Genomic DNA, 57,369 nt, shown 5'->3' with positions numbered 1-57,369 from the left:
CTTCACGTCACCCCTTATTCCATAAGGGGTTTTCATGATCTTGCCCTGCAACTTAATGTTAACCATTTAATTTACAGCCCCCCATCCTTTATCCTTATTTGATATAAATCAAATATTACTTAATTAATCCATAAACATTATAAATTTTCATTTTGCATAAAATTCCACACATTTATTCGCTACATACTCTAGGCAACCTAAAATAAAAGAATCGTAGATAAACCATCAGCATAGATAACCACTTTAATCACACTAATACCCTGATAATTTTCAGTGTAATTATTGAGCAATAAATTAGTACAATAAAAATGTGAACAGTCGCTAGGTTAGAGTTAAAAATGAGATTTAAAATACCCAACAGATAAATAAAAGCTCAAGTCTAATATCTGATTTAATTTAAAAATCAAAAATATAAACGTTTGTTTTAATTAATTATTAAATTAACTGATCAATTCGAATCTTATTACATTTATTGATTTACCTTTTTTAGGATCAGCTATTTATTTTTGACTCGCGAATTCACACTGATCTGCCTGGGGGCATTGACGTGAAAGGAGATGGCTATGACGACCGAAACGATTAAAAAGGCAGAAAAAGGCGGCTTCTTTGCCAACTTTAAGTTCCCTTCTGCCTACACCATTTTATTTATTCTTATTGCGCTCGTGGCTCTGTTCACATGGATTATTCCAGCAGGCCAATACGACCGAGCAATGAATGAAGAATTAGGCCGAGAAGTACCGGTTACCGGCACCTATCAAACGGTAGAAGGTAACCCTCAGGGTGTGATTGATGTACTACTAGCACCGATTGACGGCTTCTACGACCACAATAGCTATGAAGCTGCGGCAATCGACGTTTCGCTGTTCATTCTAATCATTGGGGGCTTCTTAGGGCTAGTCACTAAAACCGGTGCGATTGATGCCGGTATCGAACGCGTCACCGCCCGCTTAGAAGGGCGAGAAGAGTTGATGATACCAATACTGATGGCACTGTTTGCCGCGGGCGGTACTGTCTACGGCATGGCAGAAGAATCACTGCCCTTCTATACCTTGTTAGTCCCTGTGATGATGGCTGCTCGCTTTGATCCTCTTGTGGCTGCTGCAACGGTACTGCTTGGTGCGGGCATTGGGGTACTAGGCTCAACCATTAACCCATTCGCGACCGTTATCGCTGCCAACGCCTCTGGTATTCCATTTACAGACGGCATCGTGCTGCGTGTTGGCATGCTGATTGTTGGTTGGGGTATCTGTGTTGCCTACGTCATGCGCTACGCCAGAATGGTGCAAGCCGACCCAAGCAAATCAATAGTGTACGACAAATACGAAGAGAACAAAGCGCACTTTCTTGGCAACGCAAGTGGCGAAAAACTTGAATTCACTGCGACTCGTAAACTCATTCTGGCCATTTTTGGCGGCTCATTCGCGGTAATGATTTACGGTGTATCCGTTGCTGGGTGGTGGATGGCCGAGATCTCAGCCATGTTCTTAGCGGCGACCATCATCGTTGGTATTGTGGCCCGCATGAGTGAAGAGGAGTTTACTTCGAGTTTCATTGATGGTGCCCGAGACCTACTGGGCGTGGCGCTTATTATCGGTATTGCGCGTGGTATTGTGGTGGTGATGGACCGCGGTATGATCACCGACACCATTCTCTTCTCTGCAGAACAAATGGTCACCGGACTGTCTTCGGTTATCTTTATTAATGTGATGTTCTTCTTAGAGATCCTACTGTCATTCTTAGTACCATCAACATCAGGCTTAGCAGTACTCACCATGCCAATCATGGCACCGCTGGCCGACTTTGCTGGCGTAGGTCGTGACCTTGTTATTACCGCTTACCAATCCGCCTCTGGCTTGGTGAACTTAATCACACCGACCTCTGCAGTGGTAATGGGTGGCTTAGCGATTGCTCGTGTCCCTTACGTGCGCTGGGTTAAGTGGGTAATGCCACTAATCGGTATCTTGATGGTGTTCTGCATTGTCGTACTGAGTATTGGTGCGCTGATCTAACTCAAAGCACTTCACTCCTTTCTCATCCAAAGCCGCTTCTCATAGCGGCTTTTTTATGGCTTCCTCTCCCCATGTCCCCCTACTACTGAAGTAGCATCTCGAAGCCATACACGCGATATTCAAGGTATCTTCTGTTCGTAACAAAGCTCTGCTCAACCAAACCCAAAGCACTCGCAATAGAAGAGTCACCCTACTTTTCAATATCAAATTAGATTGATGAAATAACACGCTATTTTCAGCCATGATTTTTAGATAAATAATTAGTCACTTATTAGCGTTAATTATATTTAAAGTCATTTACAGCCTAATAAACAAACGAAAACTAATGGTCTTTTTTATCAAAAAATACACTTAAACAGCCGATTTTAAAGTGTGACCACAGCAGCTTTATTCGCATTTACTTTGTTAATAAATAATTAATTCCATATCCAAAATTAAATATCTAAATAAAAACACTGCATACTTCCAAGCTAAGCACACTCTTATCAATAAAAATATTCTGCATATATTCCCTCGTAAATTAGATTCTAGTAAGTTTCGTCAAAAAAACGTGCATAAAGTTCCCCAACAGCTAATTATTTAGAATATATTAGCTGTGACTAAAAGTGCATAAAGTTTGTTAAAACCCTTAATTTTAAAGGGCTGCGAGAGAAAAAACGATTTGTGATATATCTCTAAGAATACCTGACTAGCAGGCGTAATATTAATTCCAGACAAGAGATGTGAATAAATAATTCATTCTTCTCAACTGAAAATAAATAATTACTCTTAGCGATAAAAGTAATTCAAATATATAAGAGAGAGACGATCATGAGTAAGTTCTATGTAGGTTCTGAAATAGGTCAATTACGCCGCGTTCTAGTTCACCGTCCAAGACGCGCACTGACTCACCTAACACCCTCTAACTGTCACGATTTGCTATTTGATGACGTACTGGCTGTTGAGCGCGCAGGTAAAGAGCATGACGCATTTACTCAAACGCTACGTGATCAAGGTGTTGAAGTTCTTCTTCTTACTGACTTGCTAGCAGACACACTAGCCGTGCCAGAAGCGAAAGATTGGCTGCTAAACTGCCAAGTATCTGATTACCGTTTGGGTAAAACATTCGCCAATGATGTGCGCTGCTACTTAAGCGACTTACCAAACCTAGAGCTAGCAAAAATCCTAACGGGCGGTCTGTCTTACGCTGAGATGCCAATGAAATCGTCTTCAATGATGCAAGGTATGCACGCACCAACCGACTTTATTATCGAGCCTCTACCAAACCACCTATTTACTCGCGACACGTCTTGCTGGGTATACGGCGGTGTATCTATCAACCCGATGGCGAAACCTGCTCGTCAACGTGAAACCAACCACGTACGCGCTATTTATCGCTGGCACCCAACATTCGCGGGCCAAGACTTTATTAAATACTTCGGCGATGAAGAAAATATCAGCTACGACAACTCAACGATTGAAGGTGGTGACGTTCTTGTTATCGGTCGTGGCACAGTGCTTATCGGTATGTCTGAACGTACAACAGCACAAGGTGTTGAGCACTTAGCATCGAGCCTATTCAAACACGGTCAAGCAAAACAAGTTATCGCCATGCAGTTACCAAAACATCGCTCTTGCATGCACTTAGACACGGTAATGACTCACATGAACGAGGATACATTCTCTGTTTACCCTGAAGTGGTTAGTCAAGACGTGCAGTGCTGGAGCCTAACTGGCGATGAATCAGGCACTGTGAATGTGAAAGAAGAAGGCTACTTCGTAACAGCTATCGAAAAAGCACTTGGTGTAGACAAGCTAAATCTCATCACGACAGGTGGTGACAACTTCCATGCAGAACGTGAACAGTGGAACGATGCGAACAATGTGCTGACAGTTAAACCAGGCGTCGTTATTGGTTATGAAGGCAACACCTACACTAACGAAAAATACGACAAAGCAGGCATCACGGTTCTTTCTATCCCTGGAGACGAACTTGGCCGCGGTCGCGGTGGCGCACGCTGCATGAGCTGCCCAATTGAGCGTGATGGTATCTAATCACTAAGACGAAACGGCCAAGCTAAGCCATTTTACAAGCTTACGTAAAATCAACAGCTTGGCCAAAATGAGAGAACACAATTATGACTAAGCAAACTGTTGTTGTTGCACTCGGTGGTAACGCCCTACTTCGTCGCGGTGAGCCGTTAGAAGCCGATGTTCAACGCCGTAATATTGAAACAGCGGTTAAAACCATCTCTGAAATCGCGAAAGTGTACAACGTGGTCCTAGTGCACGGTAATGGCCCACAAGTTGGCTTACTTGCCCTGCAAGGTTTGGAATACAAAAAAGTAAACCCGTATCCGCTGGATGTCTTGGGCAGTGAGACTCAAGGTATGATCGGCTACATGCTGATGCAAGAGTTCAAAAACTACCTGCCTAACCGAAACATCTCGTGCATGTTGACGCAAATGACGGTTGATCCAAACGATCCTGCGTTTGCCGATCCAACCAAGCCGATTGGCCCGATCTACGAAGAAGCGGAAGCGCGTGAATTAGCGGAGAAGTTCCACTGGATCGTAAAACCAGACGGCCAACATTTCCGCCGCGTTGTACCAAGCCCACGCCCTACCGGCATTGTTGAGCACGAAGCGATCACACAACTTATCGATGCGGGTCACCTCGTAATTTGTACTGGCGGCGGTGGCATCCCAGTGAAAAAAGAGAACGGCAAATTAGTGGGTGTTGAAGCGGTTATCGACAAAGACATGTCAGCGGCTTTCTTAGCGAAACAACTGGATGCGGACGCGCTGCTTATTTTGACTGATGCCGACGCTGTTTATCTTGATTGGGGCAAGCCAACTCAACACGCACTGCGCAGTACCACACCAAGCGAACTGGCGAAATTCGAGTTTGATGCGGGCTCAATGGGGCCAAAAATTGAAGCATCGTGCGAATTCATTCAGCAAGGCGGCAAAGTGGTGGGTATCGGCGCTCTCGAAGATGGTTTGCAAATCCTGCAAGGCCAAGCGGGCACCAATATCACCAAAGGTTAACCCACTAACGAGCTTTATTATCTTGAAAAACTTAAAGCTTAAGAAGCTGAAACCTTGAGAGCTTTTAAAGCTTGTGAAAACAGAATTAAACGAAACAAACAGAACCGAACAAATTGACTAAAAAATTGAATCGCGCTTTCTTGAATTTTCTTTCCCTGTAGCAAGAAAGCGCCTAAATCTAAGAAGGAATACATCATGGCTTTTAACCTACGCAATCGTAACTTCCTAAAACTACTAGATTTCACTCCACGCGAGATTCAACACTTGTTAGATCTTTCAATGGAGCTTAAAAAAGCGAAGTACAACGGTTACGAACAGCCAACACTGACTGGCAAAAACATTGCGCTTATCTTTGAAAAAACATCAACTCGTACTCGTTGTGCATTTGAAGTTGCCGCATTCGACCAAGGTGCTCGAGTGTCTTACTTAGGCCCATCTGGCTCTCAAATTGGCCACAAAGAATCAATGAAAGATACCGCTCGCGTTCTTGGCCGTATGTACGACGGCATCGAATACCGCGGCTTCGGCCAAGAAATCGTGGAAGAGCTAGGCGCTTATGCTGGCGTACCAGTGTGGAATGGTCTGACTGACGAATTCCACCCAACACAAATTCTTGCAGACTTCCTAACCATGACAGAATTCGGCCGTGGTAAACAGTTACACGAAATCAGCTTTGCTTACCTAGGTGATGCTCGCAACAACATGGGTAACTCTTTGATGGTTGGCGCTGCGAAAATGGGCATGGACATTCGCCTTGTCGCACCAAAACAGTTCTGGCCACAAGAAGAGCTTTTAGCTCAATGTCGTGAAATTGCAGAGCACACTGGCGGCAACATCACACTGACTGAAGATGTTCAAGAAGGCGTGCAAGGCTGTGAATTCCTATACACTGATGTTTGGGTATCAATGGGCGAAGCAAAAGAAGCGTGGGCTGAGCGTATTAACTTAATGATGCCTTACCAAGTCAACATGGACATGATCAAAGCAACAGGCAACCCACATGTGAAGTTCATGCACTGCCTACCCGCTTTCCACGGCGAAGATACAACCGTCGGCAAACAGCTTGCTGCTGAATATCCGCAGCTTAAAGATGGTGTAGAAGTGACAGATGAAGTGGTCGAATCTGAATACTCTATCGTGTTCGATGAAGCAGAAAACCGCATGCACACCATCAAAGCAGTCATGGTTGCGACATTAGGCAGTTAATAAGCTAATCAACTAAGAATCTAAATAGCTAAGCACGCACTTGTTGGCAAGATATTGACAAGTTAAGTGCTGCAATGACAGGGAAGTGCGGGTGGCGTTCTTGGGAATTTGACCTTGAATAAAGCCCGCATTTTTTTTCATGTAGTTGAATAGATTATTACCTAAAAAAGCCTGAGATTCTCAGTTCCAACAAAGGCTTAAATGGAAGCTTTAAACGGACGTTATTTCGCATAAAAATCCATTAAATGAATACTTTACAGAAAGTATTGCATGGCATTTTTATCTGAGTATAATCCTCCGCAATTTGTCTTAAGAGAGCAAAAAATGAACTGCAATTCTGTCGCACATGATTGTCAAACTACACGCCAAAGAGTGGCGTTGGTGTCATTTTTATTTTGCTCTATTGATCGTTTCGAAGCCTCCTATTGTTAGGGGGCTTTTTTTTGTCCGCAATTTGACTGTATGCAAAGAAGGAAGACCCGTTATGGCGCATTCGTTATTTAACAAGCACATCATCTCCATACCAGAGCTCACTCGTAATGAACTGGAGCTTATCGTCAACACCGCAGCAAAGCTCAAGGCTGAGCCAAATCCAGAGCTGCTGAAAAATAAAGTTGTTGCAAGCTGCTTCTTTGAGCCTTCAACTCGAACTCGCCTTTCATTCGAAACCGCAGTTCAACGCCTTGGCGGCACCGTCATCGGTTTTGATAATGGTGGAAACACATCGCTGGCTAAAAAAGGCGAAACACTTGCCGATTCAGTGCAGGTTATTTCCTCTTACGTCGATGCCTTTGTGATGCGTCACCCACAAGAAGGCGCAGCACGCTTAGCCTCTGAATTCTCTAACGATGTTCCTATCGTCAATGGTGGCGACGGTGCGAACCAACACCCAACGCAGACCTTGTTGGATCTATTCTCGATTTACGAAACTCAAGGCACGCTCGATAACCTCAATGTGGCATTCGTTGGCGACCTAAAATATGGCCGCACCGTGCACTCATTGACGCAAGCGCTATCAAAATTCAACAACGTGCGTTTCTTCTTTATCGCGCCAGAAGTGTTAGCGATGCCGGATTACATCTGTGAAGAATTAGAAGAGATGGGCATCCAATACAGCACCCACAGCAGCATTGAAGAAGTGGTGCCTGAACTGGATGTGCTGTACATGACTCGCGTACAGAAAGAGCGCTTTGATGCGTCAGAATACGCACACATGAAGTCGGCTTACATTCTGACGGCCGATACGCTGAAAGACGCACGCCAAAACATGAAGGTGCTTCACCCACTGCCACGTGTCGACGAAATCACAACCGACGTCGATAAAACGCGACACGCTTACTACTTCGAACAAGCTGAAAACGGTGTATACGCTCGCGAAGCCCTATTGGCCCTAGTTCTTAACGACACTTTATAAGCAGGAGAAACAGTCATGGTTAAACAAACTCAGCTACAAGTAGAAGCGATCCGTAACGGCAGCGTCATTGACCACATCCCTGCTCACCTTGGTATCAAAATCCTTAAACTGTTTAAGCTGCATAAAACAGAACAACGAATCACCATGGGGTTAAACCTGCCATCATCAGCACTCGGCAACAAAGACCTGATCAAGATTGAGAACATCTTTCTGACCAAGGAACAAGCCAACCAATTGGCTCTGTATGCTCCGCAAGCCACAGTCAACCAAATTGAAGAGTACAAAGTAGTCAACAAGCTAACCCTTGTGCTGCCAGAGCAAATCAACAGTGTGTTCGCTTGTCCAAATAGCAACTGTATTTCACACGGTGAACCAGTCGAAAGTAGCTTTAAAGTGCAGCTAAAACACGAAAACGTACAGCTAAAATGTCACTATTGTGAAAAAGTATTCTCTCGCGAGATCATGAGCGAAATTCGCTAACCCTTAGCGCTATTACCTTCGCTACAAAAAACCACTTAATCCTAATGGATATTTATTCTCAACCTGGAATAAATATCCATTCAACCAAAGAATAAAAAACCAAAATAAAAGCAGTTAACCAGAATATTGTTTGGTGATCACCTTCAAAAAGATAACCATCCTTTAGTGTTAGACTTAGTGGATAGATGATCATACATCTCGCATACCCTCCCATATTTACTTCGGGATTCATCGGTAAGCCCTAATTAACAATTGTACTCTACGGCTTTGGGAGTGCGTTCGACGCTATGGACAAGCGATATCCAAACGTTGACCTTAAGGAGTTGTTCATGAACGAAATCACTGAGCACGGTTGCTTGTATTCAGCTGAAGATAAAACACTGACTGCAGCGTGCAAACGCTTGCTACAACAACAAAGCTTCTCGACCCAGAATCAACTGAGAGAGAAACTCGTCGACATTGGCTATATAGGTATTAGTCAATCGACCGTATCTCGTATTTTGTCACAACTCGGCGTTGTAAAAGTTCAAAACGCCTGTGGTAAGAAGGTCTACTGCATAACCGTTGAGAGTGCACCTGTACGTGTCGACGCATCCATCTCCTCGCAAATCGAATTAATTACTCACAACCAAGCCATGGTGATAGTAAAGACTCACCCGGGTTGTGCACAGCTGGTCGCAAGATTAGTCGATATCGACCCACATACTGAAATTATCGGTACCGTTGGCGGCAATGACACGGTGCTCATTATTCCAAAAGACACGATGAATATTGATGCTTGCGAACAAGTGGTAAAAGCACGTTTGGGCGTCGCCTAAGCGTCTCACTTACACAAAACTAAACACTTAAATCACATAGCTCCCCTTGGATCGGCAAATCAATGCTTCACTTGTCCAAGGGGATATTTATTTATCGATGAAACTAATCACAAACTATTACGGTCTGATTGAGTTAAGATACCTTCAACTCCATTTTGATGACTAATAGTATGCGACGACTTGCCACATTACTTTTTGTTTGCGTTTCCTTATTCACCCAGCCTGCGTGGGCGCTTTTTGGAAATGACAACGCCGAGCCAAGCTTCGGAGGCAATAACAATGGTTTTGTCCCTGTAGACCAAGCTTTCCCTTTCAATTACTACCAACAAGACGGCCAAGTGCTTCTCGACTGGCAAGTAAAGGAGGGCTACTACCTTTATCAACATAGCCTCTCTTTTAGCGGTCAAAACCTCGCAATCGGCAATGTTAAAATAGAAGATGGCCAACCACACCAAGATGAATTCTTCGGTGAAGTAAGCATTTATACTCAACCGTTATTCGTGCAAGTTCCGCTACAGAGTTACCAAGATGGCTCACAGCTGATCGTTAAGTATCAAGGCTGTGCAGATGCTGGTTTCTGCTATCCACCCGAAACTCGAATCATCGACATTGAGCCATTTACTGCGACGGATTCTGGAGATATGAAAAGCAGTGATGCGCAAAACAGTGGTGCCTCGCAAGGTTTTTCTGATGCTGCTGGTGAAGCTGACAATTCAGTACAACCCTCTTCTCCTACGACTGACGCAGCAAGCAATACCACTCAACAAACCAATACTCCCGTTTCAAAAGACGCAGGCTTAGCCGATAAACTCGGTGACAGTTGGTGGACACCATTACTATTCTTAGCGCTCGGTGTTGGTTTAGCCTTTACGCCGTGTGTTCTGCCTATGTATCCAATTCTAACGGGTATCGTTTTAGGTGGTGGCAAGCTCAGCCAAGGTCGTGCGCTGATGCTATCGTTCATCTACGTGCAAGGCATGGCGTTAACCTACACCTTATTGGGTTTAGTGGTTGCCTCTGCGGGTATGCAGTTCCAAGCTGCGATGCAACATCCTTACGTATTAATTGCGTTGAGCGTTCTGTTCGTGGCGTTGGCGATGTCGATGTTTGGCGTTTATAACCTGCAACTTCCAAGCAGCATCCAAACTTGGCTTAACAATCAAAGTAACAAGCAACAAGGTGGCAATACCTTGGGCGTGTTCGCGATGGGTGCTATCTCTGGCTTGGTGTGTTCACCTTGTACCACGGCTCCATTGTCAGGTGCGCTGCTGTATGTGGCTCAAAGTGGCGACCTATTTACCGGTGCTATTGCTCTGTATGCCTTAGCGATGGGTATGGGTATCCCGCTGATCTTGGTTGCGGTATTTGGTAATAAACTTCTGCCGAAAGCAGGCAGTTGGATGGACAAGGTGAAGATCGTATTTGGCTTTATCTTGCTGGCAGCTCCAATCTTCTTACTAGAGCGCATTATCCCTGAATTATGGGCAACCGTGCTTTGGTCTGGCCTTGGGTTTATCGCTTTCGGTTGGTTGTACCATAGCAAGAATGCACTGCCATTCGGCGGTTGGAAGCAAAGCGCTGTGGGCATCATCGCGATGCTTGGCCTATTCGCTTCGGCACAGCCTGCATTGAACTATTGGTTTGCGGAGAAGAGCATAACGGTAGAACAACAGCATATCCAATTTGCACGCATCAATACCGTTGAAGAGCTAGAGATCCAACTCATCGAAGCGAAAAAACTGGGCAAGCCAGTAATGCTCGATTTCTACGCCGATTGGTGTGTGGCGTGTAAAGAGTTTGAGAAGTACACCTTCCATCAGGCCGATGTCGAAAACAAACTATCTGACTTCGTGTTGCTTCAGGCCGACGTAACGAGAAACATGCCTCAAGACATTGAACTGCTTAAACAATTACAGGTACTCGGCTTACCAACCATTGAGTTCTGGGACGGTGAGGGTAACCATGTTCCAAATGCTCGTGTGACCGGCTTTATGCCTGCTGATATATTCCTAAAGCACATTCAAGACCACCAGCTATAAAACGACGACATTTGTCCATATCTAAGCCCAAACAAAAGCCGCACCGCCCCTCGGTACCGAGATGACAGTGCGGCTTTTTTGGTATTCAGAGTAACACTTTCTTATTCTGGGGATAAAAGTCGATATGGTTCAGACTTTTAATGCATAAATATTGTCCACACACTCAATCGGGATGATAATAAATCTTAACTAAATTGTTAAAAGTATGAACGTCATGGACTCGACCTATACCATCATCATTGCTGATGACCACCCTCTCTTCCGCAACGCCCTGTTTCAGTCAGTTCATATGGCGATCAGTGGCGCGAACCTTCTTGAAGCCGATTCTCTGGATGCCTTGCTGACTTTACTAAAGAAAGAAGATGAGCCCGACCTCTTGTTACTCGATCTTAAAATGCCAGGTGCAAATGGGATGTCAGGTTTAATTCAGCTGCGCGCTGAATACCCAGATTTACCGATTGTCGTGATCTCAGCCAGCGAAGATGCCAGCGTGGTCAGCCAAGTTAAAAGTCATGGTGCTTTTGGCTTTATTCCTAAATCGAGTGATATGCGTGAACTCTTGAGTGCACTCAACCAAGTTCTCAACGGTGATCCATTCTTCCCTGAAGGCCTCATCACTAATAATGCGGCTTGTAGCGACCTTGCAGAAAAACTCTCCACACTGACCCCTCAACAATATAAGGTCTTGGGAATGCTGTCTGATGGTCTACTTAACAAGCAAATTGCCTATGAATTGAATGTATCAGAAGCGACCATAAAAGCACATATGACCGCTATCTTCCGTAAACTGGACGTGAAAAACAGAACTCAAGCAGTTATATTGCTACAAGAAGTCCACAATTAGGCTTCACTAATATCCTTTTCTAAAGTCGTCTTTGGTAAACATAAGCCCAGCTTGACGACTTGATAATCATTGACCTCAGCGACCACCCAATTAATGTCATGCCACTCAAAGCTGTCACCTAATACTGGATATACACCAAGCTCTTGTTCTACTAACTGTTTTAGCGTCATTTCTCGCTCTTCTTCCGAGCCAAGCTCAATACCATACCAATCACTTACCGCAGTAATTGATAAGCTAACATCCAGGAAGAAATCACCAAAAAATCGTGCTGCTTCTTCGGCTAACGGAGCTTCACTGAATAGCTGGCTTAAACTACCTAAGTCTTTATCTTGGCCCAGTACGCACAGAATATCATTGGCCTCTAATACTGTACTGCCCGATGGGTGAAGCAAGACATCTTGTCGAAATAGTGCGGTAATTCGCGTCCCTTCAGGCATAGACAAACGCTTTAAAGGTTCGCCAATACACCACTTTTCGTCTTTCAGCTTGTAAACAAACATCTCCCACTCACTGGTCGGGTAGATCTCAATACCCGTGCGAGAGATAGGTGTCGGCGTTGGTGGTAGAGTCACCTGAGCTAATCGAGCAACTTTCATCAAGCTACCACCTTGAACAATCAACGAAACCATCACCACGAAGAAGGCGATATTGAAATACAGCTGCGCATTTGGCAAACCAGCCATCATCGGGAAAACCGCTAAAATGATCGGCACTGCGCCACGTAAACCAACCCAAGAAACAAACCAACGCTCTTTGGTGGTAAAGTTTCTGAACGGCAGTAAACCCAACCAAACAGACAGTGGACGAGCAAACAAAATCATACCGAAGGCGAGTGCCAACGCAGGAAGTGCAATGTCCATCAATGTCGATGGAGTAACCAATAACCCAAGCACCAAGAACATCACGATCTGGCTTAACCACGTCATTCCATCAAGAACATTGAGAATAGAGTGTCGAGAGCGAGTCGGGCGATTTCCGATGAACAAACCTACGAGGTAAATCGATAAAATCCCACTGCCGCCGAGCATGTTAGAGAATGCAAACAGAGCAATGCCACCACTGAGCACTAAAATAGAATAAAGACCATCAGCCAGTTGCACTCGATTAATTGATTTCCACAGAACCCAACCACCGCCAATTCCGACAATAATGCCGATACCAAACTGCATTACAAAACTTTTGAGTAGGAAACCTCCCCCCATATCGACATCTGGGTTGCCCAACAGTGCGATTAAAGTCACCGTCAGAAAGACCGCCATTGGATCGTTAGTGCCGGATTCAATCTCTAGTGTTGAACCCACACGCTCATTGAGACTCTGTCCTTTCAACAAAGAAAATACCGCAGCAGCATCGGTTGAACCGACAATCGCTCCGACCAAAATTCCCTGCATAAACGAAAGGTCAAATAACCAAGCTGCCATTAGACCCGTTAAGGTTGCAGTACATGCTACCCCTACGGTTGCCAACGAGAGTGATGGCCAAAAAGCCACTTTGAAACTAGCAACTTTGGTTCTCATACCGCCATCAAGAAGAATTACAGCAAGCGCAAGGTTACTCACCAAGTATGTCAGTGAATAATCATCGAACTTAATGCCACCGAGTCCATCTTCACCCGCCAACATACCAACAAACAAAAATATCAAAAGAATAGGAATGCCCAATCGAGAGGACACTGGTGAGAAAAGCACACTGATGGAGATTAATACTGCACCAGTTAAAAACAAGTGGTTGATAGTTATTGCGTCCAATTCGTTCCCCTAAAGAATACAACACCGTGCTTTAAGCATGTCAAACGTTTGCCGTAAAGCAATGCACGGTCGGTGAACATGCCTTTTTACTATAACAAAATTATATCGTTGTTCATGACATATGCGGGTTCATCGACAATTTATCTGTCATTTCATTGTTAAATTTTCTGACCAACGCACTAATTTAGATTGTTTTGTTAGACCTTTGGCTAATTTAACAACATTGCAACATCACAATTTTCTGCGATTATGGCTTCTCGGTCCCACATTTCAGTACATTAGCGCTAATAGTATCCCGACTAAAGTTGCACAGATCCCTTGACTTATCCTTGCTACATTCTAAATCGTAACATTGCATTAACATATTATTTTATACAGACATGGTTTCTACGAAAACGGAATAAAGGAGAAGGCAATGGCGTTCGAATCTACGGAACATGCTCAAGCCTACTGGAAGGAAAACTTGGGGATTATGGGAACACTGCTCGCGACCTGGTTCGCAGTGTCTTACGGCGCTGGCATCTTATTTGTGGATGCCCTTAACACCGTTCAGTTTGGCGGGTTCAAGCTCGGCTTTTGGTTCGCTCAACAAGGTTCGATATACACCTTCGTTGCGCTGATATTTATTTACGTTGTCCGCATGAACGCGCTCGACAAAAAATACAACGTACAGGAAGACTAGAGGCTAGAACATGGATATTCAAACTTGGACGTTTATTCTCGTCGGTATTACTTTTGCAGTATATATCGGCATCGCAATCTGGGCTCGTGCAGGGTCAACCAGTGAATTCTACGTTGCTGGCGGTGGTGTACACCCGGTAGCAAACGGCATGGCAACTGCCGCTGACTGGATGTCGGCAGCGTCGTTCATCTCAATGGCAGGTATCATCTCATTCGTTGGTTACGACGGTGCGGTTTACCTAATGGGTTGGACAGGTGGTTATGTACTACTGGCGCTATGTTTAGCACCTTACCTACGTAAGTTCGGTCAGTTTACGGTCCCTGATTTTATCGGTGAACGTTACTACTCGAAAACAGCGCGTATGGTCGCGGTATTCTGTGCAATCTTCGTATCATTTACGTACGTTGCCGGCCAAATGCGTGGTGTAGGCGTTGTATTCTCTCGTTTCCTAGAAGTCGACATTAATCTAGGTATCATCATTGGTATGGGTATTGTGTTCTTCTACGCAGTACTGGGTGGCATGAAAGGCATCACTTATACGCAGGTAGCTCAATTCTGTGTCCTCATTTTCGCCTTCCTTGTCCCTGCAATCTTTACTTCAATCATGATGACGGGCAACCCGCTACCACAAGTTGGCATGGGTTCGACGATCACAGGTACTGATGTTTACCTACTTGATAAACTGGATGGCCTCACCGAAGAGCTCGGATTTACCGCCTATACCGAAGGTAACAAGAGCACTGTCGACGTCTTCTTCATCTGTGCGGCGCTAATGGTTGGTACAGCCGGTCTTCCACACGTAATCATTCGTTTCTTCACGGTACCAAAAGTACGTGATGCACGTATCTCAGCGGGTTGGGCTCTACTGTTCATCTCATTGTTATACACAACAGCACCAGGCGTTGCAGCATTTGCTCGTGTAAACATGATCGAGACAATCAATGGCCCAGACATGCAAGGTGTCACCGCAGTAGACGCACCAAGCTGGTACAAAAACTGGGAAAGCACTGGCCTAGTGGGCTGGGAAGACAAGAATGGCGATGGCAAAATGTTCTACTCGGGCGATGAACGAAACGAGATGAATATTAACCGTGACATCATTGTACTGGCTTCTCCAGAGTTAGCGAAACTACCAAACTGGGTTGTAGCATTACTAGCCGCCGGTGGCCTAGCGGCTGCACTATCCACAGCAGCGGGTCTGTTACTGGTAATCTCAACCTCAATTTCACATGACTTGTTGAAGAAAGGCTTCAGACCAAACATGACCGACAAGCAGGAGCTATTAGCCGCTCGTTTGGCCGCCATGGTCGCGATTGTGGGTGCCGGTTACTTAGGTATTAATCCACCAGGCTTCGTAGCTCAGGTAGTAGCATTTGCCTTCGGCCTTGCCGCCGCATCCTTCTTCCCTGCCATCATCCTAGGTATCTTCTACAAGAAGATGAACAAGGAAGGCGCGATTGCGGGTATGTTGACGGGTATCGCCTTTACGGCAAGCTACATCATCTACTTCAAGTTCATTAACCCTGCAGCAAGCACACCTGAAAATTGGTGGTTTGGTATCAGCCCTGAAGGCATCGGTACGCTAGGTATGTGTCTAAACTTCGTCGTATCAATTGCAGTGAATAAAGTGACAGCTGAAGTTCCTGAAGATGTACAAGAGATGGTTGAGTCTATCCGCTACCCTAAAGGTGCAGGTGAAGCTCACGACCACTAAGCAGAGATGTTTAGAAAAAAATGAATCAGTACTTACATTGTAGGGATTAGGTACTGACTCCGGAAGGCCGATACGTATGTATCGGCTTTTTCTTTTCCCCTTACATTTGATAAAAAGGCAAACAAATTATAAAAAGACAAACAAAGGGTTGTTTTTAAAACTACATTTGATAACAATTATCATTACCATCCATTAAAGAGATGCAAATGATGATGAAAGAACAGCAGGGTCTCTATTCGAGGTTTTACAAAGCACAAGATCGCTTTGCTTCATTAGAACAAGTTCAAGGCCACGAGCCGTTTGTGATTCGAGACTACATCGAGTGTGCGCTTACGCTTTCTACTTATTATGAAAGGCATGCCACCCAAGAAAATGTCTTGCTGTGTGAACTGTACCTACGCCAAGTGTTCTTCCATTTAATTGAAGCAATCGAATCACCAGGTCGCAGTTTCACCTTTCGTCATATCTGCCTAGACTCTATTCACGCACCACTATTTTATTTAAAACGCCATTATTGCCAGCAACCACAGGGCCAAGCGCGTTTTTTGAATCTCAGCCAAATACTACAACAAGTCCAAGCGCCACTTGGCTAACAAGGATAGAAGATGACCCAAAAATTTCGGATTGAAAAAGACAGCATGGGCGAAGTTAAAGTCCCTGCTGATGCGCTATACCAAGCACAAACTCAACGTGCTGCGGATAACTTCGCTTTTAGCTCACACAAGATGCCAACCAGCTTTATTCAAGCATTGGCGTTAATTAAACAGGCCGCCGCCGATACTAATGCTCAGTTAGGGTTGCTGGAAGGTGATATTGCCAATGCGATAGCCGAAGCAAGCCAAGAGATCATCGAGGGTAAACACCTCGAGCAATTTCCTATTGATGTCTATCAGACGGGCTCTGGCACCAGTTCCAACATGAATGCCAATGAAGTGATTGCGACACTCGCTTCAAGAAGCCTGCAAGGCGACGTGAACCCCAATGATCACGTAAACATGGGGCAAAGCAGTAATGACGTAGTGCCAACCGCAATCCAAGTCAGTATCGCTCTGATGGCAGAAAATAAGTTGTTGCCTGCATTAACCCACCTTTCTGCAGCACTTACAGTAAAACAACATGAGCTTGCTAAAGTAGTCAAAACCGGCCGTACCCACCTAATGGATGCGATGCCAATAACCTCTGGGCAAGAGCTTGGTGGTTGGAAGTATCAAATTGAACACGCCAAGCAAGCCATTGAAAGCAGCTTGCCAGCAATCAAGGCACTTGCCCAAGGTGGCACAGCGGTAGGTACGGGGATCAATGCCGACCCACGCTTTGCCGATAAGTTTGCGAGCAATCTTTCTCAATCGACAAAGATCAGTTTTACCTCAAGTGAAAACTTCTTTTTTAACCTCAGCAGCCAAGACGCGATCGTAGCATTGTCTGGTCAGCTTAAAACGGCAGCCGTTGCGATCATGAAGATCTCCAACGATCTTCGATGGATGAACTCAGGGCCACTGGCCGGCTTGGGTGAAATTGAATTGCAGGCACTACAGCCGGGCTCATCTATCATGCCGGGCAAAGTGAACCCTGTGATTCCAGAAGCCGCTGCAATGGCGGCGGCGCAAGTGATTGGTAACGACACCACCATTACTATCGCAGGCCAATCGGGCAACTTCCAATTGAATGTGATGCTGCCAGTGATTGCTCATAACGTATTAGAAAGTATTGAGCTGCTAGCAAACAGTTCCGTCGCATTAGCTGATAAAGCGATTGCTACCTTCACGGTACGACAAGACAATCTTGATTTAGCGCTTTCAAAGAACCCAATTCTCGTCACGGCACTTAACCCTGTGATTGGTTACTTGAAGGCTGCTGATATTGCTAAGAAAGCCTACAAAGAGGGATTACCAATCCTTGATGTCGCCGAAAGAGAAACCGATCTTAGCCGAGAAGAACTCAGCAAGCTGCTTGACCCAACCACACTGACGCAGGGTGGTATTGCCGGCTAGTTAGCAAGCTGACAGGCATTTGCTGAAACTCACTTAAATATCAGAGACAAAAAAGGCCTCATACGAGGCCTTTTCACATCTTGGATGTTAATTTCATTAACTCACACGATTCAATACCGCTCTGAGTTTGAGCGGCTTCACAGGCTTAGCGATAAAACTAAAGCTGTTAGCCTTTATCGCTGCCAACATATCATCGGTTCTATCTGCACTGATGATGACGCCTTCAAAAGAATCTCCAAGGCGTAAACGACACTGTTGTAACACTTCCAGACCCGTTCGATCATTATCGAGACGATAATCCGAGAAGATCACATCTGGCTGCCAATCATTCTCTAGGCACTTCAAGCTTTCGACTAAGTCGACAGCGGTCTTCACTTCACACCCCCAACGGCCTATCAAGTTCTCCATGCCAACTAAGATTTCTCGTTCATTATCGACACATAGTATTTTTAGGTGTTCGATATCGCTAGTGGCCATTGGCGCTGAAACTTGAATAGCCGGAGCCACCTTTTCTGCTCTCGCTAAGGTGATAGAAAAAACGCTGCCTTGCCCCGGCCATGAGCGCATCGATATTTGATGACCGAGTACTTGAGCAATACCTTTAGAGATAGCTAACCCTAAACCCAAACCTTGATCGGCGCGCACTTGGCTACCACGAGTAAACTCTTCAAAGATTTCTTGCTGTTTATCTTCATCAATACCGGTTCCATTATCCCATACATCGATTCGAACCTGACCGTTAACTCGTTTCGCTCCGAGTATCACTTTACCTTCTGGGTTATAACGAAATGCATTGCTCAAAAAATTCTGAATAACACGCCTTAATAACTTCGGATCAGAGTGAATAAATAGCGACGATGGGACCATCTTAAACTCAATTTTCTGCTGCGTGGCTAGGGCGCTAAACTCGGCATTCAAATTGGCTAGTACATCACGCACTGCGATCGCGTGGATGTTGGTTTCTAATTTCCCCGATTCCAATCGAGAGATATCCAGCAGGTCACCAATCAGATCTTCTGCGGCTCCGAGTGCACTCTCGATATGGGACGAAAGCTGCTTCACTTCTTGCTCTTTTGCCATCTCAGAAAGTGACGAAGCGAACAAGCGTGCCGCATTCAATGGCTGCATCAAATCGTGGCTTACTGCCGCGAGAAAACGGCTCTTAGATTGAGATTCTTGATCAGAGATCTGTGTCGCCTTGACCAAGCGATGGTTAAGCTTTTCTAATTCTTGAGTTCGCTCGTGCACTCGCCACTCTAAGGTTTCATTAGCATCTTTTAGCGCTTGTTCTGCTTGTCTAAATACCGTGATGTCGGTAAAGCTCATCACAAAGCCACCACTTGGCATCGGATTACCTTGCACTTCAATGACTCGTCCATCGGGGCGAATACGTGAAGAGGTATGTCGAGAACCTTGTTCAAGGTGATAGACACGACGTCGAACGTGATCTTCTGGGTCACCCGGGCCACATAGACCTTGCTGCGCATTGTGACGAATCACATCTGAAATGGGTCGCCCAACTTGAATCAAGCCTGCAGGGAATTCAAACAGTTCTAAATAACGTTGATTCCACGCCACCAACCTCATTTGTTTATCGATCACTGCGATGCCTTGGCCAATATGTTCAATCGCACCTTGCAATAAGCCACGGCTGAAATCGTACAGCTCAGAGGCTTCATCAACGATAGTCGCGACCTCTTCAAGCTGCATGTTTCTGCCGCGCAAAGCCGAAGTAAGTACTAACTTAGCAGAAGAAGCACCGAACACCCCAGCGAGTACACGCTCTGCATGTCGGATCAGGCTTGCGGGGGCTTGTTGGTTAGGAAGCAGCGGCTGTCCGTGTTGCTGCCAATAACTGTGTAAGGCACTTTTCGCACGCTTTCGGCCCACAAAACGCGACGCCAACATCTCTAATTCAGCCACCGTCACGCGGCTCTGATACAGACTGATGTTCTCATTTTCAGGTAACGGTGTGCCAATAAAAGTGGCTGATTGCAAGCGCTCACTTAGGCTTGGTCTGGTCGATATCGAGACCACCGCGTAGCACAAGGTATTGAGTAAAATGCTCATCACAATTCCCCAGTTTGAGCTGCTGACACCCCAGCTAATGAGCAGTTCAGGGGGCGTGATGATCCACAGTAATAAGTTACTCTCACTATCACCAGCCAGCATGCTGGTTTGACTCATCAGGGTAATAAGCCAGATCACCGAGCCGACAAGCAACCCCACATAAACACCCTTTCGATTTCCGGGGCGCCAATACAAACCACCAATTAATGCTGGAGCAAACTGAGCAATAGCCGCAAACGAAAGAAACCCGATCGCCGACAGTGAATGAATGGTATCGAGTGCCTGATAAAACGCCCACGCACCAAGTAAAAGCAATAGGATTAATCCGCGACGAATCACCAACAACAAACCAGAAAAATGCTTATGTGTTCTCTGAGTTAGGCGCATACGACGCAACAACAACGGCATCACTAAATCATTAGACACCATGATCGCTAATGCGATAGTCGATACGATCACCATCCCACTCGCAGCTGATGTGCCGCCCAGAAAAGCGAGCAAAGCAATGTGGTTCGCTCCTACCGCCATTGGCACACTTATCACATAGGTATCTGCTGGCATATTGGTGAGTAACCCCTGACCGGCCCAGGCAATGGGTAGTACAAACAACCCCATCAAGATCAAGTAAACCGGAAATAACCAACGTGCTGTGTGTAAATCCTGAGGGCGTTCGTTCTCCACAACCATGGTATGAAACTGACGCGGTAAACAAACAATCGCCAACATGGTCAAAACGGTATGAATGACTAAAGTAGGAATATTGGGGGGTTCATACGTGGATGCCGCAACGTCAAGCAAGTCAATTTTATCGTGACTCATCGCCAGATAAATAATAAACAAGCCGACAATCAAGAATGCCGCAAGCTTAACAATAGATTCAAACGCCACAGCCATCATCATTCCTCGGTGATGTTCTGTGTTATCGATGTGCCGGGTACCAAACAGCATGGTAAAAATGGCCAATGCACCGACCACAAACCAAGAAACGTGATAGTCCTGATAGCCAAAATCAGTGGCTAGGTTTGGCGCAACAATATCCAATCCCATGGTAATGCCACGAAGTTGCAATGCGATATAAGGAAGGATACCCACCACAGCAATAATAGTGACAGCAACGGCTAAGCCTTGGGATTTTCCATAACGAGCCGCAATAAAGTCGGCAATAGAAGTGATGTGCTCACGCTTCGCAATAAGGATCAGCCGAGCTAAGATCCGCCACCCCAACGTAAACACTAAAATGGGGGCGAGATAGATAGGAAGAAAAGACCAAGGGTTATCACTCGCCTGCCCGACCGTTCCATAAAACGTCCAAGAGGTACAATACACCGCAATGGAGAGACTATAAATCCATGGGCGCCAACGCGAAAGCCAACGAACCTGTCGGTCTCCATACCAAGCGATCAGAAATAACACGCCCAAGTAGGCTAAAGAGACTGGAATTACTATCCATCCTTGCATTAACAACCCTTTTCATCCATAAAAAAACCTCTCCATAAGGGAGAGGTTTCATTTAACTAAGGATGCACCATTAACTCAATCGCATCACTTAAATTCTGTGCTTTGGGCTTTAATATTGTACTTCGCCACTAACTTTTTGCTTCAGATTGTTCAGACCCAATTTGATTAACTTCAACAACCGAGCTTCTTTCATCAAGCTTAATAAATAGCGCAAGAGCCCCCATCGCAGCCATACCCCAGAAAATATTAGCCCCCCATAACTCATAGCCCCAGCCACTCAACGTTGTCATTAGAGCAATAAACGCTCCCAATGGAATGGCGTTATAAAGCGCTTGTAAAGCCACCATTTTGTTTTGCTCTTCAGACTGAATGTACTGAATCGCCGCAATATGAGCCATTGCGAATGTCACGCCGTGCAACAGTTGAACCAAAATCAAAGCACCAATTGCCGTAGTCGATGCCGTAATTCCCCAACGAGCCATCACCCCTATTGCCGCGACCACAAAAAGAGTGCGCAGTGACCAACCAGAAAATAAGCGCTTACTTAAAGCAAACACAGCCACCTCTGCGACAACACCTAGGCTCCACAAATAACCGATGATCGCCTCTGAGTGCCCAGCTTCTTTCCAATAAATCGCACTAAAGCTGTAATACGCGGCATGGCTTCCTTGAAGCAGTGCCATCAATGCAAGAAACTTCACTACCGACGATTCACGTAATAGTTGACCAAGTTTAGGTCTTTCAGCGACTTGCTCTGATTCTGTCACCGGCATTACATTCGGGTTTCTCATCGCCAACACCAGTGACAACAACACGCCCGCAAGTGCTGTATATAAAATCATATCAGTGCCAAATTCAGCAACCAGATAGCCAACCACTGTAGAGCCCGCGATAAAGGCAATCGAACCCCATAATCGAGTACGTCCATAATCAAGCATTTTTAGGCGGCTGTAATGATTCGCCATGGCGTCAGACAACGGAATAATTGGGCCACAACATAGATTGAATAATACCGTGGCTAGCAACATCAGCAGAAAGCTGCCACCGGTGAAGAAGTGGAAACCGACAAACAAGAGCGCAGCAAAACTCAGACAACGCAGAGCTGGCATTAAGTGCTCCACTTTATGGATGCGCGGTGTAATCACTAGGTTAGCCACACAACGCGTCGCAAAGCCGATACCAATTAAAACCCCAATGTCACCAGCCGAGACGCCTTGGTCTTCAAACCACAACGCCCAAAATGGCAAATAAACACCATAGGCAAAAAAGAAACCAAGGAAATACTGGGAAATCCAACCATAAGGTGAAGGGCTAAACATAAATGACCTATAAAGTGTATGGAAAAAGGCAGCACCAATTATGCCTACCTCGCATACAATGAAAAAGGGAATTATTACTAAGATAGCGTTCCCATATTGACTCAACTCATCACTTCACTCTCCAACAAAATCATACTTCAACCGAGAACTGCATTTGCGTTTAGACTAAAGTCGTCTGGAGGTTCGCTGGTAATTTGTCAGACTGAAAAGAGATTCCTAATTCTTTCGATGTTTATGCCTGATAAATTTAATATGCAGCACCCACCCTTCGATAGCCTGTCCGATGCAGAACAGCTAACGCTGCGATCATCATTAGATGTGGTTTACTACCGAACACACGAAGTGATATTGGAGGCCGACCGACCAAGTCGTCATTTGCATATTCTTATTAAAGGGGCTGTTGAAGAACGAGCCAGCAGCGATGGGGAAATCTACGCGCACTATGCCAATGACGATATTTTTGATGTCCGTAGTCAGTTTGAGTCTCATACCAAGCACCAATATGTCGCGCTTGAAGATACCTTAAGTTATTTGCTGCCAACCGATGTATTCCTTGATCTTTACCACGCCAACGGCCAATTCGCGGCTTATTTTGATAGCAACCTATCGACCCGAAAAGCACTGATTGAAGCCGCTCAACAGCAACAGAATCTTGCCGAGTTCATACTGACCAAAGTAGACGACTCTATTTATCACCCACCGCTAATATTGGAACCAACCCAGCCGATTAACCAAGTCACTCAAACCCTAAAAGAACAGGGATTAGATTCGGCCTTAGTCCACCTAGATCATCATCAACTCAATACTTTTGGAACATCATCTATTTTCCCGTATGCCATCGTCACTCGGACCAATTTATTGCATGCTGTGATGCTCGACAATCGCCCGCTCGATAGCGCAGTTGGCGAGATAGCTACTTTCCCAGTGTTGCACGTTAACCAAGGTGACTTCTTGTTCAATGCCATGATTACTATGACCAGAAACAAGGTGAAAAGGCTGATGGTTTGTGATGACCAAAATGCTGTGGGTATGTTGGACATGACGCAGATTCTCAGTGCGTTCTCGACTCACTCGCACGTGCTGACTTTACGTATCGCGCGAGCCACCAGCATTGAAGAATTGGCAATGGCTTCTAACAAACAGCGTCAACTGGTCGAGAGCTTGCTCAGTAATGGGATTCGCACACGCTTTATCATGGAGCTGATTTCTGCTGTTAATGAACAGATCATAGAGAAGGCGTTTGAATTGGTTATCCCACCCGCATTGCATAATCATTGCTGCTTAATCGTGTTGGGCTCAGAAGGGCGTGGAGAGCAAATTCTCAAAACCGATCAAGACAACGCGCTAATAATTCAAGATGGCTTGGAGTGGCATCAATGCCAAAGTGCCATGAACGACCTCACCCACACATTGCAGCAATTGGGCTATCCACTCTGCCCTGGCAACGTGATGGTCAACAATCCGAAATGGGTACACTCACAGCAAGAATGGAAACACATCCTCACAAGTTGGGTGAAGAAAGCCTCTCCCGATAGCGTGATGGAGGTTGCAATAATGGCGGATGCGCACGCCGTCGCGGGTAATAGAGAATTATTAAAACCTGTAAAGCAGCACCTCAGTGATTTAATGCTAGGACAGGAATTGATTCTTACGGAATTCTGCCGCCCGGTGCTGAACTTTTCAGTTCCCTTGACCCTGTTTGGTAACGTGAAACAGTCCAAATCAGGGCTCGACATCAAACAAGGCGGTATTTTCCCTATCGTGCATGGCATTAGAGCACTCTGTCTTGAACACGGCGTGACCGTAAACAACACCTTTGAGCGCATTGAACAGCTAGTCAGCAAGAATGTACTAGAACAAAGCACAGCCGATAACCTCGGAGAAGCGCTCAAACAGTTCTTTAAGTGGCGTTTGGCCCAACGACTATCGCAACAGCACAGCAGCAATAAGATCAACATTAAATTGATGGATCGAGCAGACAGAGATTTGCTGCGTCATAGCCTGCATGTCGTTAAAAAGTTCAAGCAATGGCTCGGCTATCACTATCAGATACGGGATTAGACGACTGAACGATGAATAGACTGCTTCGCTATTACTGGCATTACAAGCTCAAAGGCTCTCCGTATCAGCCTCTGTTTGCTGCGCCTGTTATTCATGAATATGTATCACTCGACTGTGAAACCACCAGCCTCGACCCTAATCAGGCGGAATTAGTCACTATTGCCGCGACCAAGATCATCGGTAACCGAATCATTACCAGCCAACCTTTTGAAGTTCGACTACGAGCGCCTCAATCGCTCGATTGCAATTCCATAAAAATCCACCGTATTCGCCATCAAGATCTTAAGCACGGCATTGAAGAAAAACAGGCTTTAATCGAGCTACTGAACTTCATCGGTAATAGACCTTTAGTCGGCTATCACATCCGCTATGATAAAAAGATTCTCGACCGCACCTGTTTAAAACAGCTTGGATTTCCGCTGCCTAACCGATTAGTCGAAGTGAGCCAGCTTTATCAAGACACACTCGAAAGACAGCTGCCTAATGCCTATTTCGATCTCAGTATGGACGCCATCTGTCGTCAGCTCGATTTGCCTATCTCCACCAATAAACATGATGCATTACAAGACGCTATCTCTGCAGCACTGATCTTTATTCGTCTAAAATATGGTGATCTACCTCGCTTCAACTCCTCTTATTCTTAATTCAACTAGTGCATTTCTACATAGAGAGCAATCTCGCAAAAATGAACTTAACTCGCTATTTTTTAAGTAGAAAGCAGCATCTCATCCTAAAGTCTAATTGTGGAAATCATCGTCCTAGCTGAGAGTGATAACATAGACAGTCCTGTAATAGACTTAGAAACTGAACACAAAGGAAGTTGCCAGTTCATTAGGAATGTAGGCACAAGGAGAGATGCAATGAGTGAAGCCCACGTTTATCCGGTAAAAGAAAATATTAAATCAACCACACACGCGGATAATGACACTTACCTAGCCATGTACCAGCAATCTGTTTCTGACCCTGAAGGCTTTTGGGGTGAACACGGAAAAATCGTTGATTGGATTAAGCCTTTCACACAGGTAAAAAATACCTCTTTCGACCCTGGCCACATTGATATCCGTTGGTTTGAAGATGGCACGCTTAACGTTTCGGCTAACTGTATCGACCGCCATCTTGCTGAGCGCGGTGATGAAGTCGCTATCATCTGGGAAGGCGATGACCCTGCTGATGATAAAACCCTAACCTTTAACGAACTACACAAAGAAGTGTGCCTGTTTTCAAATGCTCTAAAAGAGCAAGGCGTACGCAAGGGTGATGTGGTTTGTTTATACATGCCAATGGTGCCAGAAGCGGCAGTTGCCATGCTGGCGTGTACCCGTATCGGTGCGGTTCACACGGTAGTATTTGGTGGTTTCTCACCAGAAGCACTGTCTGGTCGTATTATCGATTCAAACTCTAAAGTCGTGATCACTGCCGATGAAGGCGTGCGTGGCGGCCGCGCGGTTCCACTGAAGAAAAATGTTGATGAAGCACTGACGAATCCTGAAGTGAAAAACATCGAGAAGGTTGTCGTATTCAAACGCACTGGCGGTGATGTTGCTTGGCATGAACACCGTGATGTGTGGTGGCATGATGCTATCGCAAACGTATCGGCAGATTGCCCACCAGAAGAAATGAACGCAGAAGACCCACTATTCATCCTTTATACGTCAGGATCTACGGGCAAACCTAAGGGTGTTATGCACACCACAGGTGGCTACCTAGTATATGCAGCAATGACCTTCAAATACGTATTCGACTACCAAGAAGGCGAGACTTTCTGGTGTACTGCGGATGTGGGGTGGATTACCGGTCACACCTACCTTGTTTACGGACCGCTTGCCAATGGTGCAAAAACCATTCTGTTTGAAGGCGTGCCGAACTACCCGAACACTAACCGCATGAGTGAAGTGGTCGATAAGCACCAAGTTAATATTCTTTATACTGCGCCAACAGCTATTCGTGCATTGATGGCAAAAGGCAATGAAGCCGTTGAAGGTACTTCTCGTGACAGCCTAAGAATCATGGGCTCCGTGGGTGAGCCTATCAACCCAGAAGCGTGGGAGTGGTACTACAAAACGATTGGTAATGAGCAGTCTCCAATTGTTGATACATGGTGGCAAACAGAAACGGGCGGCATCTTAATCGCACCACTACCGGGCGCAACCGATCTAAAACCGGGCTCCGCAACTCGCCCATTCTTCGGTGTGCAACCTGCACTGGTTGATAACATGGGTAATATTATTGAGGGTGCAACCGACGGCAACCTTGTGATTCTTGACTCTTGGCCAGGCCAAATGCGTACCGTCCATGGCGATCATGATCGTTTTGAACAGACTTACTTCTCTACCTTTAAAGGCATGTACTTTACCAGTGATGGCGCTCGTCGTGATGAAGACGGTTACTACTGGATCACTGGCCGTGTCGATGACGTGCTTAACGTATCTGGTCACCGTATGGGTACCGCTGAGATTGAATCGGCTCTAGTGGCGTTCGATAAAATTGCAGAGGCAGCGATTGTCGGCATTCCTCATGATATTAAAGGCCAAGCCATTTACGCTTACATCACCCTTAATGATGGTGAGTTTCCAACCGCAGAGCTACACAAAGAAGTGAAAGATTGGGTACGTAAAGAGATTGGCCCAATCGCAACACCCGACGTCCTGCATTGGACAGACTCTTTGCCAAAAACTCGTTCGGGTAAAATCATGCGCCGTATCCTACGTAAGATAGCCACAGGTGATACGGGTAACTTAGGTGATACTTCGACACTGGCAGATCCAGGTGTGGTAGATAAGCTCATCGCCGAGAAAGCCGAACTGGCATAATCAACCAGTCACACGAGCTAATTACTGTTTAAAACAGATTCATTCTAAACCGTCACCTATGTGGCGGTTTTTTTATGGCTGATCTTGATCTCAAATATCCCGCCCCAAATTAAGGCTAAGGCGCTTTTTTGTTAAGTTGGTAACAATTCCATGTTGTATCAATAGGAGATTAGACCAGTAAATTGCTGCGATTTGCGCTGAATTAGCTATAATCTGGTTCTAATTTTTAAATTTGGGTTTTCCTTACTGGAAATTAACCCCAAATTTTCAATAAAATGGCAACATTCACGTTCGTAATCACGATAAAGGAAGATAGCCCCATAATGTCTACAAAGTTTCGCATTCTAGTTTTAAATGGCCCAAACCTTAACCTGTTAGGCCTTCGAGAACCTGCACATTACGGTTCTCAAACACTTGACCAGATTATTAGCTCATTGACCGAGCAAGCGAAAACACATGATGTTGAGCTATCTCACTTACAGTCAAATCGCGAGTATGAACTGATTGAAGCTATCCATAGTGCTTCTCAAAGCGTTGATTTCATTATTATCAACCCAGCCGCCTTTACACATACCAGTGTGGCACTGCGAGATGCACTACTTGGTGTTGCTATCCCATTTATTGAGGTTCACCTATCGAATGTTCACGCGCGTGAACCGTTCCGTCACCACTCTTACCTATCTGATAAAGCAGAAGGTGTGATTTGTGGCTTAGGGGCCCAAGGTTATCAATTTGCTTTGACCGCTGCGCTCAGCAAGCTCAACTCAAAGTAAACATAAACAACGAACTATACTAACCTACTCAGTCATAGAGTAAGTTCAATTAACAGATAAAGAGAAAGATACAATGGATATTCGCAAAATCAAAAAGCTAATCGAATTGGTTGAAGAGTCTGGTATTTCTGAACTAGAAATCTCTGAAGGTGAAGAGTCAGTACGAATCAGCCGTAACAGCACAGCTCCTGTCGCACCTGTTCAATATGCAGCAGCTCCTGCACCTGTAGCGGCTCCAGCTCCTGCAGCGGCACCTGTAGCAGTGGAAGCAGCAGCTCCTGCGGCTCCAACTGGTCACCAAGTTCTTTCTCCAATGGTCGGTACTTTCTACGGTGCTCCAAGCCCAGATGCAAAACCATTCGTTAAGGTTGGTCAATCTGTAACGGCTGGCGAAACTCTATGTATCGTTGAAGCAATGAAAATGATGAACCAAATCGAAGCTGATAAGTCTGGTATTGTGACAGCGATTCTAGTTGAAGATGGTCAACCAGTAGAATTCGACCAAGCTCTAGTAATTATCGAATAATAGAGAGCACTCATTATGTTAGATAAATTAGTAATCGCAAACCGTGGTGAGATTGCACTACGTATTCTACGTGCATGTAAAGAACTTGGTATCAAAACGGTAGCGGTTCACTCAACGGCTGACCGCGATCTTAAGCACGTACTTCTTGCAGACGAAACCATCTGTATCGGCCCAGCTCGTGGTATCGATAGCTACCTGAACATTCCTCGTATCATCAGCGCAGCTGAAGTTACAGGTGCTGTTGCTATCCATCCAGGCTACGGTTTCCTATCTGAAAATGCAGATTTTGCAGAACAGGTAGAGCGCAGTGGTTTTATCTTCGTTGGTCCTAAAGCTGAAACCATTCGTATTATGGGTGACAAAGTGTCAGCTATCACATCAATGAAGAAAGCAGGCGTACCTTGTGTACCCGGTTCTGATGGCCCTCTTGATGATGACGATGCAAAAAACAAAGCGCACGCTAAGCGCATTGGTTTCCCAGTTATCATCAAAGCATCTGGCGGCGGTGGCGGTCGTGGTATGCGTGTTGTTCGTTCTGAAGCAGAACTAACAGAAGCTATCGCAATGACTCGCGCAGAAGCAAAAGCTTGTTTCAACAACGATATGGTTTACATGGAGAAATTCCTAGAAAACCCACGTCACATTGAGGTACAAGTACTTGCAGATGGCCAAGGCAATGCTATCCACCTTGGTGAGCGTGACTGTTCAATGCAGCGTCGTCACCAGAAAGTTGTGGAAGAAGCACCAGCTCCTGGTATCACTGAAGAGATGCGTAAGTACATCGGCGAACGTTGTACTCGTGCTTGTCTTGAGATTGGTTACCGCGGTGCAGGTACATTTGAATTCCTATACGAGAACGGTGAGTTCTACTTCATCGAAATGAACACTCGTATCCAGGTTGAGCACACGATTACTGAAATGGTAACGGGTATCGACCTAGTGAAAGAGCAACTGCGTATTGCTGCTGGTCAGCCTCTATCATTTACACAGGATGATATTAAGCTGCGCGGCCACTCAATCGAATGTCGTATCAATGCTGAAGATCCCGTTCGTTTCCTACCTTCACCAGGTAAGATTCAACGCTTCCACGCTCCAGGCGGCATGGGTGTACGTTGGGAATCTCATATATACAGTGGTTACACAGTGCCACCACACTATGATTCAATGATTGGTAAGCTAATCACTTACGGTGAGAACCGTGATGTTGCTATCGCTCGTATGAAGAACGCATTGGGTGAGATGATTGTTGAAGGTATTAACGTTAATACTGAACTTCAATTGGCTATTATGAACGACGAAAACTTCCAACACGGTGGTGCAAACATCCACTACCTTGAGAAGAAGCTCGGTCTACAATAGAATCTAGCCTTCCGCTATTCGTTCTTTTAAGAACAGATAAATGCTCACTTCGGTGGGCATTTTTTGTTTTTAGAGCCTTCGAAAAAATCAATCAATAATCCCTTTTATATTCCATGGGGTTTTGGTGAATTTGCTCATATTTTCTGCTAGACTCGCCATCCAATTTTTCTCATATAGAAGATGCAGCCATGCCTTGGATTCAAATCAAGCTTAATGCTACCAATGAAAATGCCGAACAAATCGGCGACATGTTAATGGAAGAGACTGGTGCTCTTTCTGTAACTTTCCTGGATGCACAAGATACCCCTGTATTTGAGCCTCTGCCGGGTGAAACTCGTCTTTGGGGTGATACTGATATTCTCGCGCTTTACGACGCTGAGACTGATACTGGTGTCGTTCTAGCGCAGATTAAAGCAAGCAACATGTTCCCTGCAGACTTTGCTCATAAAGTAGAGCAAATTGAAGACAAGGATTGGGAACGTGAATGGATGGACAACTTCCACCCAATGAAGTTTGGTGAGCGTTTATGGATCTGCCCTAGCTGGCGCGATATCCCTGAACCTGACGCTGTCAACGTAATGCTAGACCCAGGCCTTGCATTTGGTACTGGTACTCACCCGACAACGGCATTGTGTCTTGAGTGGCTGGAAGGCTTAGACCTGGCAGGCAAAACCGTGATCGACTTCGGTTGTGGCTCAGGCATCCTAGCGATCGCTGCGATCAAACTAGGCGCGGCAAAAGTTATCGGGATCGACATTGATCCTCAAGCTCTGCTTGCATCAAAAGACAACGCACAACGCAATGGCGTTGCTGAGCAACTAGAGGTGTTCTTGCCACAAGATCAACCGGAAGGTTTACTAGCAGACGTTGTGGTTGCCAACATTCTTGCAGGTCCATTACGCGACCTTTCTGGCATCATCAAAGGCCTAGTTAAGCCAAATGGTGTACTTGCGATGTCGGGTGTTTTAGATACACAAGCAGAAGATGTTGCGACTTATTATCGTGATGAGCTTCACATTGATCCGATCATTGAACAACAAGAATGGTGTCGAATCTCAGGTCGCAAGCAAGGCTAGACAAGACTTTGAGCGCTAATTGACTGATATTTAAACAAATTACAAAAACAAATTGTAAATGCTCAAATATTAGTCTTTTCACGCAGCGAAAAAATGCGTAAAATGCGCGCCCTTGCTGGTACAGAACTGTGATGACGTTTTTGAAAATCGGAAATTATCAACTTAAGAACAATCTAATCGTCGCTCCTATGGCTGGCGTAACGGATAGACCATTCCGCGAGTTGTGTCTTCGCTACGGTGCGGGGATGGCAGTCAGTGAAATGATGTCCTCCAATCCGAAAGTTTGGAAAACGTCAAAGTCTCAGCAGCGTATGGTACATGAAGGCGAATCGGGCATTCGTTCAGTGCAAATCGCTGGTGCAGATCCACAGCTTATGGCCGAGGCTGCTCAATTTAATGTCGATAACGGTGCGCAAATCATCGATATCAACATGGGTTGTCCTGCCAAAAAAGTGAATAAGAAGCTTGCGGGCTCAGCCTTACTGCAGCATCCAGAACTCATTGAAGACATTCTGAAAGCGGTGGTAAATGCTGTCGACGTTCCAGTAACGTTGAAAACGCGCACAGGCTGGGATACAGACAATAGAAACTGTGTCCAAATCGCGAAAATAGCCGAAGACTGCGGCATACAAGCTCTTGCGCTCCATGGAAGAACTCGCGCTTGTATGTACAAAGGTGAGGCAGAATACAAACACATTAAAGCAGCGAAACAAGCAGTATCTATTCCGGTTATCGCTAACGGTGATATCGATAGTCCGGAAAAAGCGAAGTTTGTGCTGGAGTACACCGGCGCTGATGCTTTAATGATAGGTCGACCTGCCCAAGGACGTCCTTGGATTTTTAACGAAATCCTACACTATTTGGAAAACGGTACCACGATGGATCCACTCCCGATTTCGGAAGTGAAAGACATCATGCTTGGTCATGTGAACGCTCTACATGAATTTTATGGCGAGTTTTTAGGCCCCCGAATTGCTCGTAAGCATGTGGGTTGGTACCTAAAAGAACATGAACAAGCGAGTGAGTTTCGCCGTACCTTTAACGCATTCGAAGCAGGTGATCTGCAGCTTGAAGCGCTAGAAGGTTTTTTTGATAACGTTGCACCATAATTACGAGAAGAGCTAGACCGAATATGTTCGAACAAAATCTGACTTCAGAAGCATTGACAGTAACTACAGTTACATCACAAGACCAAATCACGCAGAAGCCACTACGTGACTCAGTTAAAGCATCATTGAAAAATTACCTTGCTCAATTAAACGGTCAAGAAGTCAGCGAGTTATACGAATTAGTATTAGCTGAAGTTGAACAGCCACTACTAGACACCATCATGCAGTACACTCGCGGTAATCAAACTCGCGCAGCAACCATGATGGGTATTAACCGCGGTACTCTTCGCAAGAAACTTAAAAAATACGGCATGAACTAATCGTTCTTTCGTAATTTATTAAATTGAAAGCCAAACTCATTGATTGAGTTTGGCTTTTTTTGGCTTGTCACTTGTGTCATTGAACCCTATGGATGTAAACAGGTGCTAGATCCCACTCCACAGCCACTGTTAATTGCTGCTATGGCCTTTATCAAAATTGGCTGAGTCCAAGGCGGCCAAAATCGAACAATGGCTCGCATCTTCATCTATGTGGCCGCAACACGCATCATTAATTTTTTTAAGCGCAGTGCGAATTTTAGTTAATTCGGTAATCTTCTCATCGATCATCTCTAGTTTCGCTGTGGTAATCGACTTCACTTCAGCGCAACTGTGTTGAGTCGCTTCAAGACGAATCTCTAACAATTCTTTAATCTCACCCAAACTCAGCCCTAACTCTTTAGATTTGAGAATAAACGTCACCTGTTTCTGGTTATTTTCGTCATACAGGCGATAACCCGACTCACTGCGGCTGGCTGGAGCAATCAATTTATTCTTCTCATAAAATCGCAAGGTATCGGCCGTAACACCGCATCGTTTCGCTAATTCACCGATCTGAAACATGTTTTTTCCTACTTTGTCATCTAATGCACAATTAACTTTATCGTTACTTTTTAGGCTAAAATGGCACTTTTCATAATTAATTTTGAGATGCCAAACGATTGCGCGAGCTTTTTTGTAATAAATTAGTTAGAATCTGCGCCATCAAATTTGGAGTTGGTTATCTTATAGCGTGATCATAAGACTAACCCAAAGGTCTTTACCAAAACTGGCCAATATTTTATCTCTTACTGGTATCTAAGATAATCCACGCTGAGAAGATAGAAACAAGTTCTTTTTTGGCAAATATCTTTATTTTAACCCCATGAATTTGAGGAAGATGGAAGCATGAATAACGCTCGTCCAATTCGCCGCGCTCTCATCAGCGTATCAGACAAAACTGGTATCGTTGAATTTGCACAAGCTCTTGCTAACCGTGGTGTAGATATCTTATCTACTGGTGGCACTGCTCGCCTACTTGCTGAAAAAGGCATCTCTGTTACAGAAGTATCTGACTACACTGGTTTCCCTGAAATGATGGATGGCCGTGTTAAGACTCTACATCCAAAAGTTCATGGTGGTGTTCTAGGCCGTCGTGGCCAAGATGATGACGTGATGGAAACTCACGGTATCAACCCTATCGATATGGTTGTTGTAAACCTATACCCATTCGCAGAAACCGTTGCTAAAGAAGGTTGTACCCTTGCTGACGCTGTTGAGAACATCGACATCGGTGGCCCAACAATGGTTCGCTCTGCTGCTAAAAACCACAAAGACGTAACGATCGTTGTAAACGCACACGACTACGAGCGTGTTGTGGCTGAAATGGACGCGAACGAGAAATCTCTAACACTAGAGACTCGCTTCGACCTCGCTATCGCAGCATTCGAGCACACGGCTTCTTACGACGGCATGATCGCAAACTACTTCGGCACTATGGTTCCTAGCTACGGCGAGAACAAAGAAGGTGATGACGAGTCTAAATTCCCTCGCACGTTCAACCAACAGTTCGAGAAAAAACAAGACATGCGCTACGGTGAGAACAGCCACCAAGCAGCCGCATTCTACGTTGAAGCAACCCCTGAAGAAGCGTCAGTATCTACTGCTCGCCAAATTCAAGGTAAAGCGCTTTCTTACAACAACATCGCTGACACTGACGCTGCACTTGAGTGTGTGAAAGAGTTCGACCAACCAGCATGTGTGATCGTTAAGCACGCTAACCCATGTGGTGTCGCACTAGGTGAAGACATCCTAGAAGCTTACGACCGCGCATTCAAAACAGACCCAACATCTGCATTTGGCGGCATCATCGCTTTCAACCGTGAGCTAGACGCTGCAACAGCAACGGCTATCACTGAGCGTCAATTCGTTGAAGTTATCATTGCACCTTCTGTTTCTGCTGAAGCAGTAGAAATCGTAGCGGCTAAGAAAAACCTTCGCCTACTTGAGTGTGGTGAGTGGACAACGAAGACAACTGGCTTCGACGTGAAACGCGTTAACGGTGGCTTGCTAGTTCAAGACCGCGACCAAGGCATGGTGTCTGAAGATGACCTTAAAGTAGTTTCTAAGCGCCAACCTACAGCTGAAGAACTAAAAGATGCCCTATTCTGCTGGAAAGTAGCGAAGTACGTTAAATCTAACGCGATCGTTTACTCAAAAGGCGATATGACAATTGGTGTAGGCGCTGGCCAAATGAGCCGCGTTTACTCTGCGAAAATCGCAGGCATCAAAGCGGCAGACGAAGGTCTACAGGTTGAAGGTTGTGTAATGTCATCTGACGCGTTCTTCCCATTCCGTGACGGTATCGACGCGGCAGCAGAAGCTGGCATCAAGTGTGTGATCCAACCGGGCGGCTCTATGCGTGATGACGAAGTTATTGCAGCAGCAGACGAACACGGCATGGCGATGATCTTTACGGGTATGCGCCACTTCCGCCACTAATTCTCTTGTCATCATTGGGGCGGTAACTGCGTTGACTACGCTCGCTTACCCTAATCACATAGCGGGCTATGCTCATAGGGATAAGCTCGCTTGTCGCCTTGTTAGCGCTCCCACTGATTTAAAGAGACCTCAAATAGTTGAATGACGTAAGCACCAACTACTTTGATCAAGACTTATAATTTTGTTTTTTTAAATATTCCGATATTTGAAATACGTAGAGCAAGTCAGTGACTTTAGTTCAAGGAAAACACGCGGAGCTTATGACCATAAGTGAGCATGTTTGACACAGAAATAAAGGCTCTGAAGCAGCTATAAGGATTTTAAAACATGAATGTACTAATTATTGGTGCCGGCGGTCGTGAGCACGCACTAGGTTGGAAAGCAGCACAAAACCCAAACGTTGAAACAGTATTCATCGCTCCAGGTAACGCAGGTACTGCCCTTGAGCCTAAGCTTGAGAACGTAAACATCGGCGTTGAAGACATCGCTGGTTTAGTAGCGTTTGCTCAAGAGAAAAAAATCGAACTGACCATCGTTGGTCCTGAAGCGCCATTAGTTATTGGTGTAGTTGACGCATTCCGCGAAGTGGGTCTTCCTATCTTTGGTCCAACTCAAGCGGCAGCACAGCTTGAAGGTTCGAAAGCATTCACTAAAGACTTCCTAGCTCGCCATGATATCCCTACGGGTTACTACGCAAACTTCACTGAGATTGAGCCGGCTATCGCTTACGTACGTGAGCAAGGCGCTCCAATAGTAGTAAAAGCTGACGGTCTTGCGGCGGGTAAAGGCGTTATCGTTGCGATGACCCTTGAAGAAGCTGAAGACGCAATCAAAGACATGCTAGCGGGCAACGCATTTGGCGAAGCTGGCAGCCGCGTGGTTATCGAAGAGTTTCTTGAAGGCGAAGAAGCAAGCTTCATCGTAATGGTTGATGGCTCTAGCGTTCTTCCTATGGCCACCAGCCAAGATCACAAACGTGTTGGCGACAAAGACACAGGCCCGAATACGGGCGGCATGGGTGCTTACTCTCCAGCGCCAGTCGTGACTCCAGAAATCCATAACCGTATCCTTGAAGAAGTTATCTACCCAACAGTACGTGGCATGGACGCAGAAGGCACACCTTACACTGGTTTCCTTTACGCTGGCCTTATGATCGATGCTGACGGTACGCCTAAGGTTATCGAATACAACTGCCGCTTCGGCGATCCAGAAACGCAACCTATCATGATGCGTATGGAGTCAGACCTTGTTGAGCTTTGCCTAATGGCTATCGATGAGAAGCTCGACGAAGCAGAGTCTAAGTGGGATCCTCGCGCTTCTATCGGTGTTGTTCTTGCGGCTGGCGGTTACCCTGCCGATTACGCAAAAGGTGACGTTATTTCACTACCAACAAGCGAAGTTGAAGGCCAAAAGGTATTTCACGCGGGCACCACAAATAACGAAGCTGGCGATGTGGTAACAAACGGTGGTCGTGTACTTTGTGCAACAGCACTGGGGAACACGGTTTCTGAAGCGCAGGAGCGAGCCTACGCGTTAACGAAGCAAGTTAGCTGGAATGGTATGTTCCACCGCAATGACATTGGTTACCGTGCGATTGCGCGTGAGCAAGAGCAGTAATCAATCTTGTTATTCGCTTACTTTCCAATGACAGTAAGCGAATGACAGCAAAAGGCGCCTCGATAGGCGCCTTTTTTATTACTCAATCTTTCTAGGAATCTGCGCCTGTACAGACAAATCAGCACTTGGCCTACAGTAGACCAAACACTCTCAATCCTTTGATTGCTCGCTATTCTTTCAACAATGATGGCCTAACAACACAATCATGGCTATCTTCAGCCAGCATCAATAACTCTTCAACCGTCATTTTATCGAGCGAGTCACTGCCCAGAAATGCCGCATAACTTTCCACAGATGCCAATCGGTCAATCACAAAATTTGGCAAAGTCTGGTTAAACTCAAAGGTCTCAAACTCACCGCCAGAGCATGTTTCGAAAGAGCTGCCATTCCAGTATCCCTGAATCAATCGAAACCCTTCGTCATATTGTTTCATTGTGGTTTCTAGAGCCGACTTGGCTTCTTTCTGGTAGCCCTCCAGTTGCTTAGTTTGAATAGGTAAGATCTTGTTGTTAAGACGATACTGTTGATACACGGCTTCGCCTGACTTATTGAAACGTACATGGACACGATAAGGAATAAGTTCATTCGATGAATTACGCAGTTCGCCCTCACGAATGAACTCACGTAGTATTCCTTCCGACCAAGCATAGTCAGTTTGGTACCAGCCATAATCGCCCACAGTGACGTAGTCAGCTGAAGTATGAGGTTGTGTTAGCTTGTTGGTGACCCAGTAGAAACTTGTCGCGTCGCCCATCACTTGGCCGCCGGTGTAGGTTTCAAATTGCTCTAGGTTTTTGCGAGGACTGGTTGAAGAACAGCCAATGAGAAATGTAGATAACAGTGAAACGAGAAGAAATGCTTTTTTCATAAAAACCTGTACCGAGGTGGAATACGACTACCTCGGTACAGTTTAGATTATTTCACTGAATCTTTCAGCGCTTTACCTGCAACAAATGCTGGAACATTTGCAGCAGCGATTTGGATCTCATCACCAGTTTTTGGGTTACGACCAGTGCGAGCTGCGCGGTGGTTTACTTTAAAAGTACCAAAACCAATTAGCTGAACTTGATCGCCATCTTTAAGCGCATCTGTAACACCACCAAGAGTCGCTTCTAGAGCAGCTTTAGCTTGTGCTTTAGAAAGGTCCGCTTTTTCAGCAATAAAGTCGATTAATTGAGTCTTGTTCATTTTAGGTTTCCCTTCTTTGTATTTTTGAATTCAATTCACTCTAAAACATAAATGCCCCATCTGGCAAAGGTTTGTCGTCGATCTTTAGCTCTAATGCCGCAGTTTTAGCCATAATATGAGTAATAACTCACAATTTGTTACTGATTTTATTGAGTAAGCCCTTGTTTAAAAGGGGCTGAGCGCGAAATTAATGATGACCTAACCACTACTTTTTATCTATAATCCACGCTGAATCGCTGACAAAGCGTACAATTTAATTTAAGGGCAAACATGCTGCTGCTAACTATTTACGTCTCCATTGCTATTGGAGTTTCTTTTATTTGTTCTGTTTTGGAAGCTGTACTTTTGAGTATTAGTCCGAGCTACATTGCTCAACTAAAACAAAATGGGCACCCTGCAGCAAAGTCATTAGACAAACTGAAAACAGACATTGACCGTCCACTCGCGTCAATTTTAACACTCAACACCATTGCACACACTATCGGAGCTGCGACAGCAGGTGCACAAGCAGCGGTTGTTTTTGGTAGCCAATGGTTGGGGGTATTCTCTGCCGTCCTCACTTTGGGTATTTTGGTTTTGTCTGAGATTGTTCCAAAAACCATTGGGGCAACCTACTGGCGCCAACTTGCTCCTGCATCATCAACCGTGCTTCGCTGGATGGTATTCTTCCTAACACCGTTTGTATGGTTTTCTGAGCAGATCACGAAGCGCCTTGCTCGCGGCCATCAGGCGCCCAAAATGCGTGACGAGCTATCTGCAATGGCTATTTTAGCAACAGAAAGTGGTGAATTTGCTGAAGGCGAATCAAAAATTCTAAGTAACCTACTAGGCATTCAAGATGTACCCGTGACTCAAGTGATGACACCACGCCCAGTCGTGTTCCGTGTCGATGCAGAAATGAATGTGAATACGTTCTTAGAACAACATAAAGACACACCATTCTCACGTCCTCTGGTCTATAGCGAGCAGAGCGACAACATCATTGGTTTTGTTCACCGCTTGGAACTGTTTAAGCTACAGCAAACCGGTTGTGGTGAAAAAGCACTAGGTGATGTGATGCGCCCTATCCATGTATTACTGAACAATATGGGCTTAGCGAAGGCATTCGAGCAAATGATGGCAAACCGTTTGCAACTGTCTTTGGTTGTTGATGAATACGGTACGATTCAGGGCATCATTACCCTAGAAGACATCTTTGAGCATTTAGTCGGTGAAGAGATCGTTGACGAAGCGGATAAAACTACCGATATGCAAGAATTGGCGTTTCAACGTTGGGAAAAGTGGAAAGAGACACACGGTGTTATCGAAAACCGCGATGAGGAAGAAGAGCTAGAAGAAGCTCTTGCCGACAACGATACCTCACATTCAAAGCCAGCGGATGATTGCAAAGCACAGAAAGAAGAGAAAAAAGACGCTTAATCTAAATTTGAGATCGTCAGAGACAACAAAGGCTCCTTAGGGAGCCTTTGTTTTTATTCGTACTTTCGAACGATAACGAATTATAACGCCACACCAATGTTACTCACTGGGTCTTCACGCAGTTCGTGGCGTAAATCTTTGATAAGCTCTAGGTCACGCTCAGTCGTTTCACGTAGAGGTCTGAAGATGGCCCATTGCACGTCCCACTCTTCACACACCGCTTCGTTTTCTTTCTGATTTTCGTTCGTCACTTCTTCAGCGCCCTGCGCAAACTCAAGCTCAGCAACTGTCTTTACTGACTGTTGGCTCACTTTAATCACAGCTTCAAGCATATGTTCACGATCAAGTAAGCCATGAATTAGCGTTGCTAAGCCTTGGCATGCATCCATTGCAGGGTAAACACCATAGAAATCAAAATCATCTGCGCTAGGAAACAGTTCTTCGACTTTCTCTAGTTGGCGTTCAAAGTTCACCTTTGCCGTTTTAACCGTTAAGATTTCCCAAATGCTATCCAAAACATCACGATAGATTCGAGCTTCCGCAAATTCTGTATTCTCACAAAACATGGCATAGTTAGGGTACATACGCTCACATAGACACGCCATAAAGGTAATTTGTTGCCAAGGTTCTAACTTTTCAAGACGAACCTGCAGTGGATTCTGAAGCATAGTCACTCAATAATTGCAGAAAAAGACAGCGAAAGTGTACTTGATAAACCTAGGATGGAAAAGGTAGGCCGATGAACAATTTTACGAATAAGCTCTATATTCTTACAGAGCATGACAATACCTATACGCAGCTGATTCAAAACCAGGATTTACCCGACCTAGAAATCACTCAAAACCCCGAATCAGCACAGATTGTCTTGGCATCACCACCTCTAATCACAGAGCGCCTCGGCGAGTTTAAAGAGCTAGACTGGATACAGAGTACCTATGCTGGCATCAATAGACTCACTCAGCCAGATCTGCGTCAGGACTATACGCTAACCAACGTCAAAGGCATCTTTGGCCCAGCTATCGCAGAATACGTGTTGGGTTACACAATCAGTCACTGTAGACATTTCCCTCATTACCACCAGCATCAACAACAACGAAACTGGCAACCACAGCTTTATACTAGCCTAACTGACAAAACTATGGTGATTTTAGGAACAGGTTCAATCGGCAGTCATTTGGCAAAAACCGCGGCGGCTTTTGGTATTCATACCATAGGTGTCAACCGTACCGGTATCCCATCAAAGCAAGAGACCTTTAAAGAGACTTTCCACATCAATGAAATAGAGGCAGCCCTTAAGCAGGCCGATATTGTGGTCAACACCTTGCCATCAACAACCGAAACCTATCAGTTGTTGAACCAAACCACATTAAGTTACTGCTCAAATGTGCTGCTGTTTAATGTCGGTCGTGGAGAAAGTCTAGACAACAAAGCCTTGTTGATCGCCATAAAAAATAGATGGGTAGAGCACGCATTTTTAGATGTGTTTGAAAGTGAACCCCTCTCTCAGGAACACCCTTTCTGGAAACTACCGCAAGTCACCATCACTCCACACATCGCAGCACTCAGTGAGCCAAGACAAGTGGTCGAGATCTTCGCAGAGAATTACAAACAGTGGCGAGATGGCTTTACACTTAATCATGTCATCGATTTTGATAAAGGTTACTGATGTCCTCTTCATTACTTAAAGAGATTCGACAATGCCGAGCTTGTGAACCTCACCTATCACATGGTGCCAACCCGGTGATTCAAGCGCATCCAAACGCGCGCTTGTTGATCATAGGTCAAGCGCCGGGGATTAAGGTGCATGAATCGTCTATCCCTTGGAATGACGCCAGTGGCGAACGATTAAGAGAATGGTTAGGGATAGATCGCGGTACTTTTTACGACGAGCAAAAAGTAGCGATTGTGCCTATGGGGTTTTGTTATCCGGGAAAAGGAAAAAGTGGCGACCTTCCTCCAAGACCAGAATGTGCTGAACTATGGCATCAAAAGGTGCAGCAGTCGCTGCCTAACATTCAAATGACCTTGTTGATCGGCCAGTATGCGCAAAACTATTACTTAAAGAACCGAACCACCAAGACACTGACAGAAACCGTGATGAACTGGCAAAACTGGGCTCCTGAGTTTTTACCGCTTCCACACCCTTCACCACGTAATAATATTTGGCTCAAGAAGAACCCTTGGTTCGAAAGTGAAGTCATTCCCTATATCAGAAAACATATCTCGGAGCATTTAGCTTGCTATGATCCAAATGCCTAAGTAACTGCACATCACGAGATTAAACCGCGCTCAAATGCCAATCGCAGGCAATAAAAAAGCGCCGTTGGTTTCCCAACAGCGCTTTCAATCATCTTACTCAGAATTACTTGTGGTAAGGCTTAGACAGTTCGTGAACAGCGTCAACGAACACACCAGCGTTTTCTGGCGGCACATCTAAGTGAATACCGTGGCCTAGGTTAAATACATGACCCGTACCACCGTCGCCAAAGCCTTCAAGAATGCTACCTACTTCTTCACGGATACGTTCTGGTTGAGCGTAAAGCATAGAAGGGTCCATGTTACCTTGCAGAGCAACTTTGTCGCCGATGCGAGCTTTCGCGTCTGCGATGTTGATTGTCCAGTCTAGGCCTACAGCATCACAACCAGTTGCTGCAATAGATTCAAGCCACATGCCACCGTTCTTAGTGAACAGAGTAACCGGTACACGGCGGCCTTCGTTTTCACGGATTAGGCCATCAACGATTTTGTGCATGTACTGCAGTGAGAATAGGTTGTAGTCACGAGGAGTCAAAACACCACCCCATGTATCAAATACCATTACCGATTGAGCACCCGCTTTAATTTGCGCGTTCAGATATTCGATAACACTGTCAGCCAGCTTGTCTAGAAGCAGGTGCAAAGTCTGTGGTTCGGCATACATCATCTTCTTGATCTTGGTGAACGCCTTCGAGCTGCTGCCTTCAACCATATATGTCGCTAGTGTCCATGGACTACCAGAGAAACCGATCAGTGGCACTTCGCCTTTCAGGTCTTTACGGATCTGACGAACGGCATTCATTACGTATTGAAGCTCGCCTTCTGGATCAGGTAGTCCAATCTTCTCTACGTCAGCTTTACACGTGATAGGGCGCTCAAACTTAGGACCTTCACCTGTTTCAAAGTACAAACCTAATCCCATTGCATCAGGGATAGTTAGGATGTCTGAGAACAAGATTGCTGCATCAAGCGGGAAGCGACGCAAAGGTTGAAGGGTTACTTCTGATGCGAGCTCTGCGTTTTTACACAAAGACATGAAGTCGCCTGCTTCTGCACGCGTTGCTTTGTACTCTGGAAGATAGCGGCCAGCTTGGCGCATCATCCACACTGGTGTGTAATCAACAGGCTGTTTTAAAAGTGCGCGTAAATAGCGATCGTTTTTTAATTCGGTCATTCCGTTAAATTCCAATTCAATCTTGTCTAGTTTTGATGGCCAGTATTCTAACACTGATTGAAGGGTAAAAGCTGTGTGCTTTGCAACCTAGATCAAGTTATTAACTTTTAAATCAATGCTTAATTTGCACCCAATTAAAGGACCATGTTAAAAATTTGTTTGCTAGCGAAAATTACAATTATAATATCTGAGTAACTACTACTCAGCATCTCATAACGACATCTTACTTACCCCCTCCACTTGTGGAGGGTTTTTTTTTAGCTTTTAGCCACCTATAGGCCTAATACTTTCACAGGCTTTTTAGTGCTCGAGCACCTGCTCAATCACCTCGCCTTTTATCACGCCATCGGCTGTTTTTTCAATCAATTGTCTCGCAATCGTTCCCACTGGAGCCACATCAGGCAGGCTTGCAACATCAAACCATTGAGCATCTGAGAGCTCGCTGTAGTCAGGCTTAAGCGTACCACCAGCGTAATCAGCGAGAAAGCCCATCATCATACTCGATGGAAACGCCCATGGCTGGCTGCCAAAGTAACGAATATTACTGACATCGATCCCTGTCTCTTCTTTGACTTCTCTTGCCACGCACTGCTCTAAGGTTTCTCCAACCTCTAGGAAGCCCGCTATCACAGTATACATCCCTGTTTTATGTCTAGGATGCTGCGCCAACAGTATCTTGTTGTCGTTTCGCACAGCGACAATGATGCACGGGAAGATACGAGGATAATGAAGCGCCCGACAATCACCGCACTGCATCGCTACCTGATTGTGATTAAGGTGATTACGACCGCCGCACTGTGGACAAAAACGCATACTCTGAGTCATGTGCCCATACTGGATGGCTTTGCTTGCCATGAGGAAACTAGATTCAGGCCAGTGAAGTAACTCTCTTAGGTTTACCATGACGAGTTCGATCTCAACATCACAGTCATTGAGCCAATAGACCTTATGCCCTTGGTGATGACCAATACAGATAGCGTACTCAGCATTCAGTCCTAATTCGTCAGCAGAACCGTAAGGAAACTGATCATTACTAACCCAAATATCACTAGCTGAAACGACGCACCAATAAGCTGACTCTGTCATTTTGTTATCACTTTTTAACATCCCTATCCCTCATTGCTTGCAGTTCGTTCATTTTACTGGCAATCTAATTTCATACTAGAGTGGTAGCAAATAATAATTCAAGCTATTACTTTAAGTAGATACCAATAAATGGACCCTGCTTAGGCAATTACTTGATCACAAGGTTGTGATCAGATCATGAGGACATGGTCATGCTAAATAAATTTAAAAAAGTACAAGAACAATGGGGTGGCTCTAATGAGGTCATCGATCATTGGCTCGACACTCGACAGTCTCTAATCGTTGAGTATTGTAAGCTTGCCGCTCTACAGCCTTCATCATCAAAAACAACTGCTGTAACAGAACTACCCTCTCCTGAAGAGCTTCAAAAATTCAGCCAACACCTAGTTGATTACATTTCCGAAGGTCATTTCAAAATTTATGACATGGTGATGGACAAGTGGCAGGCTACAGGCTTCAAAGCAACAGACGAGATTAACCAATCTTATGGTCATATCGTTCTTACCACAGATCCTCTACTCAACTTTACCGATAAGTACGCCGCCATTGATGCTGATGATGCATTAGAAAGTTTGGATAGTGATTTATCACTCATTGGTGAAACCCTTGAGGTGAGGTTTGAAGTTGAAGATCAACTGATACAGCAAATTGCCGACAGCCTAGCGGTTCCGCCAGGAGCTTAATGTTATAAGCTTGCCCCTGTGCAAGCTTTTTGTTTTGCCTATGGCTAATCCAAACTATCCACCAGAACCTACTCGTTCTTACTTTAATCTTTAACGATGGTATAGGTTATAGGCCAAATCAGGCTCAACACTAATAGCCAACCTGCCGTTAGCTTGAAAGAACAAAGCTCAGAGCCTACTCATGTCCAAGTCCATTAACCAAATAAGCCAATCCAGTTTATTGTTTTATTCCTATCACTAAATACCAATGCGCCAGATACAAAAAAGGCACCCGAAGGTGCCTTTTTCTTATCTCTTAGAGACAACTCATAGAGCTTACTCTTCTGAAGAGAAACCAGCATTTAGAAGTGCTGCTAGATTGTCAGTAGCTTGTTCAGCTGAAGGACCGTCTTGCTCTTCTTCACGCTTAGCTTGACGCTCTTGGTGGTATGCGAAACCAGTACCAGCTGGGATCAGACGACCAACAATTACGTTCTCTTTCAGACCGCGAAGGTCATCACGCTTACCAGAAACCGCAGCTTCTGTTAGTACGCGAGTCGTTTCTTGGAACGATGCCGCTGAGATAAATGACTCAGTTGCAAGAGATGCTTTAGTAATACCTAGTAGATCACGTTCGAAACGTACTAGTTCTTTACCTTCAGCTTCTAGCTTACGGTTAGCAATCTTAACATTGTGATACTCAACTTGTTCGCCAGGTAGGAACTGAGAGTCACCAGAATGAGTGATTGTACACTTACGTAGCATTTGACGAACGATAGTTTCAATGTGCTTATCGTTAATCTTAACGCCTTGTAAGCGGTAAACTTCTTGAACTTCGTTCGCGATGTACTGAGTCACAGCGTGGATACCACGTAGACGCAGAATATCGTGTGGAGTTTCAGGACCGTCGGCGATTACATCACCACGTTCAATCTTCTCACCTTCGAACACGTTCAATTGACGATGCTTAGGAATCATCTCTTCGTAAGCTTCACCGCCTTCACGAGTGATTACTAGACGACGTTTACCTTTCGTTTCTTTACCGAAAGACACAGTACCTGTGTGCTCAGCAAGAATCGCAGGCTCTTTAGGCTTACGAGCTTCGAATAGGTCTGCTACGCGTGGTAGACCACCGGTGATATCTTTGTTTCCGCTCGATTTTTGAGGGATACGAGATAGTGTGTCACCAATGCCAACTTCAGCGCCATCTTCAATGTTTACAATCGCTTTACCAGGCAAGAAGTAGTGAGCTGGCATATCAGTACCAGGGATCATTACATCGTTACCTTGCTCGTCAACAAGTTTGATTGCTGGACGCATATCTTTACCTGCTGCTGGACGAGCTGCTGTGTCTGTCACTTCACTTGAAGAAAGACCAGTCAGATCATCTGTTTGACGAGAAACGGTTACGCCATCGATCATATCAACGAACTGGATGCGACCTGCCACTTCAGTGATGATTGGCATGGTGTGAGCTTCCCAGTTAGCGACAACTTCGCCAGCTTCCACTGCGTCGTTATCTGCTTTGCTCAGAATCGAACCGTAAGGAAGTTTATGCTTCTCTTTAGTACGACCGAACTCATCAATAATCGTCATCTCAGATGCACGAGAAGTAATGACTAGCTTCTTATCTTTGTTAATTACGAACTTAGCGTTGTGAAGCTTCACAGTACCCGTAGTCTTAGCTTGGATACTGTTCTCTGCTGCTGCAGTAGATGCTGCACCACCGATGTGGAACGTACGCATCGTTAGCTGTGTACCCGGCTCACCGATAGATTGTGCAGCGATAACACCAACTGCTTCACCTTGGTTCACTAGGTGACCACGTGCTAAGTCACGACCGTAACACTGCGCACAACAACCGAAGTCTGCATCACAGGTAACAACAGAGCGCACTTTCATGCTATCTACTGAGTTGTCTTCCATGATTTGACACCACTTCTCATCAATCAGAGTATTACGTGGAATCAGTACATCTTCAGTACCAGGCTTAAGAACGTCTTCAGCAACTACACGACCTAGGGCAAGCTCAGAAAGTGCAACTTTAACGTCACCACCTTCGATGTGAGGCATCATGTCGATACCTTCTTGCGTACCACAGTCATGTTCGTGTACTACAACGTCTTGAGCAACGTCTACTAGACGACGAGTTAGGTAACCCGAGTTTGCTGTTTTCAGTGCAGTATCCGCAAGACCCTTACGAGCACCGTGCGTTGAGATAAAGTACTGAAGGACGTTTAGACCTTCTTTAAAGTTCGCAGTGATCGGCGTTTCGATGATTGAACCATCTGGACGCGCCATCAGACCACGCATACCCGCTAGCTGACGAATCTGAGCTGCAGAACCACGTGCGCCCGAGTCGGCCATCATGTAGATGCTGTTGAACGATTCTTGCTGTTCTTCTTCACCGTCACGGTTGATAACGGTTTCAGAAGATAGGTTATCCATCATTGCTTTCGCAACGCGGTCATTCGTAGATGCCCAGATATCGATAACTTTGTTGTAACGTTCACCCGCAGTAACAAGACCAGATTGGAATTGCTCTTGGATTTCACGAACTTCTTCTTCAGCAGATTCAATTTCGTCGTATTTCGCTTGAGGTACAACCATATCGTCGATACCGACAGAAACACCAGAAAGTGCCGCGTATGCAAAACCTGCGTACATGATTTGGTCAGCGAATACAACTGTGTCTTTAAGACCAAGCTTACGGTACGCTTCGTTAAGAAGGGTAGAAATTTGCTTCTTACCTAACTTTTGGTTAACGATGCTGTACGGTAGGCCAGCTGGAACGATTTGCCATAGCATTGCACGGCCGACAGTTGTATCAACCATCTTCGTTTCAGTAGTGCTGTTACCATCTTCGTCTACTACGGTCTCAGTGATACGAACTTTAACGCGAGCGTGTAGCTCTGCACTCTTAGTACGGTATGCCTTCTCAGCCTCTTCAGGGCCAGCAAGGTACATACCTTCGCCTTTCACATTGATCTTTTCACGAGTCATGTAGTAAAGACCCAATACAACGTCCTGAGAAGGTACGATGATCGGATCACCTGACGCTGGCGACAGAATGTTATTCGTCGACATCATCAGTGTACGTGCTTCAAGCTGTGCTTCTAAAGTTAGAGGCACGTGTACCGCCATTTGGTCACCATCGAAGTCGGCGTTGTATGCCGCACACACAAGTGGGTGAAGCTGAATCGCTTTACCTTCGATTAGTACTGGTTCAAACGCTTGGATACCTAGACGGTGAAGTGTAGGTGCACGGTTAAGCAGTACTGGGTGTTCACGGATAACTTCATCTAGGATATCCCAAACGATAGCTTCTTCACGCTCTACCATCTTCTTAGCTGCTTTGATAGTCGTAGCCATGCCACGAGTTTCTAGCTTGCTGTAGATGAACGGCTTAAATAGCTCTAGCGCCATCTTCTTAGGAAGACCACACTGATGTAGACGAAGGTATGGACCTACTGTGATTACAGAACGGCCAGAGTAGTCTACACGTTTACCTAGAAGGTTTTGACGGAAACGACCTTGTTTACCCTTGATCATATCAGCAAGAGATTTCAGAGGGCGCTTGTTCGAACCTGTAATTGCACGACCACGACGACCGTTATCTAGAAGGGCATCAACAGACTCTTGCAACATACGCTTTTCGTTACGTACGATGATGTCTGGAGCCGCTAGCTCTAGAAGGCGCTTCAAACGGTTGTTACGGTTGATCACACGACGATAAAGGTCGTTCAGATCTGAAGTCGCAAAACGACCGCCATCTAGAGGTACTAGAGGACGTAGATCTGGCGGAAGTACCGGAAGAACAGTTAGGATCATCCATTGCGGATCGTTACCCGATGCAATAAACGCTTCCACTAGCTTCAAACGCTTAGTAACTTTCTTACGCTTAGTTTCTGAGTTAGTTGTTTCTAACTCTTCACGCATTTCTTCCACTTCTTGATGAAGGTCCATTGTTGAAAGCAGATCTTTGATCGCTTCAGCACCCATCTTAGCAGTGAATTCGTCACCCCATTCTTCTAGGCGATCCAGATACTCTTCTTCAGTAAGCATCTGAGATTTTTCTAGATCAGTCATACCTGGTTCAGTTACTACGTACATTTCGAAATAAAGAACACGCTCGATATCACGTAGAGGGATATCCATTAACAAACCGATACGAGACGGTAGTGATTTAAGGAACCAGATGTGAGCCACTGGTGAAGCTAGCTCGATGTGGCCCATTCGGTCACGACGAACTTTAGTTTGTGTAACTTCAACGCCACACTTCTCACAGATAACACCACGGTGCTTCAGGCGCTTGTATTTGCCACAAAGACATTCATAGTCTTTAACTGGACCAAAAATACGTGCACAGAACAGACCATCACGTTCAGGTTTGAACGTACGATAGTTAATTGTTTCCGGCTTTTTAACTTCACCAAAAGACCATGAACGAATCATGTCTGGTGAAGATAGACCGATTTTGATTGCATCAAATTCTTCGGTCTTATGCTGTGCTTTTAGAAAGTTTAATAAGTCTTTCACATTCAGCTCCTGTAAGGAGTTAAAGGAGCTCACTGCTGTAGCAAGCTCCCTTTTACCAAATAATCCTATCTTCTTTTAAAAAGAGGAGGGATTACTCTTCGTCTTCTAGCTCGATGTTGATACCTAGCGAGCGAATCTCTTTCAACAGTACGTTGAACGACTCAGGCATACCAGGTTCCATGCTATGGTTACCGTCTACGATGTTCTTATACATCTTAGTACGGCCGTTAACGTCATCTGACTTAACTGTTAGCATTTCTTGTAGAGTATATGCAGCACCGTATGCTTCTAGTGCCCATACTTCCATCTCACCGAAACGCTGACCACCGAACTGAGCTTTACCACCAAGTGGTTGCTGAGTTACTAGGCTGTAAGAACCCGTCGAACGAGCATGCATCTTGTCATCAACCAAGTGGTTTAGTTTCAGCATGTACATGTAACCAACAGTTACAGGACGCTCAAACGAATCACCAGTACGACCATCAAACAGTTTAAGCTGACCAGATTCTGGCAGATCACCCAGTTTAAGTAGTTCTTTGATTAGAGGCTCAGAAGCACCGTCGAACACAGGAGTAGCAATCGGTAGACCGCCACGTAGGTTCTTAATCAGTGTACGAACTTGATCATCAGACAGTTCTGCAATATCAACTTTCTGACGAGTATCACCAAGATCATAAACCTTCTGTAGGAACTCACGGAACTTATGCAGTTCTTGCTGTTCCTTAACCATTTGGTTGATCTTGTCACCGATACCTTTCGCAGCCAAACCTAAGTGTACTTCTAGGATCTGACCGATGTTCATACGCGATGGTACACCCAGTGGGTTAAGTACGATGTCTACAGGCTGACCTTTCTCATCGTATGGCATGTCTTCAACAGGGTTAATCTTAGAGATTACACCTTTGTTACCGTGACGACCGGCCATCTTATCACCAGGCTGGATACGACGTTTAACCGCTAGGTAAACTTTAACAATCTTAAGAACGCCAGGCGCTAGATCATCACCTTGAGTGATTTTACGACGCTTAGTTTCAAACTTCTTATCGAAGTCAGCTTTTAGCTCATCCCACTGCTCAGCAAGTTGCTCAAGCTGTGTTTGTAGCGCGTCATCTTCTAGAACTTGCTCTAACCATTGCTTACGACCGATAGTATCAAGCTTAGCTTCAGAGTAACCACCAGACAGAAGTACAGCTTTAACACGGTTAAGAAGGCCACCCTCAAGAATTTGGAACTCTTCAGTTAGGTCTTTCTTAGCTTCTTTAAGCTGCATCTGTTCGATCTCAAGTGCACGCTTGTCTTTCTCTACGCCATCGCGAGTGAAGACTTGTACATCGATGATAGTACCTGAAACAGAGTTTGGTACACGTAGCGAAGTATCTTTAACATCAGATGCTTTCTCACCAAAGATCGCACGTAGTAGCTTCTCTTCAGGAGTCAGTTGAGTTTCACCTTTAGGGGTTACTTTACCAACTAGGATGTCGCCACCCTTAACTTCAGCACCAATGTAAACGATACCTGACTCGTCTAGTTTAGACAGAGCAGACTCACCTACGTTTGGAATATCAGCTGTGATCTCTTCAGAGCCCAGCTTAGTATCACGAGCCACACAAGATAGTTCTTGAATGTGGATTGTCGTGAAACGGTCTTCTTGAACTACGCGCTCAGATACTAAGATCGAGTCTTCGAAGTTGTAACCGTTCCAAGGCATGAACGCGATACGCATGTTTTGGCCAAGAGCTAGTTCACCAAGGTCAGTTGAAGGACCATCAGCAAGAACATCACCGCGTGCAACTGGTTCACCAGGAAGTACAGTTGGACGTTGGTTAATACATGTGTTTTGGTTCGAACGCGTGTACTTAGTTAGGTTGTAGATATCGATACCAGCTTCGCCAGGTACCAATTCATCTTCGTTAACCTTAACTACGATACGAGAAGCGTCTACAGACTGAACTTGACCACCACGCTTAGCAACCGCTGTAACACCAGAGTCAACGGCGATGTTACGTTCAATACCAGTACCGACTAGAGGCTTATCAGCCTTAAGTGTTGGTACTGCTTGACGTTGCATGTTCGCACCCATCAATGCACGGTTCGCATCATCGTGTTCTAGGAACGGGATAAGCGAAGCAGCGATAGATACTACTTGGTTTGTCGCAACGTCCATGTAGTCAACGTGATCACGAGGGTGAAGACCTGATTCACCTTTTTGACGAGCTGTGATTAGCTCATCTGCAAACGTACCTTCTTCTGTAAGAACAGTGTTTGCCTGCGCGATTACGAATTGACCTTCCTGGATTGCAGACAGGTAATCAACTTCTTCTGTTACTACACCATCCACAACACGACGGTACGGAGTTTCTAGGAAACCGTAATCGTTACAACGTGCAAACGCAGATAGCGAGTTAATTAGACCGATGTTTGGACCTTCAGGCGTTTCGATCGGACATAGACGACCGTAGTGAGTTACGTGAACGTCACGTACTTCGAAGCCTGCGCGCTCACGAGTAAGACCACCGGGACCTAAAGCAGAGATACGACGCTTGTGCGTAACTTCTGACAATGGGTTGTTTTGGTCCATGAACTGTGAAAGCTGTGAAGAGCCAAAGAATTCTTTCACTGCAGCAGAGATAGGCTTAGCGTTGATAAGGTCTTGAGGCATGATTGCGTCAAGGTCACCAAGGCTTAGGCGCTCTTTTACGGCACGTTCTACACGAACTAGACCAACACGGAATTGGTTTTCTGCCATTTCACCAACAGAACGGATACGACGGTTGCCAAGGTGGTCGATGTCGTCCACTTCACCAATACCGTTACGGATACCAATCAGTTTCTTCATCACTTCGATGATGTCTGATTCATCCAGAGTACCGCGCTCTTCTTCTTCTTCACGCTCGATAGAGCTGTTGAACTTCATACGGCCTACAGTTGATAGGTCGTAACGATCTTCAGAGAAGAATAGGCTTTCGAACAATGATTCTGCAGCTTCTTTCGTTGGTGGCTCGCCAGGACGCATCATGCGGTAGATTTCTACCAATGCAGAGATGCGATCTACTGTGCTATCGGCACGTAGAGTGTCCGACATGAATGGACCGTGATCTAGGTCATTCGTGAACAGAGTTTGTAGAGCCTTGTGGCCTGCTTGAGACAGGTTAGCAAGTGCTTCTAGGCTAATATCTTGGTTCGCGCCAACGATGATCTCGCCAGTTGCTTCATTGATGTAATCTTTAGATGCAACTTTACCAACGATGTACTCTACTGGTACTTCGATGTGCTCAACGCCATCTTTTTCAAGTTGACGGATATGGCGAGCAGTAACACGACGACCAGTCTCAACGTAAGTTTTGCCGTTTGCTTCGATGTCGAATGACGCAGTTTCACCACGTAGACGATCAGGAACCAACTCCATAAGAAGAGTTTGGTCTTTAACTTCGAAGTTCACTTTGTCGAAGAACAGATCAAGGATCTCTTCAGTCGATTTACCAAGTGCACGAAGAATAATCGATGCTGGTAGTTTACGACGACGGTCGATACGTACGAATAAGTTATCCTTAGGATCGAACTCAAAGTCTAACCATGAGCCACGGTAAGGAATTACACGTGCGTTATAAAGAACTTTACCTGATGAGTGAGTCTTACCCTTATCACTGTCGAAGAACACGCCTGGGCTTCGGTGCAGCTGGGATACGATAACCCTCTCGGTACCATTAATTACGAAAGTACCATTGTCTGTCATAAGCGGAATTTCGCCCATGTAGACTTCTTGTTCTTTAATGTCTTTTACAGTACCTGCTGGTGCGTCTCGATCAAAGATAACTAAACGTAGTTTTACGCGTAGTGGCTTTGAGTAAGTAACACCGCGGATTTGACATTCTTTAACGTCAAAAACTGGCTCACCAAGACGGTAGCTAACGTATTGCAGCTCAGAATTGCCGTTGTAGCTCTGAATTGGAAATACAGAACGGAAAGCAGCTTCAAGACCGTATTGACCTTCAGGATCCTGTTCGATGAATTTGTCGAAAGAATCAAGCTGGATCGATAGTAGGTATGGAATGTCCAAAACTTGTGGACGAGTACCAAAATCCTTACGGATGCGCTTTTTCTCGGTATAAGAGTAAACCATGGGGTTCCTCAGCTCGCTGATAAGTGACCCAAACCACCCAAAACACTCTTCAGAGGGGGTGGTGACAAACAGCTGTTTACTGTAGTGAACAATCATTTCGAAAAAATGACTGTTTTTTTGCTCGGATTATGACGGTTAAACAGCGGAAATTTCGTCATAGCCCTACAGCGCAAAAAGGCCGGTGGTTAATTAACCACCAGCCATTAGCCTTTCGGCTATGAAATTAAGTAGTAATTACTTAACTTCAACAGAAGCGCCAGCTTCTTCTAGCTGTGCTTTAAGAGCTTCAGCTTCAGCTTTGTCAACGCCTTCTTTAAGCGCTGCAGGAGCTGAGTCTACAAGACCTTTAGCTTCTTTAAGACCTAGGCCAGTTGCGCCACGTACAGCTTTGATAACTTGTACTTTGTTAGCGCCAGCACCTGTTAGGATAACGTCGAATTCAGTTTGCTCAGCAGCAGCTTCGCCGCCAGCAGCGCCGCCAGCTACAACAGCAGCTGCTGCAGTAACGCCGAATTTCTCTTCCATAGCTTCGATAAGCTCAACAACTTGCATTACAGACATTTCTGCAACTGCGTCTAGGATTTGCTCGTTAGTAATAGACATAACAATTCTCTTTTAAGTCAACAATAAGTTTAAATAGCAACCAGTGAAAAGCAAGGCTTATGCCGCAGCTTCTTCTTTTTGGTCGCGAACAGCAGCGATAGTACGAACCAGCTTGCCAGCAGAAGCTTCTTTCATGCACATCATTAGGCGTGCAATTGCTTCGTCGTAAGTTGGTAGTGTCGCTAGTACTTCAGCATCAGTAACTGCGCCTTCAAATGCAGCAGCTTTGATCTCGAAATCTTTATTCTCTTTAGCGAAGTCTTTGAAAAGACGCGCTGCAGCACCTGGGTGCTCATTAGAGAATGCGATCAGAGTAGGACCAGTGAAAGTGTCTACTAGACACTCGTAGTCTGTACCCTGAACCGCACGGCGTGCTAGTGTGTTACGAACAACTTTCATGTAAACACCCGCTTCGCGAGCTTGTTTACGTAGAGAAGTCATTGCGCCAACTTCAACGCCACGAGAATCAGCTACAACTGCAGAAAGTGCACCACTGGCAGCTTCGTTGACTTCAGCAACAATTGCTTTTTTGTCTTGAAGATTTAAAGCCATTTGGATTAACCTCTGGTTGTGATTACAGCACCCAATACAAAATGTATTGAGCGTTTACGATGTTATTTAAAAATGAATAAATTCATTTCAAACCACAACATCGCCTACGTAGGTTTTATTAAGCCATCAACAATCTAATGAAAATCGATAGCGCCTACGGTCTTGGGATAGATAATTTCAAATTGCTTTAAAACCACCCAACCACAAATATTAGGCGCAGAAGTATACACTAAATCTGCGCCTAAGCAAATTAGTTTGCTTGAGTATCAAGACTAGCTTGATCAACAGCAACACCAGCACCCATCGTAGTCGAGATGCTTACTTTCTTCAGGTAAGAACCTTTAGCTGAAGAAGGCTTAGCTTTCTTAAGAGCAACTAGAAGTGCTTCTAGGTTCTCTTGAAGCTGGTTAGCTTCGAAAGATGCTTTACCGATAGTAGTGTGGATGATGCCGTTCTTGTCGTTACGGTAACGAACCTGACCAGCTTTAGCGTTCTTAACCGCTTCAGCAACGTTAGGAGTTACAGTACCAACTTTAGGGTTTGGCATAAGGCCGCGTGGACCTAGGATTGTACCTAGTTGACCAACAACACGCATTGCATCTGGAGAAGCAACAACTACGTCGAAGTTCATTTCGCCTTTTTTCACTTGCTCAGCAAGATCTTCCATACCAACGATATCTGCGCCAGCAGCTTTAGCAGCTTCTGCGTTTGCACCTTGAGTGAAAACAGCAACGCGGATGTCACGGCCAGTACCGTGAGGTAACACAGTTGCGCCACGAACGTTTTGGTCAGATTTACGAGCATCGATGCCTAGGTTAACAGCAACGTCTACAGACTCAACGAACTTAGCAGTTGCTAGTTCTTTAAGAAGAGCAACAGCTTCGTTGATCTCGTATTCTTTAGTTGAATCAACTTTGTCGCGGATTACGCGCATACGCTTAGTAAGTTTTGCCATGATCTTATCCCTCTACCACTAGGCCCATTGAACGAGCAGTACCAGCAATAGAACGCTTCATTGCTTCGATGTCAGCACCAGTCATATCAGCAGCTTTAGTTTCTGCGATTTCTTGGATTTGAGCGTCAGTTACAGTGCCCACTTTTTCAGTGTTTGGACGACCAGAACCAGACTTAACGCCAGCAGCTTTCTTAAGAAGAACAGCAGCAGGTGGAGTCTTAGTTACGAACGTGAAAGAACGGTCGTTGTAAACAGTAATAACTACTGGAGTAGGTAGACCTTTCTCAACAGATTCTGTTTTTGCGTTGAACGCTTTACAGAATTCCATGATGTTCACGCCGTGTTGACCTAGAGCAGGACCAACCGGTGGACTTGGGTTTGCCATACCAGCTGCAACTTGCAGTTTGATATAAGCTTCAACTTTCTTAGCCATGATATTTCCTAATATTTGGGTACATGCGCCAGCCGTCAAGCAAGCTCCCCATAATTTCAATTAACTCTTTCCCGCTTCCATAGAAGCAAAAAGGCGCGAAATTATAATCATAATTCGCGCCTTTAACAACCCTAAAAAGGTGATTTTTTATACTCTTTGATTTTGAACAGCTTATAAACTATTTATCCACAACTTGCTCAAAAGGTAAGAGTATTAATCCAGTTTTTCGACTTGACCAAATTCAAGCTCAACCGGTGTTGCACGACCAAAGATCGATACAGATACCTTAATACGGCTTTTCTCGTAATCTACTTCTTCAACAGTACCGTTAAAATCAGCAAATGGACCATCGTTCACACGAACCACTTCACCCGCTTCGAACATTGTCTTAGGACGTGGAGACTCGCTCGCTTTCTCTAGACGGTTCAAAATAGCATCAGCTTCTTTATCAGTGATTGGTGCAGGACGATCAGAGGTACCACCAATGAAGCCCATAACACGCGGAATGCTGCGTACTAAGTGCCATGATTCATCATTCATGATCATTTGAACTAAGACGTAGCCAGGGAAGAATTTACGTTCACTTTTACGGCGTTGACCTGCACGCATTTCCACTACTTCTTCAGTAGGTACTAAAACGTCACCAAAGAATTCTTCCATGTTGTGCATTTTAATATGCTCGCGTAGCGACTGAGCAACACGACCTTCAAAGCCAGAAAAGGCTTGAACTACATACCAACGTTTTTTTGGAGCTTCACTCATGAATCAGAACCCTCTACACCCCAGTTGCTAGAGAAACTAGACGGACCATAATGCCGTCAATTCCCCAAAGCACTAGAGACATAACAATACATACAGCTAAAACGATCAATGCAGTTTGCATAGTTTCTTGGCGAGTAGGCCAAACAACTTTACGAATCTCCATTCGAGATTCTTTTGCAAAATCGATCGCAGCTTTACCTTTAGTTGTTGTTGCTGCAACGCCTAGTGCGGCAGCAATCAGCACAACTACACCTGCAGCGCGAATCACAACAGACAATTCACCATACAGGTAATTACCCACAACAGCAGCAGCCAACAGAACAAAAGCGACAATCCACTTCATTGTATCTGCTGCACTTGAGCTATCAGGAGTTTCAGCGTTTGCTTTCATAAAACCAACCTGTGACAAGCCTTAAATATAGACGACAATAACCCCGCTGTTGCAGGGCACATTCCTTTGCGTTGCAAAACAACACATCTAACAGTCATTTTAGCCAAAAAGACCGTTTAATTCCTTGCTAAGAGTCGAAATTGATGCCAAATCGCTCAACTCTTTTTTTAGCGCAGAAAAAGGGCATCAAATGATGCCCTTTTTACTAGTGGTTCGTCAAATCTTATGCAAAGATTTTAGCTACAACACCAGCACCAACAGTACGGCCACCTTCGCGGA

Annotated in this window: 45 protein-coding genes; 28 read left to right on the top strand and 17 right to left on the bottom strand. The window is 45.2% G+C overall.

Going from position 1 to position 57,369, the window contains the following annotated elements:
- Window positions 1-563: 563 nt before the first annotated feature.
- From WR49_RS18820 to WR49_RS18775, 9 genes are all read left to right on the top strand, one after another.
- A complete protein-coding gene (locus WR49_RS18820) occupies window positions 564-2,009 on the top strand; it encodes a YfcC family protein (RefSeq protein ID WP_046225022.1) in 1,446 nt (481 codons plus the stop codon).
- 810 nt (window positions 2,010-2,819) lie between these two features.
- Window positions 2,820-4,043, top strand: a complete 1,224-nt coding sequence (gene arcA / locus WR49_RS18815) for an arginine deiminase (protein WP_017055880.1) — start codon at window positions 2,820-2,822, stop codon at window positions 4,041-4,043.
- An 83-nt stretch (window positions 4,044-4,126) separates the two neighbouring features.
- Complete coding sequence (gene arcC / locus WR49_RS18810) at window positions 4,127-5,038, top strand: carbamate kinase (RefSeq protein ID WP_017055881.1); 912 nt, start codon at window positions 4,127-4,129, stop codon at window positions 5,036-5,038.
- Between the two features lie 195 nt (window positions 5,039-5,233).
- Window positions 5,234-6,244 carry an ornithine carbamoyltransferase gene (gene argF, locus WR49_RS18800; RefSeq protein ID WP_046225021.1) on the top strand — a complete coding sequence of 337 codons (1,011 nt, stop codon included), beginning with the start codon at window positions 5,234-5,236 and terminating at the stop codon, window positions 6,242-6,244.
- 484 nt (window positions 6,245-6,728) lie between these two features.
- Window positions 6,729-7,658, top strand: a complete 930-nt coding sequence (gene pyrB, locus WR49_RS18795) for an aspartate carbamoyltransferase (protein ID WP_017055884.1) — start codon at window positions 6,729-6,731, stop codon at window positions 7,656-7,658.
- 15 nt (window positions 7,659-7,673) lie between these two features.
- Entirely contained in the window at window positions 7,674-8,138 is a 465-nt protein-coding gene (pyrI, locus tag WR49_RS18790) for an aspartate carbamoyltransferase regulatory subunit (protein WP_004729721.1), read from the top strand.
- Between the two features lie 329 nt (window positions 8,139-8,467).
- The gene (locus WR49_RS18785) at window positions 8,468-8,956 is read left to right on the top strand and encodes an arginine repressor (protein WP_017055885.1); all 489 of its coding nucleotides are present in this window, start codon (window positions 8,468-8,470) and stop codon (window positions 8,954-8,956) included.
- A gap of 170 nt (window positions 8,957-9,126) precedes the next feature.
- Complete coding sequence (locus WR49_RS18780; RefSeq protein ID WP_046225020.1) at window positions 9,127-10,995, top strand: protein-disulfide reductase DsbD; 1,869 nt, start codon at window positions 9,127-9,129, stop codon at window positions 10,993-10,995.
- A 214-nt stretch (window positions 10,996-11,209) separates the two neighbouring features.
- Window positions 11,210-11,839 carry a response regulator transcription factor gene (locus tag WR49_RS18775; RefSeq protein ID WP_046225019.1) on the top strand — a complete coding sequence of 210 codons (630 nt, stop codon included), beginning with the start codon at window positions 11,210-11,212 and terminating at the stop codon, window positions 11,837-11,839.
- Here the strand turns inward: WR49_RS18775 and WR49_RS18770 are convergent.
- On the bottom strand, window positions 11,836-13,587 hold the full coding sequence (locus WR49_RS18770; RefSeq protein WP_017055888.1) for a potassium/proton antiporter: 1,752 nt from the start codon (window positions 13,585-13,587) through the stop codon (window positions 11,836-11,838). The two genes, WR49_RS18775 and WR49_RS18770, sit on opposite strands and share 4 nt — an antisense overlap.
- A 415-nt stretch (window positions 13,588-14,002) precedes the next feature.
- On the opposite strand from WR49_RS18770, the gene WR49_RS18765 reads away from it, so the two are divergent.
- The 4 genes from WR49_RS18765 (at window position 14,003) to WR49_RS18750 (ending at window position 17,974) form a co-directional block, all read left to right on the top strand.
- On the top strand, window positions 14,003-14,269 hold the full coding sequence (locus tag WR49_RS18765) for a DUF4212 domain-containing protein (RefSeq protein WP_017055889.1): 267 nt from the start codon (window positions 14,003-14,005) through the stop codon (window positions 14,267-14,269).
- 10 nt (window positions 14,270-14,279) lie between these two features.
- Entirely contained in the window at window positions 14,280-15,983 is a 1,704-nt protein-coding gene (locus WR49_RS18760; protein WP_017055890.1) for a sodium:solute symporter family protein, read from the top strand.
- Between the two features lie 206 nt (window positions 15,984-16,189).
- Window positions 16,190-16,576: a hypothetical protein gene (locus tag WR49_RS18755; RefSeq protein WP_082082799.1), complete on the top strand. Its 387-nt coding sequence runs from the start codon at window positions 16,190-16,192 to the stop codon at window positions 16,574-16,576.
- Between the two features lie 12 nt (window positions 16,577-16,588).
- Window positions 16,589-17,974, top strand: a complete 1,386-nt coding sequence (locus WR49_RS18750) for a class II fumarate hydratase (protein WP_046225018.1) — start codon at window positions 16,589-16,591, stop codon at window positions 17,972-17,974.
- Window positions 17,975-18,070: 96 nt separating this feature from the next.
- Here WR49_RS18750 and WR49_RS18745 read toward each other — a convergent pair whose 3' ends face one another.
- Together WR49_RS18745 and WR49_RS18740 are read right to left on the bottom strand one after the other, a co-directional pair.
- Entirely contained in the window at window positions 18,071-21,502 is a 3,432-nt protein-coding gene (locus WR49_RS18745) for a hybrid sensor histidine kinase/response regulator (protein ID WP_046225017.1), read from the bottom strand.
- Between the two features lie 128 nt (window positions 21,503-21,630).
- Window positions 21,631-22,821 carry a 3-phenylpropionate MFS transporter gene (locus WR49_RS18740; RefSeq protein ID WP_046225016.1) on the bottom strand — a complete coding sequence of 397 codons (1,191 nt, stop codon included), beginning with the start codon at window positions 22,819-22,821 and terminating at the stop codon, window positions 21,631-21,633.
- Between the two features lie 228 nt (window positions 22,822-23,049).
- Here WR49_RS18740 and WR49_RS18735 point away from each other — a divergent pair, with 228 nt between their 5' ends.
- From WR49_RS18735 to fis, 9 genes are all read left to right on the top strand, one after another.
- Window positions 23,050-24,882, top strand: a complete 1,833-nt coding sequence (locus WR49_RS18735; protein WP_046225015.1) for a DUF294 nucleotidyltransferase-like domain-containing protein — start codon at window positions 23,050-23,052, stop codon at window positions 24,880-24,882.
- Window positions 24,883-24,893: 11 nt separating this feature from the next.
- Window positions 24,894-25,526, top strand: coding sequence for a 3'-5' exonuclease (locus tag WR49_RS18730; RefSeq protein ID WP_017055896.1), 633 nt, complete (start codon window positions 24,894-24,896; stop codon window positions 25,524-25,526).
- Between the two features lie 216 nt (window positions 25,527-25,742).
- Window positions 25,743-27,692, top strand: coding sequence for an acetate--CoA ligase (acs, locus tag WR49_RS18725; RefSeq protein ID WP_046225014.1), 1,950 nt, complete (start codon window positions 25,743-25,745; stop codon window positions 27,690-27,692).
- Between the two features lie 323 nt (window positions 27,693-28,015).
- A complete protein-coding gene (aroQ, locus tag WR49_RS18720; RefSeq protein ID WP_017055898.1) occupies window positions 28,016-28,465 on the top strand; it encodes a type II 3-dehydroquinate dehydratase in 450 nt (149 codons plus the stop codon).
- Between the two features lie 73 nt (window positions 28,466-28,538).
- Window positions 28,539-28,991, top strand: coding sequence for an acetyl-CoA carboxylase biotin carboxyl carrier protein (gene accB, locus WR49_RS18715; RefSeq protein WP_046225013.1), 453 nt, complete (start codon window positions 28,539-28,541; stop codon window positions 28,989-28,991).
- Window positions 28,992-29,006: 15 nt separating this feature from the next.
- Entirely contained in the window at window positions 29,007-30,350 is a 1,344-nt protein-coding gene (gene accC / locus WR49_RS18710) for an acetyl-CoA carboxylase biotin carboxylase subunit (protein ID WP_017055900.1), read from the top strand.
- A gap of 188 nt (window positions 30,351-30,538) precedes the next feature.
- Window positions 30,539-31,426, top strand: coding sequence for a 50S ribosomal protein L11 methyltransferase (gene prmA, locus WR49_RS18705; protein ID WP_017055901.1), 888 nt, complete (start codon window positions 30,539-30,541; stop codon window positions 31,424-31,426).
- A gap of 140 nt (window positions 31,427-31,566) precedes the next feature.
- On the top strand, window positions 31,567-32,535 hold the full coding sequence (gene dusB, locus WR49_RS18700; RefSeq protein ID WP_004729742.1) for a tRNA dihydrouridine synthase DusB: 969 nt from the start codon (window positions 31,567-31,569) through the stop codon (window positions 32,533-32,535).
- Between the two features lie 23 nt (window positions 32,536-32,558).
- On the top strand, window positions 32,559-32,855 hold the full coding sequence (fis, locus tag WR49_RS18695) for a DNA-binding transcriptional regulator Fis (RefSeq protein WP_004729744.1): 297 nt from the start codon (window positions 32,559-32,561) through the stop codon (window positions 32,853-32,855).
- 129 nt (window positions 32,856-32,984) lie between these two features.
- Here fis and zntR read toward each other — a convergent pair whose 3' ends face one another.
- A complete protein-coding gene (gene zntR, locus WR49_RS18690) occupies window positions 32,985-33,416 on the bottom strand; it encodes a Zn(2+)-responsive transcriptional regulator (protein WP_046225012.1) in 432 nt (143 codons plus the stop codon).
- A 324-nt stretch (window positions 33,417-33,740) separates the two neighbouring features.
- On the opposite strand from zntR, the gene purH reads away from it, so the two are divergent.
- A complete protein-coding gene (purH, locus tag WR49_RS18685) occupies window positions 33,741-35,333 on the top strand; it encodes a bifunctional phosphoribosylaminoimidazolecarboxamide formyltransferase/IMP cyclohydrolase (RefSeq protein ID WP_046225011.1) in 1,593 nt (530 codons plus the stop codon).
- Between the two features lie 327 nt (window positions 35,334-35,660).
- Complete coding sequence (gene purD / locus WR49_RS18680; RefSeq protein ID WP_046225010.1) at window positions 35,661-36,950, top strand: phosphoribosylamine--glycine ligase; 1,290 nt, start codon at window positions 35,661-35,663, stop codon at window positions 36,948-36,950.
- Between the two features lie 169 nt (window positions 36,951-37,119).
- On the opposite strand, the gene WR49_RS18675 is transcribed toward purD, so the two are convergent.
- A complete protein-coding gene (locus WR49_RS18675; protein ID WP_046225009.1) occupies window positions 37,120-37,818 on the bottom strand; it encodes a DUF1481 domain-containing protein in 699 nt (232 codons plus the stop codon).
- Window positions 37,819-37,865: 47 nt separating this feature from the next.
- Window positions 37,866-38,138: a nucleoid-associated protein HU-alpha gene (hupA, locus tag WR49_RS18670; RefSeq protein WP_004729753.1), complete on the bottom strand. Its 273-nt coding sequence runs from the start codon at window positions 38,136-38,138 to the stop codon at window positions 37,866-37,868.
- A 270-nt stretch (window positions 38,139-38,408) separates the two neighbouring features.
- Here hupA and WR49_RS18665 point away from each other — a divergent pair, with 270 nt between their 5' ends.
- The gene (locus tag WR49_RS18665; RefSeq protein ID WP_017055907.1) at window positions 38,409-39,557 is read left to right on the top strand and encodes a CNNM domain-containing protein; all 1,149 of its coding nucleotides are present in this window, start codon (window positions 38,409-38,411) and stop codon (window positions 39,555-39,557) included.
- 80 nt (window positions 39,558-39,637) lie between these two features.
- Here the strand turns inward: WR49_RS18665 and WR49_RS18660 are convergent, their stop codons facing one another.
- Window positions 39,638-40,225, bottom strand: a complete 588-nt coding sequence (locus WR49_RS18660) for a YjaG family protein (protein WP_017055908.1) — start codon at window positions 40,223-40,225, stop codon at window positions 39,638-39,640.
- A gap of 71 nt (window positions 40,226-40,296) precedes the next feature.
- On the opposite strand from WR49_RS18660, the gene WR49_RS18655 reads away from it, so the two are divergent.
- Entirely contained in the window at window positions 40,297-41,223 is a 927-nt protein-coding gene (locus WR49_RS18655) for a D-2-hydroxyacid dehydrogenase (RefSeq protein WP_046225008.1), read from the top strand.
- On the top strand, window positions 41,223-41,816 hold the full coding sequence (locus tag WR49_RS18650; RefSeq protein ID WP_046225007.1) for a uracil-DNA glycosylase family protein: 594 nt from the start codon (window positions 41,223-41,225) through the stop codon (window positions 41,814-41,816). Before WR49_RS18655 ends, WR49_RS18650 begins: the two co-directional genes overlap by 1 nt.
- Window positions 41,817-41,919: 103 nt before the next feature.
- Here the strand turns inward: WR49_RS18650 and hemE are convergent, their stop codons facing one another.
- Window positions 41,920-42,987 (bottom strand): uroporphyrinogen decarboxylase, encoded by a 1,068-nt coding sequence (gene hemE, locus WR49_RS18645; RefSeq protein WP_046225006.1) that lies wholly within the window; start codon window positions 42,985-42,987, stop codon window positions 41,920-41,922.
- 300 nt (window positions 42,988-43,287) lie between these two features.
- The gene (nudC, locus tag WR49_RS18640) at window positions 43,288-44,094 is read right to left on the bottom strand and encodes an NAD(+) diphosphatase (protein WP_017055912.1); all 807 of its coding nucleotides are present in this window, start codon (window positions 44,092-44,094) and stop codon (window positions 43,288-43,290) included.
- A 164-nt stretch (window positions 44,095-44,258) separates the two neighbouring features.
- Between nudC and WR49_RS18635 the strand changes: the two genes are divergently transcribed.
- Window positions 44,259-44,756 (top strand): Rsd/AlgQ family anti-sigma factor, encoded by a 498-nt coding sequence (locus WR49_RS18635; protein ID WP_032547880.1) that lies wholly within the window; start codon window positions 44,259-44,261, stop codon window positions 44,754-44,756.
- A 315-nt stretch (window positions 44,757-45,071) separates the two neighbouring features.
- On the opposite strand, the gene rpoC is transcribed toward WR49_RS18635, so the two are convergent.
- From rpoC to secE, 8 genes are all read right to left on the bottom strand, one after another.
- Window positions 45,072-49,274: a DNA-directed RNA polymerase subunit beta' gene (rpoC, locus tag WR49_RS18630; RefSeq protein ID WP_046225005.1), complete on the bottom strand. Its 4,203-nt coding sequence runs from the start codon at window positions 49,272-49,274 to the stop codon at window positions 45,072-45,074.
- 91 nt (window positions 49,275-49,365) lie between these two features.
- Window positions 49,366-53,394, bottom strand: coding sequence for a DNA-directed RNA polymerase subunit beta (rpoB, locus tag WR49_RS18625; RefSeq protein ID WP_046225004.1), 4,029 nt, complete (start codon window positions 53,392-53,394; stop codon window positions 49,366-49,368).
- Between the two features lie 234 nt (window positions 53,395-53,628).
- Entirely contained in the window at window positions 53,629-53,997 is a 369-nt protein-coding gene (gene rplL / locus WR49_RS18620) for a 50S ribosomal protein L7/L12 (protein ID WP_017055916.1), read from the bottom strand.
- Window positions 53,998-54,054: 57 nt separating this feature from the next.
- Entirely contained in the window at window positions 54,055-54,549 is a 495-nt protein-coding gene (rplJ, locus tag WR49_RS18615; protein WP_010435550.1) for a 50S ribosomal protein L10, read from the bottom strand.
- A 250-nt stretch (window positions 54,550-54,799) separates the two neighbouring features.
- Window positions 54,800-55,504: a 50S ribosomal protein L1 gene (gene rplA, locus WR49_RS18610; protein WP_017055917.1), complete on the bottom strand. Its 705-nt coding sequence runs from the start codon at window positions 55,502-55,504 to the stop codon at window positions 54,800-54,802.
- A gap of 4 nt (window positions 55,505-55,508) precedes the next feature.
- A complete protein-coding gene (gene rplK / locus WR49_RS18605) occupies window positions 55,509-55,937 on the bottom strand; it encodes a 50S ribosomal protein L11 (protein ID WP_026084318.1) in 429 nt (142 codons plus the stop codon).
- A gap of 213 nt (window positions 55,938-56,150) precedes the next feature.
- Window positions 56,151-56,699, bottom strand: coding sequence for a transcription termination/antitermination protein NusG (gene nusG, locus WR49_RS18600; RefSeq protein ID WP_017055919.1), 549 nt, complete (start codon window positions 56,697-56,699; stop codon window positions 56,151-56,153).
- 13 nt (window positions 56,700-56,712) lie between these two features.
- Complete coding sequence (gene secE / locus WR49_RS18595; protein WP_017055920.1) at window positions 56,713-57,090, bottom strand: preprotein translocase subunit SecE; 378 nt, start codon at window positions 57,088-57,090, stop codon at window positions 56,713-56,715.
- Window positions 57,091-57,369: the final 279 nt, after the last annotated feature.

This window comes from Vibrio sp. ECSMB14106, from assembly GCF_000972265.1.
GTDB lineage: Bacteria > Pseudomonadota > Gammaproteobacteria > Enterobacterales > Vibrionaceae > Vibrio > Vibrio kanaloae.
The sequence above is the reverse complement of the archived record's forward strand: the minus strand, read 5'-3'. Positions and strand labels throughout refer to the sequence as shown.

Excerpts from the sequence above, each read along its gene's own strand:
- WR49_RS18735 (WP_046225015.1), top strand. The coding sequence starts at position 23,050 with ATGTTTATGCCTGATAAATTTAATATGCAGCACCCACCCTTCGATAGC.
- WR49_RS18765 (WP_017055889.1), top strand. The coding sequence starts at position 14,003 with ATGGCGTTCGAATCTACGGAACATGCTCAAGCCTACTGGAAGGAAAAC.
- WR49_RS18755 (WP_082082799.1), top strand. The coding sequence starts at position 16,190 with ATGATGATGAAAGAACAGCAGGGTCTCTATTCGAGGTTTTACAAAGCA.
- rpoB (WP_046225004.1), bottom strand. The coding sequence starts at position 53,394 with ATGGTTTACTCTTATACCGAGAAAAAGCGCATCCGTAAGGATTTTGGT.
- hemE (WP_046225006.1), bottom strand. The coding sequence starts at position 42,987 with ATGACCGAATTAAAAAACGATCGCTATTTACGCGCACTTTTAAAACAG.
- pyrB (WP_017055884.1), top strand. The coding sequence starts at position 6,729 with ATGGCGCATTCGTTATTTAACAAGCACATCATCTCCATACCAGAGCTC.
- acs (WP_046225014.1), top strand. The coding sequence starts at position 25,743 with ATGAGTGAAGCCCACGTTTATCCGGTAAAAGAAAATATTAAATCAACC.
- WR49_RS18785 (WP_017055885.1), top strand. The coding sequence starts at position 8,468 with ATGAACGAAATCACTGAGCACGGTTGCTTGTATTCAGCTGAAGATAAA.
- rplA (WP_017055917.1), bottom strand. The coding sequence starts at position 55,504 with ATGGCAAAACTTACTAAGCGTATGCGCGTAATCCGCGACAAAGTTGAT.
- WR49_RS18820 (WP_046225022.1), top strand. The coding sequence starts at position 564 with ATGACGACCGAAACGATTAAAAAGGCAGAAAAAGGCGGCTTCTTTGCC.
- argF (WP_046225021.1), top strand. The coding sequence starts at position 5,234 with ATGGCTTTTAACCTACGCAATCGTAACTTCCTAAAACTACTAGATTTC.
- WR49_RS18780 (WP_046225020.1), top strand. The coding sequence starts at position 9,127 with ATGCGACGACTTGCCACATTACTTTTTGTTTGCGTTTCCTTATTCACC.
- pyrI (WP_004729721.1), top strand. The coding sequence starts at position 7,674 with ATGGTTAAACAAACTCAGCTACAAGTAGAAGCGATCCGTAACGGCAGC.
- hupA (WP_004729753.1), bottom strand. The coding sequence starts at position 38,138 with ATGAACAAGACTCAATTAATCGACTTTATTGCTGAAAAAGCGGACCTT.
- WR49_RS18745 (WP_046225017.1), bottom strand. The coding sequence starts at position 21,502 with ATGCAAGGATGGATAGTAATTCCAGTCTCTTTAGCCTACTTGGGCGTG.
- rplJ (WP_010435550.1), bottom strand. The coding sequence starts at position 54,549 with ATGGCTTTAAATCTTCAAGACAAAAAAGCAATTGTTGCTGAAGTCAAC.
- WR49_RS18750 (WP_046225018.1), top strand. The coding sequence starts at position 16,589 with ATGACCCAAAAATTTCGGATTGAAAAAGACAGCATGGGCGAAGTTAAA.
- zntR (WP_046225012.1), bottom strand. The coding sequence starts at position 33,416 with ATGTTTCAGATCGGTGAATTAGCGAAACGATGCGGTGTTACGGCCGAT.
- accC (WP_017055900.1), top strand. The coding sequence starts at position 29,007 with ATGTTAGATAAATTAGTAATCGCAAACCGTGGTGAGATTGCACTACGT.
- WR49_RS18665 (WP_017055907.1), top strand. The coding sequence starts at position 38,409 with ATGCTGCTGCTAACTATTTACGTCTCCATTGCTATTGGAGTTTCTTTT.
- WR49_RS18660 (WP_017055908.1), bottom strand. The coding sequence starts at position 40,225 with ATGCTTCAGAATCCACTGCAGGTTCGTCTTGAAAAGTTAGAACCTTGG.
- arcC (WP_017055881.1), top strand. The coding sequence starts at position 4,127 with ATGACTAAGCAAACTGTTGTTGTTGCACTCGGTGGTAACGCCCTACTT.
- purD (WP_046225010.1), top strand. The coding sequence starts at position 35,661 with ATGAATGTACTAATTATTGGTGCCGGCGGTCGTGAGCACGCACTAGGT.
- WR49_RS18760 (WP_017055890.1), top strand. The coding sequence starts at position 14,280 with ATGGATATTCAAACTTGGACGTTTATTCTCGTCGGTATTACTTTTGCA.
- aroQ (WP_017055898.1), top strand. The coding sequence starts at position 28,016 with ATGTCTACAAAGTTTCGCATTCTAGTTTTAAATGGCCCAAACCTTAAC.
- WR49_RS18655 (WP_046225008.1), top strand. The coding sequence starts at position 40,297 with ATGAACAATTTTACGAATAAGCTCTATATTCTTACAGAGCATGACAAT.
- nusG (WP_017055919.1), bottom strand. The coding sequence starts at position 56,699 with ATGAGTGAAGCTCCAAAAAAACGTTGGTATGTAGTTCAAGCCTTTTCT.
- WR49_RS18740 (WP_046225016.1), bottom strand. The coding sequence starts at position 22,821 with ATGTTTAGCCCTTCACCTTATGGTTGGATTTCCCAGTATTTCCTTGGT.
- WR49_RS18675 (WP_046225009.1), bottom strand. The coding sequence starts at position 37,818 with ATGAAAAAAGCATTTCTTCTCGTTTCACTGTTATCTACATTTCTCATT.
- WR49_RS18775 (WP_046225019.1), top strand. The coding sequence starts at position 11,210 with ATGGACTCGACCTATACCATCATCATTGCTGATGACCACCCTCTCTTC.
- purH (WP_046225011.1), top strand. The coding sequence starts at position 33,741 with ATGAATAACGCTCGTCCAATTCGCCGCGCTCTCATCAGCGTATCAGAC.
- nudC (WP_017055912.1), bottom strand. The coding sequence starts at position 44,094 with ATGTTAAAAAGTGATAACAAAATGACAGAGTCAGCTTATTGGTGCGTC.
- secE (WP_017055920.1), bottom strand. The coding sequence starts at position 57,090 with ATGAAAGCAAACGCTGAAACTCCTGATAGCTCAAGTGCAGCAGATACA.
- WR49_RS18650 (WP_046225007.1), top strand. The coding sequence starts at position 41,223 with ATGTCCTCTTCATTACTTAAAGAGATTCGACAATGCCGAGCTTGTGAA.
- fis (WP_004729744.1), top strand. The coding sequence starts at position 32,559 with ATGTTCGAACAAAATCTGACTTCAGAAGCATTGACAGTAACTACAGTT.
- prmA (WP_017055901.1), top strand. The coding sequence starts at position 30,539 with ATGCCTTGGATTCAAATCAAGCTTAATGCTACCAATGAAAATGCCGAA.
- WR49_RS18730 (WP_017055896.1), top strand. The coding sequence starts at position 24,894 with ATGAATAGACTGCTTCGCTATTACTGGCATTACAAGCTCAAAGGCTCT.
- rplK (WP_026084318.1), bottom strand. The coding sequence starts at position 55,937 with ATGGCTAAGAAAGTTGAAGCTTATATCAAACTGCAAGTTGCAGCTGGT.
- accB (WP_046225013.1), top strand. The coding sequence starts at position 28,539 with ATGGATATTCGCAAAATCAAAAAGCTAATCGAATTGGTTGAAGAGTCT.
- WR49_RS18635 (WP_032547880.1), top strand. The coding sequence starts at position 44,259 with ATGGTCATGCTAAATAAATTTAAAAAAGTACAAGAACAATGGGGTGGC.
- rplL (WP_017055916.1), bottom strand. The coding sequence starts at position 53,997 with ATGTCTATTACTAACGAGCAAATCCTAGACGCAGTTGCAGAAATGTCT.
- arcA (WP_017055880.1), top strand. The coding sequence starts at position 2,820 with ATGAGTAAGTTCTATGTAGGTTCTGAAATAGGTCAATTACGCCGCGTT.